Annotated in this window: 35 protein-coding genes and 1 pseudogene (1 of these 36 running past the window's edge); 22 read left to right on the top strand and 14 right to left on the bottom strand. The window is 65.9% G+C overall.

The genetic code is table 11. The annotated features are described in order from the left end of the window. Positions 1 to 773, top strand: partial view of an SPFH domain-containing protein gene (locus A5744_RS16765; RefSeq protein ID WP_139329508.1) — the 3' portion only. 376 nt of this gene lie to the left of the window's left edge; only the last 773 of its 1,149 coding nucleotides appear in the window; its start codon lies beyond the left edge, outside the window; it ends in the stop codon at positions 771 to 773. Positions 774 to 808: 35 nt separating this feature from the next. On the opposite strand, the gene A5744_RS16760 is transcribed toward A5744_RS16765, so the two are convergent. Further along, positions 809 to 1,294, bottom strand: coding sequence for a nitroreductase family deazaflavin-dependent oxidoreductase (locus tag A5744_RS16760; protein WP_076062870.1), 486 nt, complete (start codon positions 1,292 to 1,294; stop codon positions 809 to 811). Positions 1,295 to 1,360: 66 nt separating this feature from the next. Here A5744_RS16760 and A5744_RS16755 point away from each other — a divergent pair, with 66 nt between their 5' ends. Next, positions 1,361 to 2,758 carry an MFS transporter gene (locus A5744_RS16755; protein WP_076062867.1) on the top strand — a complete coding sequence of 466 codons (1,398 nt, stop codon included), beginning with the start codon at positions 1,361 to 1,363 and terminating at the stop codon, positions 2,756 to 2,758. 5 nt (positions 2,759 to 2,763) lie between these two features. Here A5744_RS16755 and A5744_RS16750 read toward each other — a convergent pair whose 3' ends face one another. The 3 genes from A5744_RS16750 to A5744_RS16740 all read right to left on the bottom strand — a co-directional run bounded on the left by A5744_RS16750 (position 2,764) and on the right by A5744_RS16740 (position 4,742). Then, the gene (locus A5744_RS16750; RefSeq protein WP_076062865.1) at positions 2,764 to 3,036 is read right to left on the bottom strand and encodes a hypothetical protein; all 273 of its coding nucleotides are present in this window, start codon (positions 3,034 to 3,036) and stop codon (positions 2,764 to 2,766) included. Continuing rightward, the gene (locus A5744_RS16745) at positions 3,033 to 3,815 is read right to left on the bottom strand and encodes a trypsin-like serine protease (protein ID WP_346425766.1); all 783 of its coding nucleotides are present in this window, start codon (positions 3,813 to 3,815) and stop codon (positions 3,033 to 3,035) included. Before A5744_RS16745 ends, A5744_RS16750 begins: the two co-directional genes overlap by 4 nt. Positions 3,816 to 3,971: 156 nt before the next feature. Beyond that, positions 3,972 to 4,742, bottom strand: coding sequence for a TVP38/TMEM64 family protein (locus tag A5744_RS16740; RefSeq protein ID WP_076062864.1), 771 nt, complete (start codon positions 4,740 to 4,742; stop codon positions 3,972 to 3,974). A gap of 192 nt (positions 4,743 to 4,934) precedes the next feature. Here A5744_RS16740 and mutA point away from each other — a divergent pair, with 192 nt between their 5' ends. The 4 genes from mutA to A5744_RS16720 all read left to right on the top strand — a co-directional run bounded on the left by mutA (position 4,935) and on the right by A5744_RS16720 (position 11,462). Further along, entirely contained in the window at positions 4,935 to 6,833 is a 1,899-nt protein-coding gene (mutA, locus tag A5744_RS16735) for a methylmalonyl-CoA mutase small subunit (protein ID WP_076062861.1), read from the top strand. A 5-nt stretch (positions 6,834 to 6,838) separates the two neighbouring features. Further along, positions 6,839 to 9,109 carry a methylmalonyl-CoA mutase gene (gene scpA, locus A5744_RS16730; protein ID WP_076062859.1) on the top strand — a complete coding sequence of 757 codons (2,271 nt, stop codon included), beginning with the start codon at positions 6,839 to 6,841 and terminating at the stop codon, positions 9,107 to 9,109. Then, positions 9,110 to 10,111, top strand: a complete 1,002-nt coding sequence (gene meaB / locus A5744_RS16725; protein ID WP_076062858.1) for a methylmalonyl Co-A mutase-associated GTPase MeaB — start codon at positions 9,110 to 9,112, stop codon at positions 10,109 to 10,111. 64 nt (positions 10,112 to 10,175) lie between these two features. Beyond that, entirely contained in the window at positions 10,176 to 11,462 is a 1,287-nt protein-coding gene (locus A5744_RS16720; RefSeq protein ID WP_076062855.1) for a serine hydrolase domain-containing protein, read from the top strand. 14 nt (positions 11,463 to 11,476) lie between these two features. On the opposite strand, the gene A5744_RS16715 is transcribed toward A5744_RS16720, so the two are convergent. The 3 genes from A5744_RS16715 to A5744_RS16705 are packed head-to-tail and all read right to left on the bottom strand — an operon-like array spanning position 11,477 to position 17,721. Next, positions 11,477 to 14,395 (bottom strand): RND family transporter, encoded by a 2,919-nt coding sequence (locus A5744_RS16715; protein WP_076063037.1) that lies wholly within the window; start codon positions 14,393 to 14,395, stop codon positions 11,477 to 11,479. Positions 14,396 to 14,419: 24 nt separating this feature from the next. Then, on the bottom strand, positions 14,420 to 17,305 hold the full coding sequence (locus A5744_RS16710) for an RND family transporter (RefSeq protein ID WP_076062852.1): 2,886 nt from the start codon (positions 17,303 to 17,305) through the stop codon (positions 14,420 to 14,422). Next, positions 17,302 to 17,721, bottom strand: a complete 420-nt coding sequence (locus tag A5744_RS16705; protein ID WP_076063035.1) for an MmpS family transport accessory protein — start codon at positions 17,719 to 17,721, stop codon at positions 17,302 to 17,304. Before A5744_RS16705 ends, A5744_RS16710 begins: the two co-directional genes overlap by 4 nt. A gap of 644 nt (positions 17,722 to 18,365) precedes the next feature. Between A5744_RS16705 and A5744_RS16700 the strand changes: the two genes are divergently transcribed. Next, a complete protein-coding gene (locus A5744_RS16700; protein ID WP_076062850.1) occupies positions 18,366 to 18,596 on the top strand; it encodes an MbtH family protein in 231 nt (76 codons plus the stop codon). Between the two features lie 33 nt (positions 18,597 to 18,629). On the opposite strand, the gene A5744_RS16695 is transcribed toward A5744_RS16700, so the two are convergent. Beyond that, a complete protein-coding gene (locus tag A5744_RS16695; protein ID WP_170874512.1) occupies positions 18,630 to 19,979 on the bottom strand; it encodes a hypothetical protein in 1,350 nt (449 codons plus the stop codon). Between the two features lie 472 nt (positions 19,980 to 20,451). On the opposite strand from A5744_RS16695, the gene A5744_RS16690 reads away from it, so the two are divergent. Next, the gene (locus tag A5744_RS16690; RefSeq protein ID WP_076062846.1) at positions 20,452 to 21,723 is read left to right on the top strand and encodes a glycosyltransferase; all 1,272 of its coding nucleotides are present in this window, start codon (positions 20,452 to 20,454) and stop codon (positions 21,721 to 21,723) included. Between the two features lie 48 nt (positions 21,724 to 21,771). On the opposite strand, the gene A5744_RS16685 is transcribed toward A5744_RS16690, so the two are convergent. Further along, on the bottom strand, positions 21,772 to 23,280 hold the full coding sequence (locus tag A5744_RS16685; protein ID WP_240563076.1) for an MFS transporter: 1,509 nt from the start codon (positions 23,278 to 23,280) through the stop codon (positions 21,772 to 21,774). Between the two features lie 744 nt (positions 23,281 to 24,024). Here A5744_RS16685 and A5744_RS16680 point away from each other — a divergent pair. Together A5744_RS16680 and A5744_RS16675 are read left to right on the top strand one after the other, a co-directional pair. After that, the gene (locus A5744_RS16680) at positions 24,025 to 25,017 is read left to right on the top strand and encodes a sulfotransferase family protein (RefSeq protein ID WP_240563070.1); all 993 of its coding nucleotides are present in this window, start codon (positions 24,025 to 24,027) and stop codon (positions 25,015 to 25,017) included. A 135-nt stretch (positions 25,018 to 25,152) separates the two neighbouring features. Continuing rightward, the gene (locus A5744_RS16675; RefSeq protein WP_076062842.1) at positions 25,153 to 26,421 is read left to right on the top strand and encodes a glycosyltransferase; all 1,269 of its coding nucleotides are present in this window, start codon (positions 25,153 to 25,155) and stop codon (positions 26,419 to 26,421) included. 51 nt (positions 26,422 to 26,472) lie between these two features. On the opposite strand, the gene A5744_RS16670 is transcribed toward A5744_RS16675, so the two are convergent. Beyond that, the gene (locus A5744_RS16670) at positions 26,473 to 28,665 is read right to left on the bottom strand and encodes an acyltransferase family protein (RefSeq protein WP_076063032.1); all 2,193 of its coding nucleotides are present in this window, start codon (positions 28,663 to 28,665) and stop codon (positions 26,473 to 26,475) included. A 99-nt stretch (positions 28,666 to 28,764) separates the two neighbouring features. Further along, positions 28,765 to 30,987: an acyltransferase family protein gene (locus A5744_RS16665; protein WP_083679320.1), complete on the bottom strand. Its 2,223-nt coding sequence runs from the start codon at positions 30,985 to 30,987 to the stop codon at positions 28,765 to 28,767. A 278-nt stretch (positions 30,988 to 31,265) separates the two neighbouring features. Between A5744_RS16665 and A5744_RS16660 the strand changes: the two genes are divergently transcribed. From A5744_RS16660 to A5744_RS16645, 4 genes are all read left to right on the top strand, one after another. Next, positions 31,266 to 32,534, top strand: a complete 1,269-nt coding sequence (locus A5744_RS16660) for a glycosyltransferase (protein ID WP_076062837.1) — start codon at positions 31,266 to 31,268, stop codon at positions 32,532 to 32,534. Positions 32,535 to 32,567: 33 nt separating this feature from the next. Next, positions 32,568 to 34,187, top strand: a complete 1,620-nt coding sequence (locus tag A5744_RS16655) for a GMC family oxidoreductase (RefSeq protein ID WP_240563069.1) — start codon at positions 32,568 to 32,570, stop codon at positions 34,185 to 34,187. 48 nt (positions 34,188 to 34,235) lie between these two features. After that, entirely contained in the window at positions 34,236 to 35,177 is a 942-nt protein-coding gene (locus tag A5744_RS16650; RefSeq protein WP_205866319.1) for an aldo/keto reductase, read from the top strand. Positions 35,178 to 35,325: 148 nt separating this feature from the next. Further along, entirely contained in the window at positions 35,326 to 36,369 is a 1,044-nt protein-coding gene (locus A5744_RS16645; RefSeq protein WP_139331389.1) for an FkbM family methyltransferase, read from the top strand. A 5-nt stretch (positions 36,370 to 36,374) separates the two neighbouring features. Here the strand turns inward: A5744_RS16645 and A5744_RS16640 are convergent, their stop codons facing one another. Next, positions 36,375 to 38,393 (bottom strand): FAD-dependent oxidoreductase, encoded by a 2,019-nt coding sequence (locus A5744_RS16640; protein WP_170874511.1) that lies wholly within the window; start codon positions 38,391 to 38,393, stop codon positions 36,375 to 36,377. Positions 38,394 to 38,838: 445 nt separating this feature from the next. Here A5744_RS16640 and A5744_RS16635 point away from each other — a divergent pair, with 445 nt between their 5' ends. Next, the gene (locus A5744_RS16635; RefSeq protein ID WP_076062827.1) at positions 38,839 to 40,113 is read left to right on the top strand and encodes a glycosyltransferase; all 1,275 of its coding nucleotides are present in this window, start codon (positions 38,839 to 38,841) and stop codon (positions 40,111 to 40,113) included. Between the two features lie 98 nt (positions 40,114 to 40,211). Then, positions 40,212 to 41,525, top strand: a complete 1,314-nt coding sequence (locus A5744_RS16630) for a wax ester/triacylglycerol synthase domain-containing protein (protein WP_076062825.1) — start codon at positions 40,212 to 40,214, stop codon at positions 41,523 to 41,525. A gap of 5 nt (positions 41,526 to 41,530) precedes the next feature. Here A5744_RS16630 and A5744_RS16625 read toward each other — a convergent pair whose 3' ends face one another. Beyond that, entirely contained in the window at positions 41,531 to 42,931 is a 1,401-nt protein-coding gene (locus A5744_RS16625; RefSeq protein WP_240563068.1) for a GMC family oxidoreductase, read from the bottom strand. Between the two features lie 402 nt (positions 42,932 to 43,333). Here A5744_RS16625 and A5744_RS16620 point away from each other — a divergent pair, with 402 nt between their 5' ends. From A5744_RS16620 to A5744_RS16605, 4 genes are all read left to right on the top strand, one after another. Continuing rightward, a complete protein-coding gene (locus A5744_RS16620; protein WP_076062822.1) occupies positions 43,334 to 44,608 on the top strand; it encodes a glycosyltransferase in 1,275 nt (424 codons plus the stop codon). A gap of 125 nt (positions 44,609 to 44,733) precedes the next feature. Continuing rightward, positions 44,734 to 46,116 carry a nucleotide sugar dehydrogenase gene (locus A5744_RS16615; protein ID WP_083662811.1) on the top strand — a complete coding sequence of 461 codons (1,383 nt, stop codon included), beginning with the start codon at positions 44,734 to 44,736 and terminating at the stop codon, positions 46,114 to 46,116. Further along, complete coding sequence (locus tag A5744_RS16610; protein WP_076062820.1) at positions 46,116 to 47,120, top strand: GDP-mannose 4,6-dehydratase; 1,005 nt, start codon at positions 46,116 to 46,118, stop codon at positions 47,118 to 47,120. The genes A5744_RS16615 and A5744_RS16610 overlap by 1 nt, the downstream gene beginning before the upstream one ends. After that, on the top strand, positions 47,117 to 48,379 hold the full coding sequence (locus A5744_RS16605) for a glycosyltransferase (protein ID WP_076062818.1): 1,263 nt from the start codon (positions 47,117 to 47,119) through the stop codon (positions 48,377 to 48,379). The genes A5744_RS16610 and A5744_RS16605 overlap by 4 nt, the downstream gene beginning before the upstream one ends. Positions 48,380 to 48,395: 16 nt before the next feature. Here A5744_RS16605 and A5744_RS16600 read toward each other — a convergent pair whose 3' ends face one another. Continuing rightward, positions 48,396 to 50,531, bottom strand: a complete 2,136-nt coding sequence (locus tag A5744_RS16600; protein ID WP_240563067.1) for an acyltransferase family protein — start codon at positions 50,529 to 50,531, stop codon at positions 48,396 to 48,398. A 408-nt stretch (positions 50,532 to 50,939) separates the two neighbouring features. Between A5744_RS16600 and A5744_RS16595 the strand changes: the two genes are divergently transcribed. Both A5744_RS16595 and A5744_RS24155 read left to right on the top strand, forming a co-directional pair. Beyond that, the gene (locus tag A5744_RS16595; protein WP_076062814.1) at positions 50,940 to 51,167 is read left to right on the top strand and encodes an MbtH family protein; all 228 of its coding nucleotides are present in this window, start codon (positions 50,940 to 50,942) and stop codon (positions 51,165 to 51,167) included. A gap of 21 nt (positions 51,168 to 51,188) precedes the next feature. Continuing rightward, positions 51,189 to 57,671 (top strand): annotated as a pseudogene (locus A5744_RS24155) (amino acid adenylation domain-containing protein); the annotation flags it as partial.

Genomic DNA, 57,671 nt, shown 5'->3' with positions numbered 1-57,671 from the left:
TCGTCGGTGGCATGACCCTGGAGCAGACGCTGACCTCCCGTGACCAGATCAACGCCCAGCTGCGCGGCGTACTCGACGAGGCGACCGGCCGCTGGGGCCTGCGGGTAGCCCGGGTCGAACTGCGCAGCATCGACCCGCCGCCGTCGATTCAGGCCTCGATGGAAAAGCAGATGAAGGCCGACCGGGAGAAGCGGGCGATGATCCTGACCGCCGAGGGCATGCGCGAGTCGTCGATCAAGGAAGCGGAGGGCGCCAAGCAGGCCCAGATCCTGGCGGCCGAAGGCGCCAAGCAGGCCGCGATTCTGGCCGCCGAGGCCGAACGGCAGTCCCGGATGTTGCGCGCCCAGGGCGAGCGCGCCGCGGCGTACCTGCAGGCGCAGGGGCAGGCCAAGGCCATCGAGAAGACGTTCGCCGCGATCAAGGCCGGCAGGCCGACCCCGGAGATGCTGGCCTATCAGTACCTGCAGACGCTGCCGGAGATGGCGCGCGGTGAGGCCAACAAAGTGTGGGTGGTGCCCAGCGATTTCAGCGCGGCGTTGCAGGGGTTCACCAGGCTGCTGGGCACGCCGGGTCAGGACGGGGTGTTCCGGTTCGAGCCGTCGCCGGTCGACGACACGCCCAAGCATGCGTCCGACGACGACGCCGACGTCGCCGACTGGTTCTCGACCGACACCGACCCGGCGATCGCTCAGGCGGTCGCCAAGGCCGAGGCGATAGCCCGCCAGCCGGTGGACGGCCAACCGGGCACGGCACCGCCGGAGTTGACTCAATAGGATTGCCGGACGGGCGCTTTGGCTTCGCCGAAGGCCTAATCCAGACGCAACTCGACCATCGGCAGCGGCGTGTCGGTGTCGGTGATCCGTTCCCCGAGCGTGTCTTCGAGCACGGGCCGGAATCGCTCCCACGAACGCGGATGCCTGCCGCGGTAGGCGGCCAGCACCCGGTCGGTCTCGGCTTGGTCGAGGACCCGCGCGGTGGCGCGCCGCGGCGCATGGCTGCCGACGTATACCCGGACCCGCGGGTTGGCCTGAATGTTGCTGAACCACTGCGCTTTTCGGCCGAATCCGGAGGCGACGACGTAGACGTCGGCGGACGGGTGATCGACCACCTCCAACACGGCGTAGCGCGGCGCGCCGGACTTGCGGCCGATGTGTTCGAGCATCAGGATGCGCGAGCCGAACAACCCGCCCGCGCGGGCCCGATACATCCAGACCGGCGCGCGCACGAGCCGCCGCGATCGCAGCAGCCGGGCGCCGGTGCGGGCGAACAGGGATAGGGAGTGCGTTTCGGGCATGTTTCCATCCTTCCAGCGCCGGGCCGACGGCGTAGGCGCCGCGAGTTTCGGGTATGGACACCCTCGATGAACCGGAAAGCGGGTCGCCGCCCGACCTGGACGCGGAACGACGTTCGCGTCGCCGATAGGCGCGCGACGCATCGGTCGATCCAGGGCACGGCGATCGGCAACTTCATGGAGGCGTACGACTTCACCCTCTTCAGCCTGGTTGCCACGCTCCTCGCCGAGACGTTCTATCCCGGGGAAAACTCCGGCGCGGGCAACTTGATCGCCACCTTCGGGACGATGACGGCGGGATTCGTCGTTCGGCCCCTCGGCGGGTTCATCTTCGGCCCGCTCGGCGATCGCATCGGGCGCAAGCCGGTCCTGGTGATGACGATCTCGCTGATGGCCGTGTGCGGGGCCGCCACCGGTGTACTGCCCGGATTCCACACGATCGGGGTCTGGGCACCCATCCTGCTCACGGTTATTCGCATCGGTCAGGGGCTGTCGTCGGGCGGCGAGTACGCGGGCGCCATGACGTTCATCGCCGAACACGCCCCGGATCACAAACGGGGGATGCTGGCCGGATTCCTGCCGGTGGGCACGCTCGCCGGCTTCGTCGTGGGCGCCACGCTGGTCACCGGGCTGCAGACCGCGCTGCCGAGCGCCGACATGCTGGCCTGGGGCTGGCGCATACCGTTTCTCCTGGCGGCACCGCTCGGCCTGATCGCGGTATACCTGCGCTCGCGGATCGACGAGTCGCCCGGATACGAGAAGGTGCACAAGGTCGCGTTGCCCATCTCCGTTCGCACCCAATTCGTGCTGACCGTCGTGCGGCAGTGGAAAGGGCTGCTCATCTGCCTTGGCGTGGAGCTCGCGGTCACCGACACCAGCTACATGGTCAGCGGATACGTGCCGACCTACCTCAAGAAGACCGCCGGCGTCGGGGATACCGCGGCCCTAGTGATGGTCCTGGTGGTGCTGGCCGTCCTGACGATCGGCGTGCTGCTCGTCGCGATGCTGTCGGACCGCATCGGTGTCAAACCGCTGATGTGGACGGGATGTGGCTTGCTCATCGCGGTTTCGTTACCGGCGTTCACGCTGATGCGGTTCGGCGGGGACTATCCGGCGAAGTTCGCCGGCGTCGCACTCGTCGGCCTGCCCATGCTGTTCCTGAGCAGCCTCGAGCCGGCGATCCTGCCCGCGTTGTTTCCCACCCATGTGCGCTACGGCGCGGTTTCGATCGGATTCAACATCGCGGTATCTGCCTTCGGCGGCACCACCCCGCTGCTGGCCCAGACACTCGTCACGGGGACCGGAAACCCGATGATGCCCGCGTACATGCTCATGTTCGCGGGTCTCGTCGGCGCCGTCACCCTGATCTTCACCCCGGAGGTGGCCGGCAAGCCGCTGCTGGGCTCCGGGCCCTCGGTCGATCCCGACGAGTTTCGCGACCTCGTCGGATCGCCGCGGCCGGAATAGCGGCGTTACGCGTGCGGGAGCGGCGGCACGGGCGTCGCAGGGACCACCGCCGGCGCGGTGCTCGACACCGAGGGAGCCGGATACACGCAACCGGGCCCGCTCGACGACAGCGGCGGCGGATAGGGCGGCGGAGGCAGCTGCACCCGGACCGTCCAGACCAAGCCGGTCACCGCGAAGACGGCGATCGCACCGATCACCAATCCGACCAGCCCGGCGCCGATTACCGCCGCGGAGGAAAACCGCCGTGGCGGGGGGTTATTCGAGTTCTCGGCGGTCATCTCGCTCCTTTTGTCACCGCGGTGAGGTTCCACTTGTCCAGCCAGGGCTGGACCAGCTCGGCGACGGAAAATTTGGCCGGAGCCGAGCACCCGGCGTCGGGTTTGGCGGGATTGAAACCGCGGATGTCGATGCCCACCGCGGTGGCGGTGCCGTCGCTTTGCATGAGATAGACGGGGCCGCCCGAATCGCCGCATTGGCCGGGCGCCGCAAACGTGACCTTGCTGTCGGTGACATCCAGGACCTGTCCACAGATGGCTTCGCCGGTGCTCATGCCGAACTTGCACACCTGCTGGCCGAATTGCAGTTCGCGCGCGACGCCGGAAACGGGCAGCGAACCGGCGATGGCCGAGGCCTGCGGCACGACGTCGCCGTCGAGCATGATCAGCCCGATGTCGTGTTCTTCGCTGCGAACTCCCTCGCTGACCGTCCGCGCGAACACGCCAAACGTCGTGTAGGGGAGGATGCCCGCGAGATTCAACACCACCTTGCTGGGTTGGCCGGGCCTGTTGCAGTGACCGGCGGTGAGAACGCCGGTCTGACCTGCTCCGGTGCGCACCAAAAACCCTGCGGTGCAACCCATTCCGCCCGAACCGTCGGCATACTCGACGTAGATGCCCACACCGGGGCCGATCGCACTGGCCGCGGGCAAGGCGATGGGTGATAGGGGCGGCGACGGGGGCGCTTGTCCTGGGTCGTCGGTCCTGGGCAGCAGGCACACGGCTGCCACCAGTGCGGCGGAGCTGAACACGATGGCCAGCGTCAGCAGCGAGGTATGCATTCTGGGGCGCCGCGGCTTGATCCGGTTGAGTAGGACGGGCAGGGCTGCGACCGTCACGACACCACGGCCCCCCGGCTCGCGAGCTCGCGCGCGCAAACCCTCACCATCCAGTAGATCTTTCAGGCAACGTGCGGCACGTTCAATAGCGCCGGCCGGTCAGCTGACCGCGGCCGGCTCGGCGGCGGGCTCGTCGTGCGGTGCGCGCCGCGCGGTGCGGCGGTGGTGTTGGCGAAAGTGACGTATCTCGATGACCAGCCCGGTCAGCCCCAAAGCGCCCGTGCATACCGAAACCAGGTACAGCAACGAGCTCGGGTGCCCGGCGAGCGCGTCGCCGAGGATCACCACGGCGGTGGTACCGGGCAGCAGGCCGCCCAGCGTGGCCAGCGTGTAGGGCAGCGCCCGCACGGCGGACGCGCCGGCAGCGTAGTTGATTGCCGAAAACGGCACGGCCGGAATCAACCGCAATGACAGGACGGCCAGCCAGCCCCGCTGCCGCAGCCGTTCGTCCACCGTGTCGATCGAACGGTGGCGCACCAGGCGGTTCAGCCGCCAGCCGGCCGCGCGCACCAGATACAGCGCGATCACCGCGCTGCAGGTGCTGGCGACCACCGCGATCAGCACCCCCAGCACCGGGCCGAACAGCAGCCCGGCCGCCAGGGTGAAGGCCGTTCGGGGGACCGGCACGACGGTGGCCACGATGTGCGCGAGCAGGAACGCCAACGGGAACCACGGGCCCACCGATTCCGCCCAATCACGCATCTGCACCGGCGACGGCAGCGGAAGCCAGGTGGCCGCGGCGGCCAGCGCTGTGATACCGACCACTGTCGCCACCACCCGCGGCCGGGACAGCTGGCGGGCGGTGGCGCCGATCGCGCAGCCGAGATCTCGCAGCGTATCGGTGATTTTGCCGGTGGCGGGGGCCGTCACGCGTCCTAAGGTTACGGGGCCGAGGTGAATAACTCGTTTCCCGTGGCTGGCGTTTCGCCCCCGGCAAGCCCGGATCGCCGCGCCGCACCGTTTTTTCGCGGCGGGGGCAATCAATTAGCCTCATTAGTAAGTGGCGTTTCTTCAGGCAAACCGAAGCAATGTTGCCAATTGCTGCGAAAACAGGAGCAGTCGGTGTCCATTGATGTACCCGAGCTCGCGGAGCTGGAACAGGTTCGCGGGCGCTGGCGCGGCGCGGTTGCCGGCGTGCTGTCCAAGAGCACCCGGCGCGACCCGAGCGAGTTGGGCGACCAGCCCGAGCACCTGCTGGATGCCGCGACCTACGACGGGTTTGCCATTCGGCCCCTTTACACCGCGTTCGACGAGTTGCCCGAGCCGCCGCTGCCGGGTGAGTGGCCCTACGTGCGTGGCGCGGACGCCTTGCGCGACGTCACGTCCGGCTGGAAGGTCACCGAGGTCTTTCCCGCCGCCGGGACCGCCGCCAGCGAGGCGAACGCGGCGGTGCTGGCCGCGCTCAACGACGGCGTCAGCGCGCTGCTGATCCGGGTGGGGGAGTCGGGCCTGGCGGCGAACCAGCTCGAGGGCGTGCTCGCGGGCGTGTACCTGAACCTGGCCCCGGTGATCCTCGACGCGGGGGCCGACCTCTCGGCGGCCAGCGACGTCGTCCTGGCCATGATCGCCGCCCTGGAACCCGAGAACCGGGCCACCCTGTCGATCGACCTGGGGGCCGACCCGCTGACCGCGGCGCTGAGTGACCGTCGCGCGCCCGCGATCGCGGAGGTCGTCGCCGTCGCCTCGCGAGCGGCCCGCGAGCCGGGGGTGCGCGCGATCACCGTCGACGGGCCGGCGTTCCACAATCTCGGCGCCAACGCGACGTGGGAGCTCGCCGGCAGCGTCGCGGCCGGCGTGGCCTACCTTCGGGTGCTCACCGAATCCGGCATGCCGGTCGAGGAGGCGCTGGGGCAGATCAGCTTCCGGCTGGCCGCCGACGACGACCAGTTCATGACGCTCGCCAAGATGCGGGCCTTCCGCCAGCTGTGGGCGCGGGTCGCCGAGGTCGTCGGCAGTCCCGACGCCGGCGCGACGGTGGTGCACGCGGAGACGTCACTGCCGATGATGACGCAGCGTGACCCGTGGGTGAACATGCTGCGCTGCACGCTGGCCGCCTTCGGGGCCGGGGTCGGCGGCGCCGACACGGTGCTGGTCTTCCCGTTCGACGTGGCGATCCCGGGGGGCTTTCCCGGTACGGCGGCGAGCTTTTCGCGCCGGATCGCACGCAACACCCAGCTGCTGCTCCTGGAGGAGTCACACGTCGGGCGGGTGCTCGACCCGGCCGGCGGCTCGTGGTTCGTCGAAGACCTCACCGAGCAGTTGGCCCGGCAGGCCTGGGAGCACTTCCAGGCCATCGAGGCGCGCGGCGGATTCGGCCCAGACATGAAGGCCCGCGGCTATGTCGCCGACCAGATCGCCGATATCGCCGCGCGACGCGCCGACGACATCGCGCACCGCCGCACCGCGATCACCGGGGTCAACGAATTCCCCAACCTCGCGGAACCGCCCCTGAAACAAGGTGAGCCGCAAGGCGATTCGTCGGTCGCGCTGCGTGCGGCCGGCAACGTTCAGCGCTACGCCGCCGCTTTTGAGGCGCTGCGCGACCGCTCGGACGGCTATCTTGCCCGCACCGGGGCGCGGCCGCGGGCATTGTTGCTGCCGCTGGGGCCCCTGGCCGAGCACAACGTCCGGGCCACGTTTGCGTCAAACCTGTTGGCCTCGGGTGGCATCGAGGCCGTCAACCCGGGCACGGTCGACGCCGCCGGTGTCGCCGCCGCCGTTGCCGACGCCGGGTCGCCCGGCGTGGCGGTGCTCTGCGGCACCGACAAGCGTTACCGCGAAGAGGCGGCCGGGGTTGTCGAGGCGGCCCGAAACGCCGGCGTGTCACGGGTTTACCTCGCGGGACCCGAGAAAGCAGTGGCGGAGCTCGACGACAGCGGGCGCCGGCCCGATGAGTTCCTGACCGCGAAAATCGATGCGGTCGAAGCCCTTTCGAATCTGCTCACCCGATTGGGAGCCTAGCCGCAATGACCACGAGCACCGCTGCGATCGGCAGCTTCTCCGACATCCCGCTGCACGGCGACCGCGATGTGCGGCCGCCCACCGAGGACGCGGTGGAATCCCACGTCGCCGCGACCGCGTCGGCGCAGGGGTGCACACCCGACCAGCTGGACTGGCATACGCCGGAAGGCATTGAGGTCAAACCGGTCTACATCGCCGCCGACCGGGCCGCGGCGGCCGCCGAGGGCTACCCCCTGAACAGTTTCCCAGGCGAGCCACCCTTCGTGCGGGGCCCGTATCCGACGATGTACGTGAACCAGCCCTGGACGATCCGCCAGTACGCCGGATTCTCCACCGCCGCGGATTCCAACGCGTTCTACCGCCGCAACCTCGCCGCCGGCCAGAAGGGGCTCTCGGTGGCCTTCGACCTGGCCACCCACCGGGGTTACGACTCCGACCACCCCCGCGTCCAGGGTGACGTCGGAATGGCCGGGGTGGCAATCGATTCCATCCTCGACATGCGGCAGCTGTTCGACGGCATCGACCTGTCGACGGTATCGGTGTCGATGACGATGAACGGTGCGGTGCTGCCGATCCTGGCGCTGTACGTGGTGGCCGCCGAGGAGCAGGGGGTGCCGCCGGAGAAACTGGCCGGCACCATCCAGAACGACATCCTCAAAGAGTTCATGGTGCGCAACACCTACATCTATCCGCCGAAGCCGTCGATGCGCATCATCTCCGACATCTTCGCCTACACCAGCGCCAAGATGCCGAAGTTCAACTCGATCTCGATCTCCGGCTACCACATCCAAGAAGCCGGAGCCACAGCGGATTTGGAGCTGGCCTACACCCTGGCCGACGGCGTGGACTACATCAAGGCGGGCCTGGACGCCGGGCTCGACATCGACAAGTTCGCTCCCCGGCTGTCCTTCTTCTGGGGCATCGGGATGAACTTCTTCATGGAGGTCGCCAAGCTGCGCGCCGGTCGGCTGCTGTGGAGCGAGCTGGTCGCCGGATTCGGCGCGAACGACCCGAAATCGCTGTCGCTGCGCACACATTCGCAGACCTCGGGCTGGTCGCTGACCGCCCAGGACGCCTTCAACAACGTCGCCCGCACCTGCATCGAGGCGATGGCCGCCACCCAGGGCCACACCCAGTCGCTGCACACCAACGCCCTGGACGAGGCCCTCGCATTGCCCACCGACTTCTCGGCCCGCATCGCCCGCAACACCCAGCTGGTGCTGCAGCAGGAGTCGGGCACCACACGGCCGATCGACCCGTGGGGCGGTTCGTATTACGTGGAGTGGCTGACCCATCAGCTCGCGCAGCGGGCCCGCGCGCACATCGCCGAGGTGGCCGAGCACGGCGGCATGGCCCAGGCGATCAGCGACGGCATCCCCAAATTGCGTATCGAGGAGGCCGCCGCGCGCACCCAGGCCCGCATCGACTCGGGCATTCAGCCGGTGGTCGGGGTCAACAAGTACCAGGTCGACGAGGACCAGGACATCGAGGTCCTCAAGGTCGAGAACAGCCGGGTTCGGGCCGAGCAGCTGGCCAAGCTGAAAGACCTACGGGCGAGCCGGGATGCGCAGGAGGTCGAGGCCGCCTTGGCCGAGCTGTCCCGCGCCGCCGCGGCCCACGGTCGCGCCGGTGACGACGGCCTGGGCAATAATCTGCTGGCACTGGCCATCGACGCGGCCCGGGCCAAGGCCACCGTGGGCGAGATCTCCGACGCGCTGGAGCGCGTCTACGGGCGCCACCAGGCGGAGATCCGTACGATCGCCGGGGTCTACCGCGACGAGGCCGGCGGAGCCGGAGGAGGTGACAGCATCACCCCGCTTTCCAAGGCGACCGAGCTCGTCGAGAAGTTCGCCGAGGCCGACGGACGCCGGCCCCGAATCCTGGTGGCCAAGATGGGACAGGACGGCCACGACCGCGGCCAGAAGGTGATCGCGACGGCGTTCGCTGACATCGGGTTCGACGTGGACGTCGGATCGCTGTTCTCCACCCCCGAAGAGGTGGCCCGCCAGGCCGCCGACAACGACGTGCATGTGATCGGGGTGTCGTCGCTGGCCGCCGGGCATTCGACGTTGGTGCCGGCGCTGCGCGACGCGCTGGCCGAGGTGGGCCGGCCCGACATCATGATCGTGGTCGGTGGCGTCATTCCGCCGGGTGACTTCGACGAGCTGTACGCCGCCGGAGCCGCCGCCATCTTCCCGCCGGGAACGGTGATCTCCGAGGCGGCGATCGGCTTGCTGAACAAGCTCGCCGAGCGGTTGGGGTACACGCTCACCTAGATGGCACCCGACCCGGACAACAACGCCGACGACACCGTCGAGGGGTTGGCGGCCGCCGTCCGTAGTGGCGATCGCGCCGCGTTGCCTCGGGCCATCACCCTGCTGGAATCCACCCGTCCCGATCACCGCGACCAGGCGCAGCAACTGTTGCTGACGTTGTTGCCGCACTCCGGAAACGCCCACCGGGTCGGCATCACCGGGGTACCGGGGGTGGGCAAGTCCACCACCATCGAGTCGCTGGGCATGCATCTGATCGACCAGGGCCATCGGGTGGCGGTGCTGGCGGTGGACCCCTCGTCGACCCGCACCGGGGGATCGATCCTGGGCGATAAGACCCGGATGGCGCGGCTGGCTCAGCACGCCGACGCCTACATCCGGCCGTCGCCGACCTCGGGCACGCTGGGCGGGGTGGCAAAGGCCACCCGGGAGACCGTCGTGCTGCTGGAAGCCGCCGGATTCGACGTGATCCTGATTGAAACCGTCGGCGTTGGGCAGTCTGAGGTGGCGGTCGCGAACATGGTCGACACGTTTGTCTTGCTGACCCTGGCGCGCGCCGGCGATCAACTGCAGGGCATCAAGAAGGGCGTACTCGAGCTGGCCGACCTCGTGGTGGTGAACAAGGCCGACGGCGAGCACCTGGCCGACGCGCGCCTCGCCGCCCGGGAGCTGGCCGCGGCCATCAGACTCATCTATCCGCGTGAAACGCTGTGGCGCCCACCGGTTCTCACCATGAGCGCGATGCAGGGCGCGGGCCTGACGGAAATGTGGGACACGGTCGAGCGTCATCGCCAGGTGCTCGCCGACGCCGGTGAGTTCGAAGCCCGTCGCCGAGACCAGCAAGTCGACTGGACCTGGCAGATGGTCCGCGACACGGTGCTCGACCGGGTGCTGTCCAACCCCGCGGTGCGCAAGGTCCGCGCCGAGGTCGAGCGTCAGGTCAAGGCGGGGGAGTTGACGCCGGCCATGGCCGCCCAACGCATTCTTGACGTCGCGTCCGGCTAACGGAAAGGCAACTAAGTCGCGATATGCCGTACGTAAAGTATGAAATCCAAGTAAATTTGACACTGTGACAGTGCAGTCCCGGGTCGATCTCCGTGCGGTCCCTTCTCACGATTCCCACGGCGCAGGGCATCGTGTGTCCGGCACGGCGGACCCAAACTTTTCTTGCGTCGTACGCGGCTTCGCGAGCACCTTCCCCGGACGCCGATTCGGCGGCGGGGCGCTGGCGGTCTATCTCGACGGCCAGCCCGTCGTCGACGTGTGGACAGGCTGGTCGGACCGGCGCGGCCGGCAGCCGTGGCAGGCCGATACCGCACCGATGGTCTTCTCCGCGACCAAGGGCATGGCGTCCACCGTCATCCACCGGCTCGTCGATCGCGGCCTGATCGACTACGACGCCCCGGTCGCCGAGTACTGGCCGGAGTTCGGCGCCAACGGCAAGTCGTTCCTGACGGTTCGCGACGTGATGAGGCACCGGGCCGGGCTGTCCGGGTTGCGCGGGGCCACCCGAGAAGACTTGCTGGATCACCTCGTGATGGAGGAACGGCTGGCGGCCGCGGCCCCGGGACGCTTTCTTGGCAAACCGGCATACCACGCGCTGACCTACGGATGGCTGATGTCGGGGCTGGCGCGAGCGGTGACCGGGAAGGGCATGCGCGCGCTGATCCGCGAGGAACTCGCCCAGCCATTGGACACCGACGGCCTGCACCTGGGCCGGCCGCCCGCCGAGGCGCCGACGCGGGTCGCCGAGATCATCACGCCGCAGAACATGCCCGGCATTCCGGCTCTCAACTACGCGGTGGTCAAGCTCGGCTCGCGGCTGTCCGGGGGATTCCGCTCGATGTACTTCGACGGCCTCACGGCCGCCGTGAAGGGCGAGATTCCGCTACTGGACGCCGAGATGCCGGCCGCCAACGGGGTGGCCACGGCCCGCGGCCTGGCTCGGATGTACGGTGCGATCGCCAACGGCGGCGAGATCGACGGCACCCGCTTCCTCTCCCGCGAGTTGGTCGCCGGGCTGACCGGCCGCCGGAGCCTGCGGCGCGACCGAAACATTCTGGTGCCGTTGTCATTTCACCTCGGCTACCACAGCGTGCCGTTCGGGAATGTGATGCCCGGATTCGGCCACGTCGGGATGGGCGGCTCGCTGGGGTGGGCTGACCCGCAGAGCGGGGTGGCGTTCTCCTTCGTGCACAACCGGCTGCTGTCACCTTTCCTGGTGCTGGACCACAGCGGACTGGCCACGCTCGGGAATCTGATCCGGCGCGGCGTCGCGCTGGCACGCAGAAACGGCTTCCGGCCGGTGACCGAGTTCGGTTCCCCGTTCGGTGAGCCGGAGCCCGTCGCCGGCTGACCCGGCGGGGCCGATTAGAAGGACGGCCTGCGGAACGGCGTCGTGTCGGCGTCGTCGCCGTGGAACTTCGGCCCAGGCCCAAGCAGTGTCCGCACCACCGGGCGCGGCGGGAGAGACCTAAGCATTTGGCTGGCCGGGCGCGGGCGCACTCGCTGCGGCCACCAGAACCACCGCCCGAGCAGCGCGGCGATCGACGGTGTCATGAACGACCGCACCACCAGGGTGTCGAACATCAAGCCCAGGCCGATGGTCGTACCGACCTGCCCGATGATCCGTAGATCGCTGACCGCCATCGAGGCCATCGTGAAGGCGAACACCAGGCCGGCGTTGGTCACGACCTTGCCGGTGCCGCCCATCGCGCGGACGATGCCCGTATTGATGCCGCCGAGTATTTCCTCTTTCATGCGGGATACCAGCAGCAGGTTGTAGTCGGACCCGACCGCGAGCAGGACGATCACCGACATCGGCAGCACCATCCAGTGCAATTTGAAGCCCAGGATGTACTGCCAGATCAGGACCGAAAGCCCGAACGATGCCCCCAGCGAAACCGCGACCGTGCCCACGATGACCAGTGCGGCGATAAAACTTCGGGTGATGATGAGCATGATGATGAAAATCAGGCAGAGCGCGCCGATCCCGGCGATATAGAGGTCGTATTTGGCACCGTCGTGGAAGTCCTTGAAGGTCGATGCGGTGCCGGCGATATAGATCTTGGAGTCCTCCAGGGGAGTGGTCTTGAGCGCCTCCTGCGCGGCCGTCCTGATCTGATCGATGCGCGCAATGCCCTCCGGCGTGGCCGGATCGCCCTTGTGCGAAATGATGAAGCGAGCCGCTTTCCCGTCCGGAGACAGGAAGGACGTCATCGCGCGCTGGAAGTCCGCGTTCTGGAAAACCTCCGGAGGCAGATAGAAGGTGTCGTCGTTCTTCGACGCGTCGAACGCCTGGCCCATGGCGGTGGCGTTGTCGCTCGATTCGTCCAACCCGGTGAGGGAGCCGGCCATGGTGCTGTGCATCGTCAGGATCATCTTCCGCGCGTCCTCCGCGAATGCGATGAGCGGCGGGAACTGCTCCAGCAGCTGCGGCAGCAGCGCGTCCAGCTGGTCGAGGTCCTTCACGAGGTCGTCGGTTTTGTCGCTGATCTCGTCGATACCGTCGAGCGTGTCGAATATCGACCGCAGCGACCAGCAGATCGGGATGTCGTAGCAGTGCTTTTCCCAGTAGAAGTAGCTTCGGATCGGTCTCCAGAAATCCTCGAAATCCGCCGCATGGTCCCGCAGCTCGTGCACGACCAGGGTCATTTCTCTCGTCTCGACGATCGAGTGGTGCGTGATCTCGGTGAGCTGCGACTGCAACTCGTACAAGTGCTTCATCGTCGCGATTTGCTGCGTTATCAGGTCGGCCTGCTTGAGCATGTCATCGGTGCGCAACTGCATGTAATGCATGTTTTGCAGCTGGCTCGCGTTTTGCATGCTCAGCAGGAACGGGATCGAGGTGTGTTCGATCGGTGTTCCCTCGGGCCTGGTGATGGCCTGCACCCGAGAAATGCCCGGAACATGGAAAATCGCCTTGGCGAGCTTGTGCAACACCAGGAAATCCGCCGGGTTGCGCATGTCGTGGTTCGATTCGACCATCAGAATTTCGGGCATCATCCGGGACTGCGAAAAATGACGGTCCGCGGCCGCATACCCAATATTCGCCGGAATGTCCTTGGGTATGTAGAGCCGGTCGTTGTAACTCGTCTTGTAGCCCGGCAGGGTCACCAGACCGACCAGCGCGACCGCGAGCGTCGCGATGAGAATCGGGCCCGGCCATCGGACGATCGCCGTGCCGACCCGGCGCCATCGACCGAACCCGATCCTGCGCTTGGGGTCGAACAGCCCGAACCCGCTGCCGACCGTCAGAACCGCCGGGACGAGAGTGAGCGCGACCGCGACCGCCACGACCATGCCCACCGCGCAGGGGACGCCGATGGTCTGGAAGATGGGCATGCGGGTAAAGCTCAGGCACAGGACCGCCCCGGCGATCGTCAAACCGGAGGCCAGCACGACGGGAGCGACCCCGCGGTAGGTCGTGTAGTAGGCCGTCTCCGGATCCTCGCCGGCCTGCCGTGCTTCGTGATATCGGCCGAAAAAGAAGATGCCGTAGTCGGTTCCGACGGCAATCCCGAGGGACACCAGCAGGTTGATCGCGAACGTCGAGAGCGAAAGAAAATCGTAATGGCCCAGAAATGCGACGATTCCCCGGGCCGCCCCAAGTTCGACCCCGACCATCACCAGCAACAGGACCACCGTGATGATCGAGCGGTAGACGAGGAACAGCATCGCAAAGATCATCGCGATGGTTATCGCGGTGATTTTCAGAATGGATTTATTGCCGCTGTGCTGCATGTCCGTGACGAGCGCCCCAGGGCCCGTCACATACACCCCCACACCGGGCGGCGGAGCGGTTCGCCCGACGATGTTGCGGACCGCGGCCACCGATTCCTGTCCCAGGGTTGTGCCCTGGTTGCCGGCGAGATTCAGCTGCGCGTAGGCGGCCTTTGCATCCGCACTCTGCGCGCCCGCCGCCGTGAGCCGATCTCCCCACAAGTCCTGCACGTGCTCGACATGCTTCGTGTCGGCCCGTAGGTCCCGAATCAACTTGGCGTAGTAGGCGTGCGCATCCTCACCGAGCGGCTTTTGCCCCTCCAGCACGACCATCGCGAAGCTGTCCGAATCGGATTCCTTGAAGTCCTTGCCCATGCGCTTCATGGCCTGCACCGACGGCGCGTCTTGAGGGCTCAGCGGTACCGAGTGCTCCTCGCCGACATGCTCGAGCGATGGAATCGCCAGGGTCACAAGGAGAACCAGCCCGACCCAGGACAGGATGATGGGAATCGAAAGCCTGCGGATCGACCGCGCTAGAAACGGGACCTGATGGCGTTCGGTGCTCATGGGTTCAACCGGGTAGTCCGCCACTTACCGCGGCTGTCTCAGCAGGGCACGCACCAACGGGCGCGACCCTTCCGGACGCAGCAGTGCGCTGGCGGGGCGGGGGCGTACTCGTTGAGGCCACCAGAACCAGCGTCCCAGCAGCGCGGCGGTGGCTGGCGTCATGAACGCGCGCACGATCAGCGTGTCGAACAGCAGACCCAGGGCGATCGTCGTGCCGATCTGACCGATGATGGTCAGGTCGCTGACGATCATCGATGCCATGGTGAACGCGAACACCAACCCGGCGTTCGTCACGACCTTGCCGGTACCCCCCATGGCGCGAATGATGCCGGTCTTTATGCCGGCGCCCAATTCCTCTTTCATGCGGGCCACCAACAGCAGGTTGTAGTCAGACCCCACCGCCAAAAGGATCAGCACCGCCATGATCAGCACGAGCCAATGGATCTGTATACCGATCAAGTACTGCCAGACCAGCACGGACAGCCCGAAGGATGCGCCCAGCGACAGCAACACCGTGCCCACGATGATCAGCGCGGCGATAAAGCTTCGCGTCATGATCAGCATGATGATGAAAATGAGGCATACGGCTGCGACGCCCGCAATCATGAGGTCGTACTTGGAGCCGAGCACAATGTCTTTCGTCATCGCGGCGGTGCCGGTCAGATATATTTTGGCGTCTTCCAGGGGAGTTCCCTTGAGCGCCTCCTCGGCCGCGGTCCTTATCGCCTCGACCCGTTCGACGCCCTCGGGCGACGCCGGATCGGCCCGTTGCGTAATGAGCATGCGGGCGGCCTTCCCGTCTGGCGACAGGAAAATCTTCATGACTCGTTTGAAGTCTTCGTTCTTGAAAGTTTCGGGCGCGATGTAGAAAGAATCGTCGTTCTTGGAGGTGTCGAAAGCCTTCCCCATGGCCGTCGAGTTGTCGGTCGACTGGTCCATCGCGGTGAACATCCCGGACATGGTGCTGTGCATGGTCAGCATCATGGTCCGCATGCTTTGCATGGTTTCGATCATCGGCGGGAACTGCGTGATGATTTGCGGCATGATCACGTCTAGCTGATCAAGATCCGCGACCAGGTCCTTCAGCTTGTCGCTGAGCAAGTCGATGCCGTCGAGGGTGTCAAATACGGATCGCAGCGAAAAGCAGATCGGAATGTCGTAGCAATGCTTTTCCCAGTAGAAATAGCTGCGGATCGGACGCCAGAAGTCCTCGAAATCCGAAACGTGGTCCCGCAGCTCGTCGGTGATGGCTTGTATGTCGTGCGTTTCACCGACCATGTGATGAGTGGTGGCGACGAGTTGTTGCATCAGGCCGTACATGTGCTGCATGATGTCGATCATTTTCGTCAGCTCGTCGGCCTGCGTGAGCAAGTCATTCATGCGTTGTTTCTGGTACGGCAAGAGTTGTTGCTGCGCGGCGCCTTGCATGCTGAGCAAAAACGGTATCGACGTGTGCGCGATCGGGGTGCCCTCGGGTCGGGTAAGGCCCTGCACTCTGGAAATTCCAGGAACGGCCAGGACGCCCTTGGCTAGTTTGTTCAATACCAACGCATCTGCCGAGTTTCGCAGGTCGTGATCGGCCTCGACCATCAGGATCTCGGGCGACAGCATTCGTGACTGAGGAAAATGTCGCTGCGCTGCCTGGAGCCCCAGGGCCGCCGGGATATTTTGCGGCATGTAGTGCATGTCGTTATAGCTGGGCTTGTATCCCGGCAACGTCAACAGCCCGATCAGTGCGACCGCTAATGTCGCGATCAGAATGGGCGCGGGCCACCGAACGATCGCTGTGCCTATTCGCCGCCAGCGGTGTTCCGAGATCCTCCGCTTGGGGTCGAGCAACCCGAACCGGCTCCCGACGTGAATTACCGCGGGAACGAGCGTGAGGGCGACGGCGACCGCGACGATCACGCCGAGCGCACACGGAATGGCCAGCGCCTGGAAATGCGGCAGCCGGGTGAACTTGAGGCAGAAAAGCGCGCCGGCGATGGTCAGGCCCGAGGCCAAGACGATCTTGGCGACCCCGTGGTAAGTGGTGTAGTAGGCGGATACCTTGTCCTGGCCGGCCTGGCGCGCCTCTTGATATCGGCCGAAGAAGAAGATGCCGTAGTCGGTGCCCGCCGCGATTCCGATGGATACCAGCAGGTTGACGGCGAAGGTGGTCAGACCGATCAGCCCATGGTCACCGAGGAACGCCACAATTCCCCGCGCCACCTGCAGTTCTATCCCGACCATCACCAACAGCAGGACGACGGTGATGATCGAGCGGTAGACGAGGAGCAGCGTGGTGCAGATGACCGCCAGGCTCACCACCGTGATGAGGACGACCGTTCGGTTACCGCTGCTGCCCATGTCGGAGACGATGGCCGCGGGTCCCGTGACGTAGGCCTTGATTCCGGGCGGCGCCGGCGTCCGTGCCACGACGTCCTTGACGACTTGGAGCGAATCATTCGCCAGCGTGGAACCCGGGCTACCGGTGAGGTCCAGTTGCACATAGGCGGCCTTGCCGTCGGAGCTTTGGGCGGCGCCGGCCGTGAGTGGATCGCCCCAGAAATTCTGGATGTGCTGTACGTGTTTCGTGTCGGTCTGCAGCTGGCGAATCAGGCGATCGTAGTAGCTGTGGGCTTCGTCGCCGAGGGGCTGCTGGCCCTCCAAGACGATCATTGCCACGCTGTCGGAATTGGTTTCCTTGAAGTCCTGGCCCATCCGCTTCATCGCCTGGAACGACGGCGCATCGGCGGGATTCAGCGACAGCGAATGCTCTTTCTCGACCTTCTCCAAGGAGGGGACGGCGACGCTGAGGACGATGGCGATACCCACCCAAATGAGAATGACGGGCAGCGAAAATCGGTGGATCAGCCGCGCTGCGCGGGACGGCGCGGCCGGCTCGTTGCGCGTGGCCTGGTCAATCATGCGGCCTTCAGCAGGCAGAAGGTGAACGCGTTCGTTTCGTGCGTGGTCTTCTCGGCTTTGACCACATCGTCGACCAGGATGCGGCAGCCGATGGTGTCACTGTCGCCCTGCGCCATGACATTTCCGATGGCCGTAGCCGAGCTGATCGCGAATTCCAGCGTCCACGGCAGCGGCGCTCCCTTGAGGTGCTGGGGTTCACCGTTGACGTCGAAGTAGCTGATGTCGGCCACGGTCCCCGGGTCTCCGAAGATCTCGTATCTGAGGTGCTTGGGGTTGAAAGGCTTGGCGTTGTCGACTCGGGTGTCGGAATAGGAGAGTCGTTTTTCATTGCCGAAGATGCCGTGCAGCCGCGACACAGTGAACCCTCCGGCAAGCACGACCACGAGGATGACCAGCGGAACCCACAGACGCCTTATAACACTGAAAATCGAAAACCCCCGATCGCGACGACTCCCGTGAGAACCACTTAGCTCTGGAGGCCGGTGAGCACTTTCCCAGTTAGCGGCTGAGCGGCCGGTTGGGTAACTAACGTCTGGGGGACCAGGGTTAGCGAGATCGGACCGCGCTTGCGCAACGCCACCGCGTTCCACCACCGCATTAACCTCCCACCAGTCTCCATGCTCGGCGCTCTCTCAGCCGTCGAGCATGCCACCCAAGACCGGCCGCGACACCTCGTTGACCGTACATCGAATGTGGTTGTCGTCGCAGGCTAACCGTGCGGCGGTTACCTCAAACGTGCAGCAACTCGGGAAGCGCAACCCGATCCTGACGAGTAAACCATGCGGGCAAGCCCCCATCTCGGCTCGTTCTCAACGCGATATTGGATCGTAATGCACGCCATATTCGCGACAGCACTCGACCGACCCTCCATATCTCTGGCAAATCACGCCACGTGCATCGGTGACGTTGACTGGCTCGACCGCAGGTCACAGCAACCAAGGTCGGCGAGGGGAAGTCATGCCGGAAACTTGTCCGAAACCCCGGACCGGCCGCCTCGCCCGCGAGGTATGGTTTGGAACGGCTTTACCGATGTCGACTAGAGGGGCGGGGGAATCACGCGGTGAGCGTCAATCCGTTCGATGACGAAAGTGGCAGCTTTTTCGTGTTGGTCAACGACGAGGAGCAGCACAGCCTGTGGCCGGCCTTCGCCGATGTTCCAGCTGGCTGGCGGGTGGTCTACGGCGAAGCCGAGCGCGCCGCCTGTCTGGACTACATCGAGCAGAACTGGCCCGATATCCGGCCGAAGAGCCTGCGCGACAGGCTGGCCGCGGGCGGCGCTTCCGACGAGTAAGGGCCGCAGGAGGATTCGCGGCGAGCTCGGGGCTTAGTCGATCTCGCCGGTCAGCTCGAATTCAGCCAGCGTGCGCGTAACAAGCTCGCGCAATGCAGGCTTGGTGTTCTCCGCGCCGGGTTGGTAGGACTCGATGGTGATGCCGATCTTGTCGCCGATGCGCCAGGACTGCAGGGTCAATTGGCCGCCGGCGCGCTCAAGCCACTGTCGCGTCACGCGTTGCGCGATCACTCGGATGAGGTGCAGGGGATACAGGTGAGCGGAGAGGGCGGCGAACTCGGCCTCGTTGCGGGCAAGCAGGATCACCACCAAGCCGAGATCGCGGAGATTGGAACAGAACACCGGGAGGTCCGGGTCGTTGAGCGCCGCGTCGGCCACCCGTTTCAATGCACGCTTCGGCGCTAACGGGGTCAGCCAGAGGAGCTGCCGCTCGTCTTCGTCCGGCGCCTCCCGCAGAGTGGCCAGCGCCTGCTTGATGGCGGCGCGGGCGTCACCCAGGTCCGTCGTTACCCGCGTCGGATCGACGTGGGTGCTCGCATACGACACCGCCAGCGCTCGCGTATCGCTCTCGGTGCGTTCGCTCATCGGCAATAGCAAGGTAACGGCGCCGTCGCTGGCACGCCGGCGTCCGACGCGCTCCCCGAGCTTCGCGGCGATCCCGGCGAGCAGCGTTTCACTCGTTCCGCCAAGAGCTTTCGCGCGGGCTTCCCACTCATCCACGTCGATGTGGGCCGTGATGACGGGCACGACGACCGTCTCGTCGTCACCGTCGGCTGCACCGGCGGCGACGGGTTGCGGCGCCGGTGATCCGGCAGCCTCGCGGCGCTGGCGACGGGCCAGTCTTCTCGCCGCGGCAACCGCTCGGGCGGCCTCGGGCACGTCCCGCGCGGCCTGGCGGAGGTCCTGCGCCACCGCGCGCAGGCGGGTGCGTGAGGCCGGGGGCGGGTAGCCAAGATCGCGCGATCGCTCCAGGATCGCCTCGGCGATCGTGAACGCGAGCCCAAAGCCGTCAATGAGGTAGTGCGAGGTCACCAGGCTGACGGCCGTCGAGCCGTCCGTGAGCGGAAGGACACCGATATTCCAGCCCGGGCCGCGTTCCAAATCGATCGGCAGCTGTGAGCGCTCGTCGGCCCAGTCGCCGAGTTCCGCGCGTGGGCGGGGACGGGGGGCGACGTCGATGTCGGCGGGTCCCGGATCCGCCACCCACCGATGACGGGCGAAGATCGGCGAACGCTCGATGTGCCGGCCCAACAGGCCGTCCGCGAGGGCGCGGTTGAAGCGCCTCACTCCATCGAGGTCGACAGGGTGCTCATACACCCAGACGACCTGGACGACAACCTGCCGGCCGATGGCGCGATGCTGCGAGAACAGGGCGTGGTCCATGATCGCGAGCCGATTGTCCGGCCTCGCATCACGTTTGGATTCGCGATCCTTTCGGGATGTGCGTGCACGCCAGCGTGTCCGGGTCGCCATCAGAAGAGACTAGCCGATTCGCGAGCGATCGCATGGAGGAACGCCACTCCGATACGTCGGTGCGAACACCATACGGCCAGCCAAACAATCTGACCAGCTGTTTTGCCTAGGGACCGCGATACTTCGAGATGCGTTGCCGCACAGCGGTTCTAGTTATGTATCCGCGAGGTACGTTGTCGCGCAACATGTCTCAGACGACTAGCGGGACCCAGCGGTGGTGGGTCACTTGCCGACGGCCGGTGCGCAGCTTGCGATATGTCGCTGATTCGCCCCCGGCAGCGCGGGTATCACCGTTATACTGCCGGGCGATTGAGCTGTGGAGGGGAAATCCGCTTTCATTTTCGCCGGAATGCGTACGACACGTGAAAGGCCGGACCACGCGATGAAGTTTGTGCTGGCGAGCTATGGAACTCGCGGCGATGTCGAGCCCGGTCTCGCCGTCGGGGTCGAGCTGGCGCGCCGCGGGCACGAGGTGCACCTGGCCGTCTCGCCCGACCTCGTTGGCTTCGTCGAGGAGGCCGGGCTCGCGGCAGTCGCTTATGGACCGGACACGCAGGTCACCGTTTTGGAGGCGCAGCGCAACGCGGCGACGTTTCTGCCCGGCAAGTTCTGGAAGGTCCAGGGCCACATCAGGGTGTGGCGCGACGTGCTGGCACTCGGTGCCCAGCGCTGGATGGAAATGAGCAGGACGCTGACGTCGCTGGCCGATGGGGCCGACCTGCTGCTAACCTGCCCCGGTTTCGAGGACGTCGCGGCCAACGTCGCGGAGTATCACGACATTCCGCTTGCGACGCTGCATATCACGCCGATCCGGGTCAATGGCCAGATCCTTCCGTTCCTGCCGCCGCCGGTGATCCGCTCCGCGATGAACGCGCTGGAGTGGCTGGGTTGGCGCTGGGGCAAGAAGCTCGTCAACACGCAGCGCCGCGAGCTGAACCTGCCCAAGGCCACCGGGCCCACGCCCCGACGGATCGCCGAGCGCGGATCGCTGGAAATTCAGGCCTACGACGACTTTTGGTTCCCCGGGCTGGCGGCCGAATGGGCGAGGTGGAAGGCTCAGCGACCCTTCGTCGGTGCTCTGACGAGGGAAGTGGCGGCGGACACCGATGAGGAGGTCGCGTCGTGGATTGCCGCGGGAACACCACCGATCTTCTTCGGGTTCGGCAGCACACACGTCGGGTCGCCCGCCGACACGCTCACCATGATCAGCGCGGCTTGCACTGAGCTGGGCGAGCGGGCCCTGGTTGGCTCCGGCTGGACCGACTTCGGCGAGCTTCCCCATTTCGAACACGTCAAGGTGGTCGGTCCGATGAATTACGCGGCCGCCTTCCCGGCCTGCCGCGCGGTGGTGCATCACGGTGGCGCGGGCACGACGGCCGCCACCATGCGCGCCGGGGTCCCCCTGCTGGCGCTTTGGACGGGGCCCGATCAGGCGATCTGGTCGGGTCGGGTCAAACGAATGAAAGCGGGCACCGCCCGGCGCTTCTCGAACACCACCCAGCAGTCGCTGATCGCGGACCTGCGGACCATCCTCGCCCCGGAATATGTCGCGCGGGCCCGCGAAATCGCCACGCGGATGAGCAAACCCGCCGAAAGCGTCGCGGCCGCCGCCGATCTCATGGAAAATTTCGCCCGCTCGCGACGTGTTGGTTGATAGGCCAAAGTGACTGTGGGGCAAGGCCGCACGGTCGGGTGCGAAGGACTACAGTTCCCCGGAGTCCATGGCCTTCCTGACTTCCTGTGCGCGTGCCACGTCCTCGGCGGTGTAGCCAATCATCAGCGCCACCACACCGACGAGGACGCTTACCCCGGCCAGCCACAGCAGGCCGTAGGTATAACCCTGGTCCAGCGCATGCAGCTGGGCGGCGTTCATCGACTTCGCCGGCCCGTTGACGCCGCCCAGGGACAGCGTGTGCGACGTGACGATGGCCTGGATGACGGCCATCACGACCGGCCCGCCGAGGCTGAGCAGCATGAGCGAGATCGCGGACGTGGGGCCTATCCGGTCTTGACCGACGCTCGCGATCACCGATAGCCCGAGCGGGACGTTGGCCAGGCCGATACCGATACCGCCGATGACGAGCGGGACCACCAGATTCGGGAAGTACGGGATGCCGCGGTGGAACGTCGAGCTGTACAGCATGGTGCTCACCAGCAGCATCCCGCCCGCGACCACCAGTACCCGCGGCGGAAACCGCGTCACCAGCTTTGACGACGCGACGACGCCGACGCCCACGGCAAGGGCGAACGGAATGAAGCCAAGGCCCGCGCGCAGCGCGGTGTAGCCCATGATGTTCAGCGCATACAGGGTGACCAGCACGGTCAGGCTGAACAGCAACCCGCCGGCGAGGAAGATGGTCGCGAACGTGGCCAACCGGTTGCGGTCGAAGAACAGGTCAAACGGCACGATGGGGTTTTCAGCGGTGCGCTCCACCATGATGAACGCCGCAAAAGCGGCTATTGCCAGCACACCCGCGCCGATTGCCGGGGCCGACAGCCAGCCCTTCTCGGGCCCCAGCGACAAGGCGACAACCGCGGTGATGCCGGTCAGCGTGGCCAAGGCCGCCCCCGCGACGTCGAGCTTCATCCGCTCGAGCTGGGTTTCGCGCAGCGCGGTGCGAGCGAGATAGATCACGAACAGCCCGACCGGTACGTTGACCAGGAAAACGAGCCGCCACGCCAAATCGGCGAGCGCGCCGCCCACCACCAGGCTCAGCACCGAGCTGACACTGCCCATCGCGCCCAGCACCGCCATCGCTGTATTGCGTGTCGGCCCCTTCGGGAAGGTCGTCGCCACCAGCGCAATCGTGGTCGGTGCGATGACCGCGCCGGCCACGCCCTCCAGCAGGCGGGCCGCAATGAGGGTCCCCCCGTTCTGGGCGATGCCGCAGACCGCAGAGGTGATGGTGAACAGCGCGACCCCTCCGATGAAGGCACGCTTGCGTCCGATGGTGTCGCCGACGCGACCGCCAACCAGCATCAGCCCGCCATAGGCCAGCAAGTAGGCGGTGAGCACCCAGCTCCGCCCGGCATCGGACAGGTTCAGCTCGTTCTGGATCTTGGGAAGTGCGGCGATCGTGATGGTGCCGTTCATCATCGACATCAGCTGCATGCCGCCCAGGGTCACGATTGCGGCGACGAACCGGCGCGACGGCATGCTGGTCTCCTCGTCGCTGCTGGTGTGGCCCAGCGCAGTCGATTCCATGGGCATGGGGTCGCTCATTCCGCCCGTTCTGTCGTTTAGTGGGGTATGCAGCCCTGCATCGTTAGAGCCGTCATAGCGGGACGCTACCGCATCTTAAGAATTGTTAACGGCAGAACGACGAGATAAACATTCTTCCCATCGGACGACCCAGTCTTAAACGCCTACTTGAGCGTTCGCGATCGGCTGGCGCCGTCCACTCACCGGCGGCTCGACGGCGGTCAGCCCAGCGATCTCCCGCTTCCTGATCGATGGCGTCGGGCCCACGCCGACGATGACTTTTCTATACTGTTCGCCCCTTCCCGGGCTGGTCAGGGCCCGGTCACGACGAAATGGTGCCAGCGCAGCCCGCACACGCTGTTTCCGAGCCACCGGCGCGAACGCAAGCGAGCCGGCAACCGCGCCGATTGGTCGCGCCGTTCGGTGAAATACCTTGTCGCGCAACGTATCGCGGGGAGCTTCGGGACCCGGAAAGGGGAGGCGGCGCCGCCCCGTTGGTTGCCGATGTCCCGGTTCGCCGCCCCGGTGATGACTGCCCCTCTTCGTGCGATCCGGCAAACCTCGCCGTCTGATCTTGTTTCGACTCGCGCCCCGCCATGGTCACCGCCGATATCGCAACGGGGACAACGAATCTGGTCCGGGAGGCGGCGAAGCGCGGGGCGACGGCGCCGAGTGCGCCCCCGGGGTATTCATGCGACATTCCGTGATTCGCGAAAAATGGCCGCACCCCCCGCCTTCGTCTAACCTGTCGCCATGGTCAAGAGCCGACGCGCTGCCGGATCTTGTTCCGCACGGATGGAGACTGCGGGCCGCCCGGTCCTTCTGTTCGTATTGGGCATGAACCGTTCGGGGACGACGGCGCTCACGGGACTTCTGTCGTTGTGCGGTGGCACGCTCCCGGCTGGGCTGGTGGGCGCCATGGCGGACAATCCGCTTGGCTACTTCGAGCCGCGCAAAGCCAACTATCTCAACGAAGCAATCCTGTACCGGCACCGCAGCACCATCTTCGACCCGACCCTGCGACTGCATGAGGAAGGCGCGTTGGGCGAAAAGGAAAAGGCCGCCTGCGTCGCCGAGATCGGGGCGTATCTCAAGACGTTGCCGGCCGCGCCGCTGGTGGTCATCAAGGACCCGAGGATCACGCTGCTGTCCGGCGTGTGGTTCGACGCGGCGCGGCTGGCCGGATTTGACGTCATGACCGTGATTACGGTGCGCCGTCCGCAGGAGGTCATCGCGTCGGTGGCTGCGCAGATTTCGGCCTCGCCGGATCTGTCCAGCGCCCTGTGGCTGAAGTTCAACCTGCTGGCCGAGCGGAACACGCGCGGCCTACCGCGGGTGTTCGTCGAGTACGCCAATGTTCTCGATGACTGGCGCCGGGAAATAAAGCGGATTTCCGCGGCGCTCGGTGTTGACCTCGACACCCGGGATGAGGACGCAATCGATGAGTTTCTCAAGCCGGATTTGCACCGCCAGCGACACTGCGATCCGGTGGCAGAGCCCTTTGGCACGGACTGGGTTACCGCGGTCTACGAAACGCTGGGCGCCGCCGCGCGTGACGAACTCTGGGATCATGCTGCGCTGGATCGCGTTTTCGAGGCGTATCGCGCGAGCGAAAGCGGTTTCCGGACGGTGTTCAAGGATTTCCAGCGGCTGCATAAGCTCAACCGGCGCGTCCGGCCCTCCGTGTTCAAACTGATCATGGAGGTCAACGCGCTGGCTCACCGGCGCCGCGGGACTTGGGCCTAGAGCCGGCATCGAGCGAACACCGTTACAGCCGAAGCCAATCGGCGAACGCCCAGCCGAGAATCGAAGAACTAGGGATAATGGCCGTTGCGCGTGTGGTCGGCCACTCGCGCGACAACTGGAAGGCTGAGGTCCGCGATGAAGTTTGTGGTGGCAGCCTACGGCGTACGTGGTGATGTCGAACCCTCCGTCGCCGTCGGCCGCGAGCTGCTGCGCAGGGGACACGAGGTGTGCGCGGCTGTCCCGCCGGACCTCGTCGCCTTCGCCGAGTCGGCCGGGCTTGCGACGGTCGCTTACGGGCCGGATGCGCGCAAGTGGCAGGACCTTCACCGCGACTTCACGACGCACATGTTCCACAACTTCTGGAAGATCCGGGAGGTGATCAGGCTCGCGCGCGAAGATTGGCAGCGGTTCGCCCAGGGCTGGCGGGATATGAGCGCGACGCTGATGTCGCTGGCAGACGGGGCCGACCTGCTGTTCACCAGCTTGCTTGGTCAGCAACCCGCCGCCAATGTTGCCGAGTACTACGGCATTCCGCTGGCCACGCTGCACACCCTCCCGACCCGCGTCAACGGTCAGCTCTTTCCGATCCGGCCGGCGCCGTTGGGCCGCGCCTTCATGGCGGTGAACGAGTGGCTGGAGCGGCCCATGACCAAGAGGCTCGAGGATGCGCAGCGCCGTGAACTCGGTCTACCCAAGGCCACCGGGCCCGCGCCGCGACGGATCGCGCAACGCGGATCGCTGGAAATCCAGGCCTTCGACGAGGCGTGCTTTCCCGGGCTGGCGGCCGAATGGGCGAAATGGGATGGCCTGCGGCCCTTCGTCGGCGCGCTGACGATGGAGTTGCCGACGGACGCCGACGAGGACATCGCGTCGTGGATCGCCGCGGGAACGCCGCCGATTTTCTTCGGGTTCGGGAGCACGCTCGTCCAATCTCCGGCCGACACGCTGGCCATGATCAGCGCGGCCTGTGCACAGTTGGGCGAGCGGGCGCTGGTTTGCGCCGGCTCGACCGATTTCAGCGACGTTCCCAATTTCGAGGGCGTCAAGGTTGTGGGCCCGATGAATTATGCGGCGGCCTTTCCCGCTTGCCGTGCGGTCGTGCACCACGGTGGCGCGGGCACCACGGCCATCGGCCTGCGTGCCGGAGTGCCCACGTTGATCCTTCCGACGTGGCTGGATCAAACGCTCTGGGGAACTGTGGTCAAACGATTGAAAGTGGGCACGGCCCGGCCGTTTGCCAGGACTACTCGCGAATCGCTGGTCGCGGACCTGCGCACCGTTCTCGCCCCGGAATATGTCGCGCGGGCCCGCGAGCTCGCCACCGAGATGAGCAAACCCGCCGACAGCATTGCCACCGCTGCTGATCTGCTGGAGGATTTCGCCCGCTCGCGGCGTGTTCGCTGATCGGCGTCAGTGAAAGCGCCTGTCCCGCAAGGGATAATGGGTAAACGCCTGCTAGGCGAGCGCGCGGTCCGCCAGCGCCCCGATCACCGGCGCCAGCGCCCGGGAGTATTCGACCGTCAGATGATTCTGGTCGAAGTACACCAGGGTGTTGCCGACGATGACCGGGCAGCGGCGAGCGGTGCAGAACAGCTCGGTGAGGTCGGCGTAGTAGCCGCTACCGGCTTTGGTGGCCGCGAGTTCGCCCGTGATGCCGGATTGGTTCACTGCCGTCGAGCGTGTCGGAGAGCAGGCTGTTGTGTCACCGAGGTGCCCGGACAAACAGATCGGCACCACCGACTGGGGATCCGGGATCGGCCCGATGACCAGCACTTGTGCACCCATGCCGCGCAGCTGCGCCACGAGGTGGGTCAAGCCGTCGATCCACGCCGGGTCGTATGAGGTGAAACCCGGCAGCCATCCGAAGTCGGCACCGGAGCCGGCGCCATAGCCCCGCCACATACTCACCACGACCAGCCGCGGGCGCTCGGTGCGCAACCGGTCGATGATCTGACCGCGCCACTGCTCGCAATCGGTGGACACCAGGCGCCGGAGGGGGTTGGGGTTGGTGGGCAAGTTCATCAGTGGGCAGCCGCCTTTCGCCATGGTTTCCAGCCGCCAATGGCGCTGCGCGGCGATCTGTTGGAACGCCGGAGCCCACATCGCGGCGTGCGAGTCCCCGACCAAAGCCACCGCCGTCGTCGAGGCGGTATCGCCCGTCGCGCACTCGGGCTGTCCGACTTGAAGAAAATTGCGCAGGCAGCCGTTGACAAACATGACCTTGAGCTCGCCTGACGCGTCGGCGAGCGGTGGGTCGAGGTTTGACGGCACGGCTTTGAGGTCGGCCGACGCCGCGACCGCGGCCTGCGCTTGGGCGACGGCGTGCTGCACCGCGGTGTCGTAAGCGTCAATGCTGGACCCGGCGGGGGGAGGCGTCGCGGTGATGGTCAGCGCCGCCGCCGGCGCGCCGCGGCCGACCGGCAGGGGCATCACGATCAACAGCCCCGCGCCGACACCGACGGCCACCGCGGTGGCGGTACCGCCCAGCGCAAGGCTGGCCAGGGCAGAGCCCCGCACGGTAGTGGCGAATCGCAACGGGTTTTCGATGAGATGCAGGGTGAGCACGGCCAGCCCGCCGGAGATGAGGACCGTTGCCAGCCTGCCGGCCAGCCCGAGTGGATGGCCAAGCAGCGCGGGCGCGAGCAGCAGTACCGGCCAGTGCCATAGGTACCACGAGTAGGACACCCGGCCGATCGCGCGCATCGGCGGCAAGCCCAGCGCGCGGCCGCAGCCCTGGGCGGGTGTGGCGCAGCCGGCGCCGATCACCAGCGCCGCGCCCAGCACGGGGACCACTGCCGCAGTCCCTGGATAGGGCGTGATCGTGCTAAATAGGCTGCAGGACAACAGGATCAGGGCCAGCCCGGCCCATCCGGCGATCGCGGCGGGCAGTGCCGGCAGTCGCCGCCACTGACCTACGGTGAGGGCCACCACGCCGCCGGCGGCCAGCTGCCAGGCCCGGGTCGGTAGTGAAAAGAACGCCACAGCAGCCAGCCAGTAGGTGATCGCGAGCGATAGCGCAAACGACGCGATCCCGACCAGCGCCAGGACCACCAGATATGGGCGTTGTGACGAGGTGGCCTGGGCGCGGTTGCGCCGACGCACGCGCCGGACCAGCCACGCCGTCACGATGATCAAGGGCGGCCACACCAGATAGAACTGTTCCTCGACCCCCAACGACCAGTAGTGCTGGAACGGCGAGAGGGGCAATACGGGGGCGAGGTAGTCGACGCCTTGGAGGATGAAGCGATAGTTGCCGACGTACAACGCGCTGGCGATGCCATCACCGAGGACGCTTCGCGCCTGCAACGGGGGCAACAAGGCGGCCGAACCAATCGCGGTGACGACGCCCACCGCGGCCGAGGCCGGCAGCAGTCGGCGTGCCCGCGCCCCGTAGAAGCGGCGCAGCCGGATGGTGCCGGCGCCGCTCGCCTCGCGCCAGAGCAGCCCGGTGATCAGGAAGCCCGAGATGACGAAGAACACGTCGACGCCGACGTATCCGCCACCCACACCAGGCACCTCGGCGTGAAAGAGGACAACGGCCAACACCGCGACGGCGCGCAAGCCCTCGATGTCGGGGCGAAATCCCGTCTGTGCGGGGCGCCGACATTGCACCCCTTCGCCAGGGGAGACGCTGTCGGCTCGGGCCAAGGTCACCACCTTGTAAGACGACGCGATACAGGCATTGTCACACTTCGACAGCGCCGAATGAACGGTCCTCCGCCATCTCGCGCGTTTAGGGCGGGAGACTTAGCCGCCCGCCAGCGCGCGGTCGGCCAGCGCCCCGATCACCGGTGCCAATGCCCGGGAGTATTCACGCGTCACGTGATTCTGGTCGAAGTACACGAGGTTGTTGGCGATGATGACGGGGCAGCGGTCAGCCGTGCAGAACAGCTCGGTGAGATCGGCGTAGCGCCCGCCGCCCGCTTTGGTGGCCGCGGACTCGGCCGCGATGCCGGCTTCGTTGACCGCCGTCGACCGTGGCGCCGAACAGACCATCGCGTCATCGAGGTGCCCGGACACGCAGATCGGCACCATTGAGTGCGGGTCTGGGATCGGCCCGAGCATCAACACCTGCGCACCGGTGCCGCGCAGCTGCTGCACGAGGCGGGCCAGGCTATCGATCCACGTCCGGTCGTACGGTGTGAAACCCGATGCATATCCGTAGACGGCGTACCGGCGCCACATGCTCACCACGACCAGCCGCGGGTGCTCGGCGCGTAACCGGTCGATGATCTGACCGCGCCACCGCTCGCACTCGGTGTACTGCCGCCCACTATGCGGGTTGATGATGGGTAGTTCCATCAGCGGGCAGGCCGCCTTGGCCAGGGTTTCCAGCCGCCAATGCCGCTGCGTGGCGACCTGCTGGAACGCCGGACTCCACATCGCGGCATACGAATCGCCGACCAGGGCAACCGTCGTTGCGGACGCGGTGTCGCCCGTCGCGCACTCGGGCTGTTCGACCTCGAGAAGAGCGCGCATGCAGCCAGCGGTGCGCAACGTCTTGAGTTCGGCTTCCGCGTCGGCAAGCGGCGGGTCGAGGTTGGACAGTACGGCTTTGAGGTCGGTGGACGCCGCGACCGCGGCCTGCACTTGGGCGACCGCGTCCCGCACCGCGGTGTCATAGGCGTCGATATTGGAGCCAGTGGGGGGACGCGGCGCGGTGATGGCCAGCGCCGGCGTCGGCGCGCCGCGACCGACCGGCAGGGGCATGGCCACGAGCAGTGCCGCGGCCACACCGACGGCTGCCGCGGTGGCCATGCCGCCGAGCGCCAGGCTGGCCAGGGGAGACCGGCGCACGGCAGCGGCGAATCGCAACGGGTTTTCGATGAGATACAGGGTGAGCACGGCCAGCCCGCCGGAGACGAGGGCCGCCGTGAGCCGCCCGGCCAGCCCGAGCGGGTGGCCAAGCAGCGCGGGCGCGAGCAGCAGCACGGGCCAATGCCACAGATACCACGAGTAGGACACCCGGCCGATCGCGCGCATCGGCGACACCGCCAGGACGCGTCCGCATCCCCGGGAAGCCGCGCCGCAGCCGGCGCCGATCACCAGCGCCGCGCCCAACACCGGCACCAGCGCGGCGGTACCCGGATAGGGCGTGGCGGTGCTAAATAGCGTGCAGGACAACAGGATCAGAGCTAGCCCCGCCCACCCCGCGATCGCCGCAAATGTTGCGGGTAGGCGGCGCCACTGCCCGGCGGTGAGGGCCACCATGCCGCCGGCGGCCAGCTGCCAGGCCCGGGTCGGCAGCGAAAAGAACGCCACGGCGGACAACCAGTAGGTGACTGCCAGCGACAGCGCGAACGACACCAGCGCGACCACCGTGAGGACGACCAGATACGGGGTTTGCGACGACGTGGCCTCAGTTCTGGTGCGCCTGCGCACCCGGCGAATCAGCCACGCCGTACCGAGGATCAGCGCCGGCCACACCAGGTAGAACTGCTCCTCGACGCCCAACGACCAGTAGTGCTGGAACGGCGACGCCGGCAGTTCTGGAGCGAGGTAGTCGACGCCTTGGAGGATGAACCAGTAATTGCTGACGTACAACGCGCTGGCGATGCCGTCTTCGAGCACGCCTTGGGCCTGCAACGGGGGTAGCAGGACGGCCGAGGCGATTGCGGTGACGACGCCTACCGTCGCCGATGCGGGCAGCAATCGGCGGGCCCGCGCCCCGTAGAAGCGCCGCAGGCCGATCGTGCCGGCGGTGCTCGCCTCGCGCCAGAGCAGCCCGGTGATCAGGAAGCCCGATATCACGAAGAACACGTCCACGCCGACGTATCCACCACCGATGCCGGGCACCTCAGCGTGAAAGAGGACAACGGCCAGCACCGCAACGGCGCGCAGGCCCTCGATGTCCTGGCGAAATTCCTTCGGTGCCAACCGACGAGCATGCTCGCTCTCGGCAGGGCCGAAGGTGCGGGTTTGGCGCAAGGTCACCAGCTTGTAACAGGACGCGTCTCGAATAGAGGGCATTCTTACACCCAGCAAACGGGCTGGCTTTTGCCAACCCCGCATTTGAAGCACGAGGCCATGCCGCCCGCAGTTCAACGGTGGTGCAGGGAAAGCCGTTGCCGCTGTGAGATCACTTGATTGCAGGGGCAATTCGGGGCAAAGGCGCGTGCCCAAATCTTCTGGTTCCCAGATCAATACGCTGGCGCCTGGCTATACTGCTGGGCGGCTGAGCCGGGCACGCACGGCCGCCGCTTTCGTCTGTAGAACGCCGCACTGGAAGTGAAAGGCGAGGGTCCGCAATGAAGTTTGTGCTGGCGTGCCACGGGACACGTGGCGACGTCGAGCCCTGCGCCTCCGTCGGTCGTGAGCTGCTGCACCGCGGGCATGACGTGCGCATCGCGGTCCCGCCCGACATGGTTGGCTTCGCCGAATCGGCGGGGCTCGCCGCGGTCCCCTACGGGCTGGATACCCAGGTCACGATGGACGCGCACCGCAACTTCTGGAGGGATCTCTTCGGCAACTTCTGGCGGACCCGGGATCTGATCGAGGTGTGGCGTGCATCGTGGGAGCCCAATTTCGCGAGCTGGGGGGAAATGAGCAAGACCCTGACGTCGCTCGCGGAGGGGGCCGATCTGATTTTCACCGGCATGATTTTCGAGGGCGTCGCCGCCGACGTCGCGGAATATCACAACATTCCGTTGGCCACGCTCGATCACGCCCCGCTGCGGCCCAACGGTCAGTACGTGCCTTACCTGCCTGCGCCGTTGGGCCGCGCCACGATGACGGTCACCGAGTGGATGGTCTGGCGGGTGTGGAAGAAGGCGGAGGATGCGCGTCGCCGTGAGCTGGGCCTGCCGAAGGCGAAGGGTCCGGCGTCCCGACGAATCACCGAACGCGGATCCCTGGAAATCCAGGCCTACGACGAGGTTTGTGTTCCCGGGCTGGCCGCGGAGTGGGCGAAGTGGAACGGCCAACGGCCTTTTATCGGCGCGCTGACGATGGAGTTGCCAACGGATGCCGATGAGGAGATCGCCTCATGGATCGCCGCCGGGACACCGCCGATCTACTTTGGGTTTGGCAGCATCCCGGTCGACTCTCCCGCCGACACGCTCGCCACGATCGCGGCGGTATGCGCGGAGCTGGGGGAGCGGGCGCTGGTTGGCTCCGGGTGGAGTAACTTCCGCGACCTTCCCGAATTCGAACACGTCAAGGTGGTGGGTGCGGTGAACCATGCGGCCGTGTTTCCCACTTGCCGCGCCGTCGTGCACCACGGGGGCCCGGGCACCATGGCCGCGGGCCTGCGCGCCGGAGTCCCCACGTTGATCTTGTGGTTGTTGGGCGAGCAGCCACTCTGGGGAGCCGCGGTCAAACGGTTGAAGGTCGGGACCTCCCGGCGCTTTGCGAGGACGACGCGCGAGTCGCTGCTCTCGGACCTGCGCACCATCCTTGCCCCGGATTACGCCGTCCGGGCCCGCGAAATCGCCGCCCGGATGACCAAACCCGCCGACAGCGTTGCGGCCGCCGCTGATCTCCTGGAGAATTTTGCCCGCCAGAAGCGCGTCAGCTGATCGGCGCCGGCGGCGCTGCCCGATCGCCTCGGCATGAGTACCGGACGCATGCGCAGTAGCGACTCAACGTATGACGCCATCGTCGTCGGCTCGGGAGCCGCCGGGTCGTGGGCGGTCAAGGAGTTGACGGAAGGCGGTCTGGATGTGGTCCTGCTCGAGGCGGGCCGGGACCTGGACATCGCCCGAGACTTTCCGGCCGGCGCCGATGTGGCCGTGATGGGCGTTGCCGGTCGCGTCAAAGCGGCGATACGGGGACAACACATTCAGGCGCGATGCTCATCGTTTTCCGACACCACCAAGCAGTTTTACGTCAGCGACCGAGAGAACCCGTATACGAACCCGCGAGGCGATACGTTCCTCTGGTTTAGGGGCCGGCAACTCGGCGGCCGCCTGCACACGTGGTGGAGACATGTCCCCCGGATGTCGGATTTCGAGCTCAAGGCCGCCAGCGTCCGTGGCGACGGCCTTGATTGGCCGTTGTCGTATGAAGACTTGGCCCCGTATTACGACATCGTCGAGCGGACGCTCGGTGTCTACGGGGCACCGGCGGCCATTCCAAACTGCCCGGACGGACAGTTCATCGGTCCCGCGAAAACGACGAAGCTCGAAGACGCGTTCCGGGCGAATGTCGAGAAACACCTCCCGAACGTCCGCGTCACGCACGCGAGGAAGACCAAGTACGACAACAACAGGGTTCCGCTTCCCGTGCGGTTGGCAATGGCGACCGGCCGGCTCGAAGTTCGGACCGACACCGTCGTCAGCCGAGTGCTGATCGATGAGCGGTCGGGCAGGGCGACCGGCGTCGAATATGTGGAGCGGTTGACGGGCATTGCGCGGGAGGTTCGGGGGCACGTCGTCGTGCTGTGTGCGTCGGCGATCGAGAGCGTGCGGATCCTGCTGAACTCGGAATCCGCCAGGCACCCCGCGGGCGTCGGGGGATCGTCGGGCCATCTGGGACGTTATCTGTGCGACCACGTTTCGTACACGCAAGTCGGCACGGTGTCTGACGAAGATGTGGAGCGCGGGCTCAACGAGGATGGATTCGACTTCGCCGGCACGGGCCTCTACATTCCTAGCTTCCTCGACAAGGAATCGAAGAACTTTTCCGGCGGCTACGGGATTCAGATGGCGATTGGCCGCGGTGCGCCGGTGTGGATCATGAGCGCGTTCGGCGAGATGCAGCCCCGATACGAAAATCACGTGTCGCTCGACCCGACTGTCAAGGACGCGTGGGGGATTCCGGTAGCCAGAATCGAGTGCACCCATTCGCAGGATGACCTCGAGATGGTTGCGCACATGAAGCGCAAGCTTCCAGAAATTGCCGCCGCCGGGGGCCTGCGGGTCGGAAAAACCATCGAGGTCGGTCGCTGGAACATCCCCGTGCGACGGCTTCGATCGCTCGTCCTTGCTGATTGCGGCGCGTTGTGGCCCGGGGGCGCCATTCACGAGACGGGCGGCGCGCGCATGGGCGACAAACCGGACGACTCGGTGCTCAATTCGTACTGTCAGTGCTGGGACGCTGACAACGTGTTCGTGACCGACGGCGCATGCTTTGTCTCACCCGGGTTCCAGAATCCCACGCTCACGATGATGGCTCTGACCGTTCGAGCGTGTCGGTTCATCGTTGGTGACTATCGAAAGCGCGTGAACTAGATGGACTACGCGAGGGTCGCTGGGATTGACAAGCCGATCTCGCGCATTGTGTTCGGCACCGATCGACTGCATGGCCGGCCTCTGCCCCTGGTGCGCAGTCGAACCCTTGAGCAGCAAGCCTTCTCGCTTATGGATCGGTCATTCGAGCTCGGATGCAACACATTTGACACGGCGCGCATCTACTGGGACAGCGAACGGACGCTGGGCGCCTGGATCCGGGAACGTCGCAACCGTGACGAGGTCGTCGTCATCAGCAAGGGATGCCATCACCACCTCTTATCACGTCGACCGCGGCTCTCGGCCTCCGACGTGTCGCACGACCTGCACGCATCGCTCAAGGCGCTCGGGACGGATTTCGTTGACCTGTATCTGCTGCACTTCGACCACCCAAGTGCGCGGATCGAACCGCTCATCGAGCGGCTCAACCGCCACATCGACGAAGGCAAGATCCGCGCGATCGGGGCGTCGAACTGGTCGCACGAGCGGATCGCCACCGCCAACGCGTTCGCCGACAGCGCGGGGCTCAAACCGTTCAGCGCGTCGAGCGCTCAATTCAGCCTCGCCGAGTGGACGCGACCTCCGTGGCCTGGCGGCGTCACTCTCGGCGGCGACGGCGCGCGTGGCGCACGCGAGTGGTATGCGGCGCACGGGCTGCCGGTGTTCGCGTACTCGAGCCTTGCCCGCGGATTTTTTTCCGACCACTACGATCCGAAGGATCCGGGTGCCAACCGACGGAGCCGGTGGTGTGCAACCTACTTCGGGACCGACAGAAACATCGAAAGGCTCGAGCGCGCAAGGACGTTCGCGCGTGAGCACGATGCCACCGTCGCGCAGGTGGCGCTCGCGTACGTGCTGCGCCACCCGCTTCAGCCGTTCGCCGTGGTGGGCTGCTCGACGTTCGAGAAGTTCGCCGAGAACGTGGGCGCGTTGTCCTTGAAGCTGAATGAAGCGACGCTCCATTGGCTCGATACGGGTCAAACCGCGCGATGAAGACTCCCGAGCGCCAAGCGGAGGTAAATTGTGTGTTTTGCGCGCAACAGCTTTCGGATGAAGGCACGATGTGGCAGAAGGGGAACGGCGGGGATCGGAGCGTGGTGAGAAGAAATATTTCGTCGGGACAGCGCGTCGGGGTGGGGGCGTGGCTGGTCGCTCACGGGGCCCGGCGGCACTTCGCCGCCGACCGCTCAAGCGCGCTCGCGACGGCGTGCTGAAAATGTTAGCTTACCTCACTAAAGTTCGGCGGTGGCTCCAAGGAGTCGCACTAGCGGCGATCATCTACTTGACGCGGGTTCCCCTGGTCCGAAGGATCGCTTCGCTCATCGAGCCAAATCTTTTACGAATAATTCTCGACAAATCCATGACGCCCGGACCCGCCGGCGCAGCAATCGGTTACCTGTTCCGGAGCCATGATCCGGGTGCCTCGCCAAAAGACATCTATCGGGATGTGTTCTCCCCTGAGCGGCTCAGCCGGGGTTACCAAAGTCAAATGGGCCAAGACATGTTCCTGAACCGATGGTTCTTCAAGGACAGAGGACCTGGCTTCTTCGTTGACGTCGGCGCGTTCGACGGAGTCGTAGGCAGCAATACGTTTTATTTCGAAAAGCAACTGCACTGGAGAGGTATTGCGTTCGAGCCCAACCCCTCAGCGTTCGAGGTGCTGCGAGCCAATCGCTCCTGCCAGTTGATCCAAGGCTGCGCCTACGATCAGGATGGCGAGGTCCCCTTCCTTGCGCTGTCGCAAGGGGGGCAGCGCAAAGGCGGTAAGTCGGGTTCGCCTCGCAGCATGCTGTCGACGATATTCGACTCGACCCACGGGGGCACCATGCTCAGCGGCATACCCGAACACATGGACCAACTTCAATGGATCGACTGGATCCGTAAGCCGATGAAACTCGAGCAAACACGGGTGACCGTGCCCTGCCATCGCATCGACACCGTGCTCGACGATTCCGGCGTGAAAATCGTGGACTACCTGTCAATCGATGTCGAAGGTGCCGAGCTCGAGGTTCTGCACGGTATCGACTTCGAAAGGGTGCAGGTCAACATCATCGGCGTTGAACACACTCACACGTTCGCCGACGTCTATGACTTGCTGACCGCGTCAGGCTTCGAGTACCAGGGCCTACTCTTTTTCGACGAAATTTTTGTGAACAAACGGCTCCGCTATTCGTGGGACGCCTAGCCCGATCACGAATACTGCGCATTGATCCTTCGCGCGACCTCCCGGGCGACGGAGACCGCGTGGATGATCTTCCCGCCGAGGATCGAGTAGCAGCCGAATCCATGTTCGGTGATATCGGAAGTGCGCATGTCATCGTGCTCTCTATACGCGTTCACTCCGCGCAACACATAGTGGATGCTGTCTACCTCGGCCTCACGCACGATGGGAAGCCACTTTGCACTCTCACGGATGACTTTTTCGGTCACCGGTGATCCGATCTCTCGAAATATGTCGGACGGCACCAGGCCATCCTTTGGTACGAAGCGCTTCCGGACGGAGTGCTTGATGTGAACGAGCGTGAATAGCCCGTCGTCCTTGGTCGATACCATGTTGGTGAAGGGACCATCCATCACCGCAAAAGAGATTTTCGGTATGCCGAGCCTCACCCAGGCGACCTCGACCAGATCGATACGGATCGGCTTGATCGGAAATCCGAGCCATTTGAGGAAGTGGTTGTGGCGGGCATAGGTCGCGTTCACCACATGATCGAAGACTTCCTCGGTGGTATTGCCGTCCCCGTCTTTGACGACGAGCAAAATTTTTCCGTCTTGGACGATGCGCGCGCCGACGATCTCGCTGTTGAACCGCAATTGCGCTTCCGATGCTCCGAGCAGATCTGCGGTGATCGTCTTCAGCTGCTTGAAATCGTAGATGGGCTCAAAGGTTTTGAGACTTGCGCCCACTTTCATCCGGTCGAGATATCTTTCGTCGGGATAGTCTTCGTGGTAGGCGAGGTCGTTATCGCGGCAGAACGCGAGATATGCCGCGCTACTGACCTTCGAACCGCGTTTTGCCACGCTATAGTATGTCGGAAAATTCCTGATGACCGCGGCTTCATACCGCTCTTCGAATGGGCCGATCGTCGCCGCAATATCGTCAATGGTTTCCTGGCTACGGGGGTAGTGATAGCCCCAATGATGCCGGTACTGGTTGTACTTCGATGCTTCGGTGCATATATCGTCATTTTTTTCGAACAGTGTCACATCGAATCCTGGCGACAACTCGAGTGCGCAGTTCGTTCCGAAGATCCCGGCGCCGATGACTGCTACCCTTGGTCTTCCGTCGGGCGCCTTTCTTCCGCGCCCCTCCAGTGCGGTCTTGACTACGCGTCCGCCGAGGTTGGCGTCCGGGTACTCGATCGTTTCTCCGCCGATAACACCGAGAAAATGTGACAATTCACGCTCGAGCGGGGTAACGGGGTCCGAACAATCGATCGCGTTCGCGATTTGCCCCTTTTTATAGGTAACGATCTGCCCGGTGAGGAGGTCCGCGGCGACAACCAGGTCATCCGCGAGCAGCTTTATCGACCGTATCTTCTTCTCGCCCGCCCAACCAAACCGATACACTGCATGCAAATTCTCTGCATATTGCGCGCCGACGAGCTGGCAGCGATCGGTGAGCCTGGTGGTGCGCTTCCGAATCAGGCGCCTATCGTCGAACAAAAAGTCGACGATGTCGAATGGGTGCAATAATTCTAGTTCGATGTCGCGACCCAAATCGGTGTTTTGCGGTTGTATGAACGATATCTCTACGCCCAGCGGATCCACGCGACGGATCATTTCTTTCAGCCGCATTACGGTGGAGTCGAAGCGCATGGTGTGTCCCACCATGAGTGCCCGCGGCTGGGTTTGCGCGAATCGCACGAGATCTTCTGTTTCAGCATCGCTTACGCCGAGCGGTTTTTCGACCAAGACATGCGCGTGGGGCAGTATCCGCCGAACAAGGTCCGCATGGGTGGCCATCGGCGTAGCGACAACAACGCCGTCGACCGCTGCGAGCAATTCATCGTTCAATTCCTCGAATACCGGAAATTCGATCGACGCGCGCAACGATTCGGCGCTTTCTTTCGTGCGAACCACCACCCCTGCAAGCCGAAGCGCCTGCCGCTGGTGCAGTACTTCGAGCGTGTCCAGGTGTTTTCTCCCGAATCTTCCTGCGCCGACAAGAAGTATGCGGGGGCCGACGTTGGCCGACGTTTCAACCACGGGTCCCAGGCTATCGTGGCGATCGCCGCCGCACGGTCGAACCGCCAGTTCGGTAGCGTCCAATCTCAGCCACTGTCGGTTGCGGGCCATCGCCGCCTGTCCGTTCGACGTGCGTCGAACGACTCGGATGCCAACGCGCCGGCCGGGGGAACGGCCGCCAGCGGGCGGGTAGGGATTTTGGCCCCGGGGAAATCGCGATCGTTGCGCCGCGAGTGCGCAGATCTCATTGCCGTCGGCCGTGAGGATCATCGACAACTATTGCGCGACAGGGAATTAAGCAGCTACGACTCGCGAGGCAATGTGACGGTCGAGCTCATCGCAGCCGGCTAATCGCCAAAGACACACGGACTCTTCGTAATTCATACCGCATTTGCGCACGATAGGCGAGCGAAATCCGAGCGTGTCGGATCGCAAGCAAGCATCACAACGACCCTATGATCGCCGCATGAAGTTTGTGCTGGCATGCTATGGAACGCGTGGCGATATCGAGCCTTACGCCGTGGTCGGCCGAGAGCTGCTGGATCGAGGGCACGACGTGCGAATAGCCGTCCCGCCCAACCTGGTTGGCTTCGTCGAGGCGGCTGGGCTTTCGGCGGTTCCCTGCGGGCCGGATTCGCTGGCGTGGCAGAACCTGCACGACGACTTTATGACGCGTTTCTCGCGCGACTTCTGGAAAATCCGGGATTTGATCAGGCTGGGGCGCGAAGATCACAGACTATTTACCCAGTGCTGGAAGGAGATCGGTAGCGCGCTGATGTCGCTGGCGGACGGGGCCGACCTCCTCGTCACTTTCTGGTTTGGCGAGCAGGCGGCTGTCAATGTCGCCGATTACTACGGCATTCCATTGGCCACGCTGCATACATTCCCCCTCCGGGCTCACGGCCACCTCGTTCCGACCCCGCTGGCGCGGTTGGGGCGTTTCGCAATGCGCGCGGATGAATGGCTCAGTTGGCGTCTCCTGACAAAGAAGCTGGGGGCCGTCCAGCGCCGCGCACTGGGCCTGCCTGAGGCCACGGGCCCGGCGTCGCGGCAGATCGCCGAACGCCGCTCGCTGGAAATCCAGGCCTACCACGAGTTGTGCTTTCCTGGGCTGACAGCCGAATGGGCGAAATGGAATGGCCAGCGGCCCTTTGTCGGCGCCCTGACGATGGAGTTGCCGACCGACGCCGATGAGGAGGCCGCGTCATGGATTGCCGCGGGAACACCGCCGATTTATTTCGGGTTTGGCAGCACCGCGATTAAGTCCGCCGCCGACACAATGGCCATGATCGGCGGGGCCTGCGCGCAGTTGGGTGAGCGGGCGTTGGTTTGCGCCGGCTGGAGTGACTTCAGCCGCGTCCCCAATTTCGAACATGTCAAGGTGGTGGACGCGGTGAACCACGCGGCCATCTTTCCGGCTTGTCGCGCCGTCGTGCACCACGGCGGCGCGGGCACCCTGGCCGCGGCCCTGCGCGCCGGCGTCCCCCAGTTGATCCTCGCCACGTTGCGGATGCATCAGCCCATATGGGGAAATGCGGTCAAACGACTGAAAGTGGGCACTGGCCGGTACTTTTCGAAGGCTACCCAGGAGTCGCTGGTCGCGGACTTGCGCACCATCCTCGACCCGCAACACGCCGCTCGGGCCCGCGAGATCGCGACCCGAACGAGCAAGCCTTCCGAGAGCGCCGCGGCCGCGGCGGACCTCCTGGAAGGTTTCGCCCGCCTGCGGCGCGCTGGCTGATCGACGAAAGCAGGCCGTTCGCCCGACCCCGGGAAGCTCAGCGCGGATCTACGAACGAAGCCACTTCTCAGACAGGCGATACGAAGTACGGTACGCACATGGACAGCGTTCTCGATCTGATGGACCAGGCCGCCTTCGACCTCGGGCGCGCGACGGGGGTTGGCACCCGGCTGCAATGCATGTGGTTGTACGACGGCCCGGTCAAGATCGACGACCTGCGGCAGTTTCATGAACATCTTCTGCGGGGGCGGTTATCTCGTTGCATCGAACGGTCACCACTGCCATTCGGCCGCCACCGCTGGATATCAGCGGTCTGCTCCTCCGACATTGAGATCGTCGCGTCGGCCCGGCCGCGTGAAGAATTCGGGGCCTGGCTCGACGAGCAGGCCAATACCCCATTGGATTGCGAGCACGGACCGGGATGGCACCTTGCCGTCGTCCCGTTCACCGACGGCGGCGCCGGGATCAGCTTGGTGGTTTCCCATTGCCTTGCCGACGGCGTGGGTATGTGCGAGGCGGTGGCGGATGCCGTACGTGGCCGCGACGACACGATCAGCTGGCCTGCCGCCGCGTCGCGCCGGCGCTGGCAGGCCGTGCGCGAGGACGCCCGGCAAACCCTGCGCGACATTCCCGCCATCGGCCGCGGCATCGCCACCGCGGCGCGGATGGCCCGCCGTAGCCGCAGGGAAAGCGCCGGAACTGTCACCCCGGCGCCGGCGCTGCCCGCAGGCGCCGATGAACCCATCACATTCTCAACGGCAACGGTTTTCGTCGATGGCGACGAGTGGAAGGCCCGCGCACACTCGCTCGGGGGGACCAGCAACACGTTGCTTGTGGGATTGGCGGCGCGACTCGCCCAGCGATTGGGACGCGTCGCCGCGGGCGGCTCGCTCTTCTTGGGGATGCCGGTCAACGAGCGGACCGCCGACGATACTCGCGCCAACGCGAATTTCGCTGTCCCGGTCACGGTCGACCCCGCACCCGTGACAAAGGACCTCGGCGGAATCCGAGCCGCGATCAAGGAATCGCTGACTCGCCAGGAGGAGGGAACCGCTGAGCACCGGTCATTGTTGACCCTTGTTCCCCTGATTCCTGCGCGACTAATCAAGCGAATGGGCGGCGTGCCCAACGGCGTTCTCTCGTCCAACCTCGGGATGGTCACTCCGGATGCCGGTCGGCCAGCTGGTACGGAGGCCGACTACTTCGCCATGAAAGTTCTCTACCCGGGCATGACGAAGGCGATGGTGCACACGTTTGGCGGACTGCTGTGGTTGGTCTCAGGAGCAACACCGAAACATGTCTTCGTCTCGGTCACTGCGTACCAGCCCGGTCGCCCCAACTCGAATGACAGTTTGCGACAGGAGCTTTCGGACGCCTTGGACGAATTCTCGCTCACAGGCACGCTTCTGTGATCCCGTCAGGCGGCGAAATGTACGTCGTTCACGTGCGCGGCCACCCGCAGGGCGTTGGCCGCGACGGTCAAACTGGGATTGATGCCGGCGCTGGATGGGAAGAACGAGGCGTCCACCACGTAGAGGTTGTCCAGTTCGTGCGCCCGGTTTTGCGGGTCCAGCACACTGGTTTTGGGATCGGCACCGAAGCGGCACGTGCCGCAGACGTGGGCCAGGACCACATTGTCCTTGGCCGTCCGCAGGGTAATTTTCCGAAACGGCTCAAACACCTGTTTCAGCTGCTTCATAAACACGGCGCGGCGCTCGATCTCGTTGGGGTGCAAGCGATATTGAAGTCGTAGCCGCTGGCGGCCGTCCGAGCCTGGCTGATCGGATGGCAGGATGCGATTGTCCAGATACGGCAGGTCTTCCATGACGGCGTCCAGCAGCAGTCCGCCGCTCAAGAACCGCTCGTAGATCGGGCGCGCCGCTGGGCTGATGAAGCGCATTGCCTTGTGCTGCCAGCCGGGGTGGTTGGTCAGCGCCTCCATGGGCGGCATCGCGCCGCCTGACTGCACGGTGCCGTATTTCTGCCCCTCCCAGAAATAAAAATCGTTCAGCCCGATTTGCTTGTCTTGGTCTGAAGCCTTGCAGTCGGGCTGTGGCCAGACCTCGATATGGTCGACGAGATGTCGCATCAAGTTGCGGCCCACAAAGTCTGAGCCGTTGGCCAATCCGCGCGGCCAATCACCCGACCGGGAATTGAACAAGAGCACCGGGGTGACCAACGCACCGGCGGCCAGCACCACCACCTTGGCCTTCAAAGCCAACTTGCCGGAGTGATGTTCGCAAATCACCTGCCGGACACGCGTGCCGTCCGCATCCACGCGCAGGACACGACATTCGGCAAGCAGTTCGGCGCCGTGTTCGGCCACCGCGGGCAGCAGGCAGTTGCGCGCGGCGTCGTTCTTGCACGAGTGGTCGCAGAGATAGCCCTGACAGGTCGCACAACCCTGGGTGTAATCACAGGCCATCGGAAGGTGATAGGGATGCAATCCGCGACCCAGCAAGTAGTCGACCAGCGGCTGGTTGTTCGCCGAAAACGGTGGTGGCGCAGGGAGATCGGCGTCCGCCGCCTCGGGCCGCAGGGGATCATGCTGGCCGCGCACCCCCAGCAGCTGCTCGGCCGTGGCGTACCAGGGCCGCAGCTCGTCGTAGGTGATCGGCCACGCCTCCGGCACGGTGGAATCGCCGGGGTTGCGAAAGTCCTGCCGGGGAATGAAATCGCGGGCAAAGAACCGTTCGCAGACCATGCTGTAGATGGCCGACGAGCCGCCGGTCCCGCTGCCGACCCCGGCCAAGTAGCGTCGCGCGTGCCGCCCGCTGATGTCTTCGATCTCGTCGGTGGAGCGCCCGGCCCGGGCCAAGGCGTCGTGGTAGGTCGTCGCCGCGCGGGCGGCGACTGGCTCGGCGATTTCCGGTATCGCAGAGCGAATCGTCCCCGGAGCCCCGGGCAATGTCGAGCGCCCCTTCTCGACGAAAAGGACCCTACGGCCCGACCGGGCCAGCGAGTAGCCCAGCATCCCGCCGCCCATGCCGGTGCCCACGACAATGACGTCCCACGTAACGCGTTCCGCCTCGCGCGCGTTCACGTCGCCGTCAGCCAAAACGAACCCCTCAGCAGAAGATGGCCCAAGCTGTACCCCTGTTGGGCGAACATGAACCTACCATCGGCCGGTGCTGGCAGGCTGGAGTTTTCCCCGGCGTCAGTCGAGAAAATGAGGCCATCACGTCGAACGCCGACGGGAACTGAAAGGCTAGGACCCGCGATGAAATTTGTGTTGGCCTGCTACGGCACGCGGGGCGATGTCGAGCCCTCCGTCGCCGCCGGCCGCGAGTTGCTGCGCAGGGGCCACGAGGTGCGGATGGCGGTCCCACCCGAACTAGTCGGGTTCGCGGAATCGGCCGGGCTTTCGGCGGTCGCCTATGGGCCGGAGACGCAGGCGATGCTGGACGCGCACCGCAACTTATGGACGCAGTTCTACCGCAATTTTTGGAGGATCGGCGAGCTGCGCCGGTTGTGGCGCGAGGTTTGGGGGCACCGCAGCGAGTGCATGGGGGAGATGAGCAAGACGCTGACGTCGCTGGCGGACGGCGCCGACCTGCTCTTCACCGGCCTGGTGTACGAGGAAGTCGCCGCGAATGTCGCGGAGTACCACGGCATTCCGCTGGCCACGCTGCATTACTTCCCGCTGCGGACCAATGGCCAGATCGCGTTTCCGACGCGTTTGCCCCCGCCGCTGGTCCGCATTGCGATGACCGTGTACGAGTGGTTCGGATGGCGCATTTGGAAGAAAGCCGAGGACGCGCAGCGCCGTGAACTCGGCTTACCGAAGGCCAAGGGCCCCGCGACGCGGCGGATCGCCGAACGCGGATCGCTGGAAATCCAGGCCTACGACGAGGTCTGCTTTCCGGGGCTGGCAGCCGAATGGGCGAAATGGGACGGCCTGCGGCCCTTCGTCGGCACCCTGACGATGGAGCTGCCGACCGACGCCGACGAGGAGGTCGCGTCGTGGATCGCCGCGGGAACTCCGCCGATTTACTTCGGCTTTGGCAGCATGCCGGTGGAATCCCCGGCCGACACGCTGGCCATGATCGCCGACGCGTGCGCGCAGCTGGGCGAGCGGGCGCTGGTTGGTGCCGGCTGGAGCGACTTCAGCGACGTCCCCCACTTCGACCACGTCAAGCTCGTGGGTGCGATGAATTTCGCGGCCATCTTCCCCGCCTGTCGGGCGCTCGTCCACCACGGCGGCTCGAGCACCACGCCCATCGGGCTGCGCGCCGGAGTCCCGCAGCTGATCCTGTACTGGGACCTCGTTCACGCGATCTATGGAGATCAGCTCAAACGACTGAAAGTTGGTACCGCGCGGCGTTTTTCGAGCACTACCCGGGAGTCGCTGGTCGCCGACCTGCGCACCATCCTCGCCCCGCAATATGCCGCGCGGGCCCGTGAGATCGCCACGAGGATGACCAGCCCCGCGCAAAGCGCCGCGGCCACCGCGGATCTTGTGGAGAATTTCGCTCGCCGCAAGGGGGTTGGCTGATCGAAGCTTTTCGATTCCAGGTTTGTAGCGTGGGTCGTGGATTAGACTGCCGGACGGGTGAGCCGGGGACGTGAAGCCCCGGCTTTCATTTTGGGGAGTGCGTACAGGAAGGCGAAGAATCAACGATGCCTGAAGGCGTGTTCGGACGTAGCGACGCCGAGGTCGACCTCCTGGTGCGTGGCATGCGGTCCGGGATCGCAATTGTGGGCTTCGGGTACATCGGCACGGTGATCGGCGCCGTGCTGGCCGACCGCGGCTGGCCGGTGACCGGGATCGACGTGCGGCAGAGCGTCGTCGACGAGATCAACCTCGGCAAGACCACCGTGCCCGAGCCGGGGCTCAACGAGCTCGTCTCCAACAACGTGCGAGTCGGCCGGCTTCGCGCCACGACCGATTTCGGCGCGCTCGCGGACAACGACTTCATCATCGTGACCGTCGGGACGCCGCTCGGTCCGGACTTCGAGCCCATCGTGGACGACATCAAGGCGGCGGCGCGCGCCGTGGCGGAGCACCTGCGTCCCGGCCACGTCGTCATCCTCAAGAGCACGGTGCCGCCCGACACCACCGAAAAGCTGTTTCAGCCGATCCTCGAAGAAACCTCGGGGCTGCGCGCCGGCGTCGACTTCGGGTTGGCGTTTTGCCCCGAACGGCTCGCCGAGGGCCAAGCCATCCGCGAGCTGACGTCGATCCCGATCGTCGTCGGCGCCGTCGATGAGCGCAGCGCGCGCGCCTGCTCCACGCTGTGGCGACACACCCTGGGAATGGACTCCATCGTCGTCGACGATCCGCGAACCGCCGAGATGGTCAAGCTCGCCGACAACGTGTGGATCGACCTCAACGTCGCGCTCGCGAACGAACTGGCCAAGGTATGCGACCGGCTCGGCATGGACGTACTCCAGGTCATTGACGCGGCCAACTCGATGCCGAAGGTCAACCACAACGTCAACATCCTGATGCCGAGCATGGGCGTGGGCGGCTACTGCTTGACGAAGGACCCGTGGTTCGTCAGCCATCTGGGCCAGTCCCTGGGGCTGGAGCTGGCGATTCCGCGGACGTCGAGGACCGTCAACGACACGATGCCCGGCTACACCTACGGGCTGCTCACGCAGCTGCTCGCCGACCAGGGCAAGTCGATCGAGACCAGCAAGATTGCCGTGCTGGGCATCGCGTTCAAGAACAACACCGGTGACTGCCGGCTCACGCCCACCAAGTACGTCGTCGCCCTGCTCGAGGAGTCCGGCTGCCAGCTTTCGGTGCATGACCCGTGGGTGCCCGAAGAGGAGGCGCGCACCGTCACGAAGATCCCCCTGACCGCCGACATCGAATCGGCGGTCGAGAACGCCGACGCCTTGGTGGTCCTGGCGGGCCACCGACAATTCCACCAGATCCCGCTGGCCCGACTCGCGGAGCTGGCGGCGCCCAACTGCGTGTTCCTCGATGGACGGAACAGCTTCGACCCCGCGGCGGTGCGCGCCGCCGGCCTGGTCTACAAGGGGATCGGCCGATAATGCCCAACGTCGTCGTGACGGGCGGCTTCGGCTTCATCGGATCGCACCTGGTCTCCGCGCTGCTGGAGCGCGGGGACTCGGTCACGGTATTCGATTTCGCGAAGAACACCCGCGACGGCAGCATCGACTTCGACCGGCACCCCAACTTCCGCTTCGTGCAGGGCGACGTCACCGATATCGAGGCGCTGGAAACCGCCCTGACGCCGGGCGTCGACACGGTCTTTCACCTGGCCGCGGTCGTCGGCGTGCAGAACTACGTCAAGGATCCGCTGCGGGTTCTCGACGTCAACGTGACCGGCACCCGCAACGTCCTCGAGCTGAGCCAGCGGCACGGGACGCACGTGCTGTTCGCCAGCACATCGGAGGTGTTCGGGAAGAACCCGAACCCGCCGTTCGCCGAGGACGACGATCGCGTCCTCGGCTCGACAAAGACCGCGCGGTGGAGCTACAGCACCAGCAAGGCCATGGCCGAACATCTCGTTTTCGCGATGCACACGGCCCACGGATTGCCGGTGACCGTCGTTCGCTACTTCAACGTCTACGGCCCGCGTCAAAACCCAATCTTCGTGATTTCTCAGAGCATTCACCGCATCCTCAACGGCCGCCCCCCTTTGCTGTACGACTCGGGCGACCAGACGCGCTGCTTCACCTACGTCGACGACGCCATCGCCGGCACGTTGCTGGCGGCCGACAGCGACGCGGCAATCGGTGAGGCCTTCAACATCGGCAGCATGACCGAGACGACGATGCGCGACGTCGTCGGGCTGGCGATCAAGATCGCGAACGTCGACTCGGTGTCCGCGGCCGAAGCCGTTGACACCGCGGCGCGCTACGGGGGCCGTTATGAGGACATCCCCCGCCGCATTCCGGACTCGACCAAGGCGCAGCGGGAGCTCGGCTGGCGGCTCCAGGTCGACGTCGAGGAGGGGATCCGTCGCACCATCGACTGGGCGCGGGCCAACCCGTGGTATCTCGAAGAACCCGCAGGGGACCAGCCGCGATGAGGTTTGCGCTGGCGAGCTGGGGAAGTCGCGGCGACATCGAACCCAGCGCCGCCATCGGCCGTGAATTGCTGCGCCGGGGGCACGAGGTGCGCCTGGCGGTTCCGCCCGACCTGGTTGGCTTCATCGAGTCGGTTGGGCTTTCGGCGGTCGCCTACGGGCTGGACAGGCAGGCATGGCTGGACGCGCACCGCAAGTTCTGGACGCATTTCTTCGGCGACTTCTGGCGGATCGGGGAGCTGCGCCGGTTGTGGCGGGAAGTGTGGGAGCCCAGGACCCAGGCCCTGGGGGAGATGAACGCGACGCTGACGTCGCTGGCCGAGGGTGCCGACCTGCTCTTCACCGGCCTGGTCTACCAGGAGCTCGCCGCCAATGTCGCGGAGCATCACGGCATTCCGTTGGCCACGCTGCACTACTTCCCGGTGCGGCCTAACGGCCAGCTGCTGTCGTTCCTGCCGGCGCCAGTGGGTCGCTCCGCGATGCGGGTCTACGACTGGGTGGGGTGGCGCGCGGAGAAGAAGCTCGACGACGCGCAGCGCCGTGAACTGGGGCTGCCGAAGGCCACGGCGCCGTCGGCGCGGCGGATTGCCGAACGCGGCTCGCTGGAAATCCAGGCGTACGACGAGGTGTGCTTTCCGGGGTTGGCGGCCGAGTGGGCGAAATGGGATGGGCTGCGGCCCTTCGTCGGCGCGGTGACGATGGAGGTGCCGACGGATGCCGACGAGGAGGTCGCGTCGTGGATCGCCGCCGGGACGCCGCCGATCTTCTTCGGGTTCGGCAGCATGCCGGTGGATTCTCCGGCCGACACGGTCGCCATGATCGCCGCGGCGTGCGCGGAGTTGGGCGAGCGGGCGCTGGTGGTTGCCGGCTGGAGTGACTTCAGCGACGTCCCGCATTTCGATCACGTCAAGGCGGTGGGCGCGGTGAATGTCGCGGCGATCTTCCCGGCCTGCCGCGCGGTTGTGCACCACGGGGGCGCGGGTACCACGGCAATCGGCCTGCGCGCTGGAGTCCCCACGCTGATTCTGTCGACGGATCTCGATCAGACGCTGTGGGGGGTGCGGGTCAAACGCTTGAAAGTGGGTGCCGCCCGGCGCTTTTCGGGCACCACCCGCGAGTCGCTCGTCGCGGACCTGCGTACCGTCCTTGAACCCGACTGCGCCGCGCGGGCCCGCGAGATCGCGACGCAAATGAGCAAACCCGCCGACAGCGTGACCGCCGCCGCCGATCTGCTCGAAGATTTCGCCCGTTCGGGGAGATGAACCCACGATCGGCGTGTCAGGCGCCGGCGAGCGCGCGGTCGGCCAGTGCCGCGATTACCGGCTCCAATGCCGTGGAATATTCGAACGTCAGGTGGCTCGAATCAAAGTAGACCAGGGTGTTGCCGACGATGACGGGGCAGCGGTCGGCGGTGCAGAACAGGTCGGTGAGGTCGGCGTAGTGTCCGCCGCCACCTTTGGTGGCCGCGGACTCCGCCGCGATGCCGGATTGGTTCACCGCGGTCGACCGTGACAGTGAGCAGGCCGTGGCGTTATCGAGGTGGCCGGACAGGCAGATCGGCACCACCGTGGGCGAAGCCGGGATCGGCCCGAGGACTAGCACATGTGCACCGACGCTGCGCAGTTGCTCCACGAGGCGGGTCAAGCCGTCGAGCCACGCGGGGTCATATGACGTGAAACCTTGCATGAAAGTGTGTCCGACACCGTACCCGCGCCACATACTCATCACGACCAGCCGCGGATGCTCGGCGCGTAACCGAGCCATGATCTGACCACGCCACTGCTCGCAGCTGGTGGAAAGCAAGCGACGGAGTGGGTTGGCGATCGGCAAGTTCAGTACGGGGCAATCTGCTTTGGTCAGGGTTTCCAGCCGCCAGCGCCGCTGCGTGGCGACCTGCTGGAACGCGCGACCCCACATCGCTGCATGTGAGTCGCCGACTAGCGCCACCGTCGTCGTGGAGGCGGTATCGCCCGTCGCGCATTCGGGCTGCCCGCCTTGGAAAAGTTGGCGCATGCAACCGTTGAGGAATATGGCCTTGAGCTCACCCGCCGCGCCGGCGAGCGACGGGTTCAGGTTCGACGGCACGGCTCTGAGGTCAGCAGCTGCCGAGACGGCGGCCCGCACTTGGGCGACCACGTGCTGCACCTCGGCGTCATAGGCGTCAAGGTCGGCTCCGGCGGGGGGAGGCGCCGCGGTGATGGTCAACGGCGTAGCCGGGGCGCCGCGCCCGACCGGGATCGGCACCGATACCAGCAGTGCCACGCCCACACAGACCGCTACGGCGGTGGCCACACCACCAAGGGCCAGACTGGTGAGGGAAGATCGGCGCACGGGTGCGGCGAATCGCAAAGGGTCCTCGATGAGATGCAGCGTCAGTGCGGCCAGCCCGCCAGAAATGAGGACCGCTGCGAGCCTCTCCGCCAGCCCGAGCGGGTGACCCAACAGGGGCGGTGCGAGCAGCAGAACCGGCCAGTGCCAGAGATACCACGAGTAGGACACCCGCCCGACTGCGCACATCGCCGGCATGGCTAGCAGGCGCCCGCATCCCGTCGAAGGTGCGGCGCAGCCGGCGCCAATGACCAGCGTGGTGCCCAGCACGGGCAACAGCGCCGCAGTCCCCGGATAGAGTGTGGTCGGACTCAACAGGGTGCAGGCCGAAAGTATCAATGCCAGCCCTGCCCATCCCGCGACCGCGGCAAGTATTGCCGGCAGTCGGCGCCACCGAGCGGCGGTGAGGCCGATCAGTCCGCCGGCGGCTAACTGCCAGGCCCGCGTGGGCAGCGAAAAGAACGCCACCAAAGGCACCACGTAAGTGATCGCCAGCGAAAGCGCAAATGACACCACCGCGACCAGTGCTAGGACCACCAGGTACGGGCGTTGTGACGAGGTGGCCTGGGCCCGGGTGCGTCGACGCACCCGCCGAATAAGCCATGCCGTACTGAGGATCAACGCCGGCCACACCAGATAGAACTGCTCCTCGACGCCTAACGACCAGTAATGCCAGAACGGCGACGGATGTACGGTAGGCGCGAAGTAGTCGACGCCTTCGAGAATGAACCGGTAGTTGCCGACGTATAGCGCGCTGAAGATGCCATCTTCGAGGACGCTGGACGCCTCCAACGGGGGCAACAGGACAGCCGAGGCGATCGCGGTGATGACGCCTACCGCCGCTGAGGCCGGCAGAAGTCGGCGCGCCCGCGCCCCGTAGAAGCGGCGCAGCCGGATGGTGCCGGTGGTGCTGGCCTCGCGCCAGAGCAGGCCAGTGATGAGGAAGCCCGAGATCACGAAGAACACGTCCACGCCGACGTATCCACCACCCACCCCGGGCACGTCCGCGTGAAACAGCACGACGGCCAGCACCGCTACCGCGCGAAGGCCCTCGATGTCGGGGCGAAATCCCTTCTTCGCCGACACCACTTTCGCCCGAGGACGCGTGCTTCGAATAGGGGCTATTGTCACACTTCGCCAGCAGCAAATGAACCGACTGGGGCCATGTTGCGTCTTTTGGGTGCGGGGCTAACCCGGTTGCGGTCAAACCCTGGTGTACATTGCGAGGCGCTCGGGGGTGGCGGTCGTTTGCTACGGCGCGGCCTGGTGCATGTGTGTAATCGCGTGGCTCAAAGCAATTCGGGCTGCCCGCCAATCCGCACGAGCAGTGCAGCGGATCGTCCCCGAGCGCCCACCCGTACCCGCGCTGAGGTGTGTCGCGAGTAACAGCAGGTCACATCAGGGACTTTTGCCAAAGCGCGTACAGGCCCTATAGGCCTCCACTACCGTTTGTGAGGGGTTTCCTTCATTTCGACTGGAGGGTTTGGAGCAGCGGTGAGCGTCAATCCGTTCGACGACGACGGTGGCAGCTTCCTCGTGTTGGTCAACGACGAGGAGCAGCACAGTCTGTGGCCGGCGTTCGCCGATGTTCCTGCTGGCTGGCGGGTGGTTTACGGCGAGGCCGAGCGCGCTGCGTGTCTGGACTATATCGAGCAGAACTGGACCGATATCCGGCCGAGGAGTCTGCGCGAGAGGCTGGCAGCGGTTCAGGCCAACAAGTAAACCGTGGGGCTTGGGGGATCTATGCAACTTCATGAGCGGGCACTTCCGCTGACACGGGGACAGTTGGATATTTGGCTGGCCGAGGAGACCGGTGTTTTCGGTGCCAGGTGGCAACTTGGCGTGTTCGTGCGAATCGCGGGCCCGATCGACCCCGATTTGTTTGAGTCAGCCATCCGACAGGCGGTCAGCGAGGCCGAACCGCTGCGGGCGTCGTTTTTCCAGGTGGATGGCCAGGTTTTCCAGAAGGTCGTGGATGACCCGCACGTTGAGCTGGCGCGCTATGACCTGATGGGCTCGCAGGATCCCGAGCGCGATGCGTATCGGCTGGCGTCGTCGATTCAGCGCACCGCGATGCCGCTGAGCGGCCCGCTGTACAAATTCGCGTTGTTGCAGACCGGCATCGACGAGTTCTATTTCTTCGTCTGCTGCCATCACATCGTGACCGACGGGGTCGGGCTCGCTCTCGTTCTGCATCGGTTCGCGACTATCTACAGCGCTATGGCGTCCGGAACGTCGGCTCCGCCCGCCTTTTTCGGATCGCTGACCGATCTGATCGATTGCGAGCTCGAGTACGAAGCGTCCAGTGACTACGCCAACGATCAGGCCTACTGGAGCAGGAACCTTCGCCCGGATAACGAACCTCGTTATCGGCTAGCGGCGCCCAGCGGGCGTGATTGGGATGCGTTTTCCGTTCCCGTTCAACTGGACCCGGCCGCGGTGGCCAAGATGGACGAGTTGGCGCGGGCGTTGGGGATGCGCCGGTCATCGGTGATGACGGCGGCGTGCGCGCTGCTGGTGCGTGGCTGCGACGTCGAGGGTTCGGAGGTCGTGTTCGACTTCCCGGTCGCCAGGCGGGTTGATCCTGCGGTCAAGCTGGTGCCCGGCATGGCGTCCGGCGTCGTCCCATTGGTGTTGACGGCATCGCCGGGGTCGACGGTCGCCGAGTTTTGTGAGCATGTCGACACCCGGATCCGGGAAACGGTTCAGCACCAACGGTTCCCGGTTCATGCGATCGAGAACACCGCCCGTTATCGCGCGTCGGGGCAGGCGTCCAACCGGATCGCGGTCAATTTCATCCCGACGACACATTTGACGGATCTCGGGGGTTCCGCCGTGACGGCGACCCTGACCCACGACGGCTTGGGGGATCAGTTCCGGCTGGTCTTTTTCCGGGACGAGGAAAAGCTTTATCTCAGCACGCCCGGCGCCGGCCAACTGTTTGCGAACTGCGATGTGCACGACTTGGCGCGGCGGTTGGAGCGGGTGTTCGCGGCGATGACCGCCGACCCCGATCGGTGGCTGTCGTCGATGGATCTGCTCGACGAGCCTGAGCAGGCCCGCATCGACGATTGGGGCAACCGGTCGTCGCTGACCGAGCCGTCGGCGTCGGTATCGATTCCGGGGCTGTTCGCCGCGCAGGTCGCGCGCGCAGCCGAGGCCATCGCGGTGACCTACGAGGGCCGCGGCATGACGTATCGCGAGCTCGACGAGGCGTCGAATAGGTTGGCGCACTTGCTGGTCGGCCAGGGTGTGGGCCCGGGCCAGCGGGTGGCGCTGCTGCTGTCGCGGTCGGCCGAGGCGATCGTCTCGATTTTGGCGGTGTTGAAGACCGGGGCGGCGTACGTGCCGATCGACCCGGCGGTGCCGGCGGCCCGCACCGAGTTCATGGTCGATGACGCCATGCCGATCGCGGCGCTCACCACCGCGGGACTGGCCGACCGGCTGCAGAACTGCGACGTACCGATCATCTACGTCGACGACCCCCGGATCGGCACCCAGCCCAGCACGGCGCTGCCGGCCCCGGATGCCGAGGATGTCGCCTACCTGATTTACACCTCGGGCACCACCGGTGTCCCCAAAGGCGTTGCCATCACCCACCACAACGTGACGCAGCTCATGGCGTCCCTCGACGACAACCTGGGCCTGGTGGGCCAGGTCTGGTCGCAGTGGCATTCCCTGGCCTTCGACGTCTCGGTGTGTGAGATCTGGGGCGCGCTGCTGCACGGGGGTCGGCTGGTGGTGGTGCCCGAGTCGGTGGCGCGCTCGCCGCAAGACTTCCACGGCCTGCTGGTTGCCGAACAGGTCAGCGTGTTGAGCCAGACGCCGTCGGCGTTTTACGCGCTGCAAGCCGCCGACGCGCTGGCGCCCGAGCTGGGCGATCAGCTGAAGCTCCAAACGGTGATATTCGCCGGCGAAGCGCTTGAGCCACAACGTCTTCGGACGTGGCTGGACAATCACCAGGGCTTGCCGCGGCTGATCAACATGTACGGCACTACCGAGACCACGGTGCATGCCTCGTTCCGCGAGATTGTTCGGAGCGACATCGGCAGCAGTGCCAGTCCCGTCGGGGGGCCGCTGGAGCACCTGGGCTTTTTCGTGCTGGACGGGTGGCTGCGGCCGGTGCCCGCCGGCGTAGTCGGTGAGCTGTATGTCGCCGGCCGCGGAACGGGGCACGGTTACGTGCGCCGGGCGGGATTGACGGCGTCGCGGTTTGTGGCCTGCCCCTTCGCCGGCGCGGGAGCGCCAGGAGCACGCATGTATCGCACCGGGGACCTGGTGTGCTGGGGCGCCGACGGGCAGCTGCAGTATCTCGGGCGGGCCGACGAGCAGGTCAAGATCCGCGGATTCCGCATCGAACTCGCCGAGGTCGAGGCGGCGCTGGCCGGCGTGGACGGGGTGGAGCAGGCGGTGGTGGTCGCCCCCGAGGATCACTCCGGGCACAAGCGACTCGTGGGGTATGTGACCGGGAGCGCCGACCCGGCCGCCGCGCGCGCGACGCTGGCCGAGCGGCTCCCCGACTACATGGTGCCGGCGGCGGTGGTCGCATTGCCGGCACTGCCGCTGACGGTCAACGGCAAGCTCGACAAACGCGCCCTGCCGGCACCGGAGTATCACGACGCCGACGGTTATCGCGCCCCCGACAGCGCGGTCGAGGAGCTCCTGGCCGGCATCTACGCCCAGGTCCTCGGGCTGGAGCGGGTCGGCGTCGACGACTCGTTCTTCGAGCTCGGCGGCGACAGCATCCTGTCGATGCAGGTAGTGGCCCGGGCCCGGGCGGCCGGTGTGGTGTGCCGGCCGCGCGACATCTTCGTCGAGCAGACCGTGGCCCGGCTGGCCCGGGTGGCCGATATGGCCAACGATGCGGGCGGCCCGGTCGATGAGGGCCTCGGACCGGTGGTAGCGACCCCGATCATCCGCTGGCTGGAAAGCGTCGACGGTCCCGTCGACCAGTTCAACCAGACGGTGGTGGTGCATGCCCCCGCCGGCGTGATCGAGGCCGACGTGGTGGTCGTGCTGCAGGCCTTGCTGGATCGGCATGCCATGTTGCGCCTGCGCGTCGACGACGACGGCGCCCGGGGCTGGTCCTTGACGGTGCCCGAGGCGGGATCGGTGGATGCGCGTGACTGCGTGCGCACTGTCGGCGTGTTGTCCGAGGAGGCGCTGGCGCAGGCGCGGTCGCGGTTGAACCCGGCGGCCGGCGTGATGCTGAGCGCTGTGTGGGCGGCTTCCACCGGCCAGTTGGCGTTGATTTGTCACCATCTGGCCGTCGACGGAGTTTCCTGGCGAATCCTGTTGGAGGACATCAACATTGCGTGGGCCCAGCATCACGGCGGGCAAGCGGTGGCGTTGCCCGCCGGCGGGACGTCGTTTGCCCGGTGGGCGAAGCTGCTGGCCGGCCAGGCGCACGCCGCCGATGTGATGGACCAGGCCGAGACGTGGCGCCAGTTGGCCGCGACGCACAGCGCGTTGCCGGCGGTACAACCGGCGGCGGATACGTATGCCACTGCGGGAGTGTTGTCGGCGGAGCTGGATGTCGAGACGACCCGGATGCTGCTCGGCGAGGTCCCGGCGGCCTTCCACGCCGGCGTGCAGGACATTTTGTTGATCGCGTTCGGGCTGGCCTTGGCGGAATTCTTGGGCACCGGCAGCGCCCCGATCGGAGTCGACGTCGAGGGACACGGGCGCCACGAGGAGCTGGCCGCCGATGTGGACCTGTCGCGCACGGTCGGATGGTTTACCACCAAATACCCGGTCTCCCTGGCCGTCGGTGGGCTGTCCTGGGAGCAGGTAGGCGCCGGCGAAGCCGCCCTGGGCGCCGTGCTCAAGGACGCCAAAGAACAGCTCCGGTCCGTCCCGGACGGTGTGACCTATGGTCTGCTGCGCTACCTGAACAGCGACGTCGACCTGGCCGAGTCGGACCCGCCGGTCGGGTTCAACTACCTCGGTCGGCTGGGCGCCCCCGCGTCCCAGGCGTCCGGCGATCTGTGGCAGATCAGCCACGAAGATTGGTCGCTGACCGCCGCGGCGGCCGCGGTGCCGACGCCGCTGATGCACACGCTGGACCTCAATGCCGGCACCGTGGACACCGAGGCCGGTCCGCGCCTGCACGCCAACTGGACTTGGGCACCGTCGGCGCTGAACCGCCCGCAGATCAACCGGCTGAGCCGGTTGTGGTTCGAGGCCCTGGCCGGTATCTGCGCGCACGTGCGCGGCGGTGGGGGTGGGCTGACGCCGTCTGACATCGCACTTGCCGGTCTTAGCCAGCAGCAGATCGACGAGCTCCAGCGACAATATGCGGATTGCTGACGTCCTGCCGCTGACCCCGCTGCAACAGGGGCTGCTATTTCACGCCAGCACCGCGCTAGGTAGCGACGATCTGTATGCGGTGCAGCTGGATATCACCGTAACGGGCCCGCTTGACCCGCGCCGCCTGCGCGATGCGGTGCAAACAATGGCCAGCCGGCATCCGAACCTCGCGGCCCGATTCAGCGAACAATTCGACCAGCCGGTGCAGATCATCCCGGCTGACCCCGAGGTGCCCTGGCGCTATCTCGAGCTCGAGGGCGATGACGACATCGGCGACCAGATGGAGCGCCTGTGCGCCGTCGAACGCGCCTCGGTCTGCGACCTCGGTACCGAATTGCCCTTTCGGGCCGCCTTAATCCGCACCGCGTCCGACCGGCACCGCTTTGTGCTGACCTTCCACCACATCGTGGTCGACGGCTGGTCGCTGCCGATCGTGCTGCAGGAAATCTTCGCCAGCTATCACCGCCAGCGGCTGCCCGCGGCCGCGCCGTATCGCCGGTTCGTCACCTGGCTGGCCGATCAGGACTTTGCCTCCGCTCACACGGCGTGGCGGGAGACATTCGCCGGTTTCGACACCCCGACACTCGTGGGCGGGCCTAACCCGTTGCGGCTCGGGCGGCGCGGCGTCGCATCGTTTCAGGTCTCCGAGCAGACCACCAAGGCCATCGGTGAGTTGGCGCGCTCCTGCCATACCACGGCCAACGTCGTGCTGCAGGGCGCCTGGGCACAGCTGCTGACTCTGCTGACGGGCCGGCACGACGTCGCCTTCGGTATCACCGTCTCGGGTCGGCCGCCGGAGGTGCTGGGCGCGGACTCGATGGTCGGGCTGCTGATCAACACGGTGCCGATGCGCGCGCGCATCACGGCGGCGACCACCACCGCCGACCTACTGGAGCAGCTGCGCACCACGCACGGCAATACGCTTGAGCACCAGCACCTTTCGCTGCGCGATATCCACCGCGCCACGGGTCACGACCAGCTGTTCGACACCCTTTTCGCGTTCGAGAACTACCCGCTCGATACCGATGGATTGGTGGGCGTCGACGGGTTGGCGGTCACCGAGTTCACCAACCACGAATACAACCACTACCCGCTCGCGGTGCAAGTGTCGCCCGGCAGCGAGTTGCGCTTGCGCGTCGAATTCGACACCGAGGTGTTCGACGCATCCACCATCGACACACTGATCGAGCGGCTGCAGCGGATCCTGGCGGCGATGACGACCGACCCGGCGCAGCGGTTGTCGTCGACAGATCTGCTCGACGAGCCCGAGCGGGCCCGCCTCGATGCGTGGGCCAACCGCGGGGTGTTGACCGGGTCGGCGAAGTCCACGGAGTCGATCCCGGCTCTGTTTGCCGCGCAGGCGGCTCGTGCCCCGGAGGCGGTGGCGCTGACCTTCGATGGCCGCGGCATGACGTACCGCGAACTGGACGAGGCGTCGAATCGGTTGGCGCACTTGCTGATCGGCGAGGGCGTCCGTCCGGGCGAGCGGGTCGCGTTGTTGTCGTCGCGGTCGGCCGAGGCGATCGTGGCGATCCTGGCGGTGCTGAAAACCGGTGCGGCGTATGTGCCGATCGACCCGGCGGTGCCGGACGCGCGGATGCAGTTCGTGCTCGGCGATGCCGCCCCAGCCGTCGCGATCACCACCGGCGAGCTGGCCGGGCGGCTGGCCGGGTCCGGCCTACCGGTCGTCGAGCTCGACGACCCGCGGATTCGCGCCCAGCCCGCCACGGCGTTGCCGGCGCCGAAGGCCGAGGACGTCGCCTACCTGATCTACACCTCGGGCACGACCGGCGTCCCCAAGGGGGTCGCCATATCCCACCGCAACGTGACCGAATTGCTGGACGCTGCGGGCGATCACCTCGAGCTGGCGAAACGGGTTTGGTCGCAATGGCATTCGTTGGCGTTCGACGTCTCGGT

The organism is Mycobacterium sp. IS-1264 (assembly GCF_001954195.1).
Lineage (GTDB): Bacteria > Actinomycetota > Actinomycetes > Mycobacteriales > Mycobacteriaceae > Mycobacterium.
This window is presented reverse-complemented; position numbering and strand designations above follow the sequence as displayed.

What these genes read in the sequence shown, in the direction of transcription:
- meaB (WP_076062858.1), top strand. Translation starts at nt 9,110, where the DNA reads ATGGCACCCGACCCGGACAACAACGCCGACGACACCGTCGAGGGGTTG.
- A5744_RS16610 (WP_076062820.1), top strand. Translation starts at nt 46,116, where the DNA reads ATGCCCAACGTCGTCGTGACGGGCGGCTTCGGCTTCATCGGATCGCAC.
- A5744_RS16630 (WP_076062825.1), top strand. Translation starts at nt 40,212, where the DNA reads ATGGACAGCGTTCTCGATCTGATGGACCAGGCCGCCTTCGACCTCGGG.
- A5744_RS16750 (WP_076062865.1), bottom strand. Translation starts at nt 3,036, where the DNA reads ATGACCGCCGAGAACTCGAATAACCCCCCGCCACGGCGGTTTTCCTCC.
- A5744_RS16615 (WP_083662811.1), top strand. Translation starts at nt 44,734, where the DNA reads ATGCCTGAAGGCGTGTTCGGACGTAGCGACGCCGAGGTCGACCTCCTG.
- A5744_RS16660 (WP_076062837.1), top strand. Translation starts at nt 31,266, where the DNA reads ATGAAGTTTGTGCTGGCGTGCCACGGGACACGTGGCGACGTCGAGCCC.
- A5744_RS16665 (WP_083679320.1), bottom strand. Translation starts at nt 30,987, where the DNA reads ATGCCCTCTATTCGAGACGCGTCCTGTTACAAGCTGGTGACCTTGCGC.
- A5744_RS16695 (WP_170874512.1), bottom strand. Translation starts at nt 19,979, where the DNA reads ATGGACCACGCCCTGTTCTCGCAGCATCGCGCCATCGGCCGGCAGGTT.
- A5744_RS16745 (WP_346425766.1), bottom strand. Translation starts at nt 3,815, where the DNA reads ATGCATACCTCGCTGCTGACGCTGGCCATCGTGTTCAGCTCCGCCGCA.
- A5744_RS16715 (WP_076063037.1), bottom strand. Translation starts at nt 14,395, where the DNA reads ATGAGCACCGAACGCCATCAGGTCCCGTTTCTAGCGCGGTCGATCCGC.
- A5744_RS16620 (WP_076062822.1), top strand. Translation starts at nt 43,334, where the DNA reads ATGAAATTTGTGTTGGCCTGCTACGGCACGCGGGGCGATGTCGAGCCC.
- A5744_RS16605 (WP_076062818.1), top strand. Translation starts at nt 47,117, where the DNA reads ATGAGGTTTGCGCTGGCGAGCTGGGGAAGTCGCGGCGACATCGAACCC.
- A5744_RS16710 (WP_076062852.1), bottom strand. Translation starts at nt 17,305, where the DNA reads ATGATTGACCAGGCCACGCGCAACGAGCCGGCCGCGCCGTCCCGCGCA.
- A5744_RS16635 (WP_076062827.1), top strand. Translation starts at nt 38,839, where the DNA reads ATGAAGTTTGTGCTGGCATGCTATGGAACGCGTGGCGATATCGAGCCT.
- A5744_RS16690 (WP_076062846.1), top strand. Translation starts at nt 20,452, where the DNA reads ATGAAGTTTGTGCTGGCGAGCTATGGAACTCGCGGCGATGTCGAGCCC.
- A5744_RS16685 (WP_240563076.1), bottom strand. Translation starts at nt 23,280, where the DNA reads ATGCCCATGGAATCGACTGCGCTGGGCCACACCAGCAGCGACGAGGAG.
- A5744_RS16680 (WP_240563070.1), top strand. Translation starts at nt 24,025, where the DNA reads ATGGTCAAGAGCCGACGCGCTGCCGGATCTTGTTCCGCACGGATGGAG.
- A5744_RS16755 (WP_076062867.1), top strand. Translation starts at nt 1,361, where the DNA reads ATGAACCGGAAAGCGGGTCGCCGCCCGACCTGGACGCGGAACGACGTT.
- A5744_RS16655 (WP_240563069.1), top strand. Translation starts at nt 32,568, where the DNA reads ATGAGTACCGGACGCATGCGCAGTAGCGACTCAACGTATGACGCCATC.
- scpA (WP_076062859.1), top strand. Translation starts at nt 6,839, where the DNA reads ATGACCACGAGCACCGCTGCGATCGGCAGCTTCTCCGACATCCCGCTG.
- A5744_RS16675 (WP_076062842.1), top strand. Translation starts at nt 25,153, where the DNA reads ATGAAGTTTGTGGTGGCAGCCTACGGCGTACGTGGTGATGTCGAACCC.
- A5744_RS16760 (WP_076062870.1), bottom strand. Translation starts at nt 1,294, where the DNA reads ATGCCCGAAACGCACTCCCTATCCCTGTTCGCCCGCACCGGCGCCCGG.